Raw genomic sequence first — 47,735 nt, 5'->3', positions numbered from 1 at the left:
CACTCGCGCGGACGCGACCCCGGTTTTCGACACAGGCGCCCTCTCTGCCAGGCCAGCACGCCATTCGCACCAGCTCCACGCCCAGGTCGCGTGCGATCCGCTAACGTCGAATCGCCGTGCGTCGGGGCGCCGCAACAGTCGGCTCGACGCAGGTCGATGCGAACGGAAAGGCGAGCCCATGATTGATCGCCAGGATCTTCAACAGGCCAGGGACGATCTCGGCCGTAAGCTCGCCGCCCTGCGTAGGTCGAGGGGACTCATTCAGGAAGCCCTCGCACGCCAGGTGCACACGACGCGCAGCACCCTGGGAATGGTCGAGCGGGGCCGGCAGGTCGTGGACCGGATCTTCTGGCTGCAGTGCGACACCCTGCTGGACGCCCAGGGCGAGCTACTCGCCGCCTACGACGCCTACCGACACCTCCAGTCCCGGTTCCAGGCACAGCAGGCCGAGGCGGCACAGCGGGCGCGGTGGGGAGCGGTACCCGAGGCGGTGATGGCAGCCGGCGAGGCCACAGGCGAAAGGTACGGCGAAGTCGGCGACAATCGACGCCCGCCGGACCGGTTCCACGGCGAGCGCCCGGAGGCGGGCCGCACCACACGAACCGGGCAGGTCTCAGTCGTCAACGCGGTAGCAGGCCGTGGCGAGGAAGCCGACCACGATGCCAGGTCGCGACTGCTGGCCGAGCTGCGCCGGCACCTGCTCGCACCTGCCGCACCGAAACAGCCGGTCGAGCCTCTCACGCTTTCGGAGGTCCGTCAGCGGGTGGCCCATCTCCATAGCCTTTACCAGCGTGGCAACTATGCCGAGGCGGTCCGGGCGTTGCCCGACACGTTCGAGCAGGCGAACCTGTTGACCCGGACCTGCACCGGCACGCAGCGCGCCCTGGCCGTCGGGTCGCTGGCGGCGGCGAATCTCGCCGCCGCCAAACTCACCGTGAAACTCGGCGATCCCAGCCTTGCCTGGGTGGCGGCGGACCGTGCCGCTCGTGTCGCCGCCGAGCAGGCCGAGGATGTTGCGCTCGTCGCTGCGGCGGCGTTCTCGGTGGGTACTGCGCTGCTGGCGATGCCGGACCGCGTCGGCGATGCCGAGGAGGTGGTGCTGGCCGCTCTCGATGGTGTGACGGACACGAGGGACTCCGCGTCGACGGGTCCGCGTGTCCTGTCGGCCCACGGGGCGTTGACTCTGCTCGCGGCGCTGATCGCCGCCCGGCAGGCCCAGCCCGCCGCTGTCGAGCGGCACCTCGACGACGCGAACGCCCTGGCCCGGCGGCTCGGCGCCGATCGTAACGACCTGTGGACCGGGTTCGGTCCGACGAACGTGATGATCCACCGCATCAGCATCGCCGCCCGAACGGACCAGCCTCAGCTGGCGATCCACCTTGGAGAACAGCTCGACACCTCGTCGCTGCCGGCGGCCCTGGTGAGCCGCCGCGCCCGGGTCCACCTCGACCTCGCCGCCGCCTACGCCTGCTCGCCCGGCAACGATCCCGCAGCCGTGCTGCACCTGCTCGAAGCCGAACGCATCGCGCCGCAGACGGTGCACGTGCACGGCCGGACGCGCCATCTGATCGGCGACCTGCTCACCCGTGAGCGGCGCGCCGTCACCCCCGGCCTGCGGGCACTCGCCGAACGCGCCGGAATCGCCGCGTGACGTCCGGATCCGCGAATGCCCGTCTGCTCTACCTGGTGGTCTGTGCCGCGCCACCGGCCCGCCGCATCGTCGAGCTGGTCGAGGCGGTGCGGCGCGACGGCTGGGATGTGTACGTCATCGCGACCGAAACCGCGCACACCTGGCTTCCCAACGATCGGCTGGCCGCCGTTACGGGCAGGCCCGTCAGCTACCGGCAGCGGCATCCTGACGAACCGAGCGTCCTGCCACGCGCCGATGCCGTCGCGGTCGTTCCGGCGACGTTCAACACCATCAACAAGTGGGCCACCGGCATCAACGACAGTCTGGCCCTCGGCATCCTCAACGAAGCTCTCGGCGCAGGCATGCCGATCATCGTCTCCCCGTACGTCAAACCCACCCTCGCCCGCCACCCCGCGTTCGACGCCCACCTGCGGCTCCTCGCCGACCACGGCGTACGCCTCACCGCCACCGAGGCGCTGCGACCAGCTCACGACGATCAGCCCTTCCGCTGGAACGTGATCCTCGACGAACTCCACAGGCTGTCCGCCCGCCTGTCGTAGTCGGCCCCCGAGAGGCGCTGGGGCCGGTCTGACCGTGTCGAAATCCCGTGTCGAGGGTGTTCGACACGGTCAGACCGGCGTTGAGTGGTGGACATGACCGCTCGGCGCCCGCCGCTCAGGGGTCCCCGGCACCGCCCAACCCGAGGGGAGTTGATCCGTGTGACCCTGTACCGCAGTTTCTCGCCGCTGCCGAGGAATCCGGGACCGCTGGTGGCCGGGACGGCTCGGACCTCACGTTGACTGCGGCTTGATCGAACCCGGGCCGCCTTGCGTCGCCTTGCCGGTTGGGCACCCGGTGAGTTCGGCCTGCGTCCTGCCCAGCAGGGGAACAGTCCTCGGGCGTCTGAGGCCGTGTTCGTCCTTGGCGGATAACGGAAAGTGCGGGCCGTCCGCAACGGCGGCGGTCCTGACGAACAGGAGAGTGACGCGCACATGAGCGTCGACACGATGAGCAGCGACGACCTCCGTGACGCGATGGTCGACCAGCTGGTCGCTGACCATGCGGCCAAGGGGCTGACGATGCGGCCCGAGGTCGAGGCGGCACTGCGGGTGGTTCCCCGCGAGCTGTACACGCCGGGTGTCCCGATGGAGGAGGCGTACCGCAGCGACACCGCGGTCGTCACCAAGCGGCTCGGTGATGAGACCGTCAGTTCGGTGTCCGCGCCGTGGCTGATCGCGGAGATGCTCGGGCAGGCGGCTGACGCCCTCACCGGTGGCCTGCACGGCCGGCACGTGCTGGAGATCGGATCGGGCGGCTACAACGCGTCGCTGCTGCGCGAGCTGGTCGGGCCGTCGGGTTCGGTCACGACCGTGGACATCGACCCGGAGGTGACCGAGCGGGCGGTGGCGTGTCTGGCGGTGGCAGGTTACGGCGATGTCAGCGTGGTGTGCGCGGACGCGGAGCAGCCGATCGACCTGGGGCGCTGCTACGACCTGATCATCGTGACGGCCGGGGCGTGGGACATCCCCGCGGCGTGGATCGCGCAGCTCGCCGAGGACGGCGTGCTGGTGGTGCCGCTACGGACGTTCGGGATGACCCGGTCGTGGGCGCTGCGCCGGGTCGGTGACCGGCTGGTCAGCCACAGCCAGCGCCTCTGCGGGTTCGTGGCGATGCGGGGCACCGGAGCCCACGAGATGCGGTATGTCGACATCGCCGCCGGTGTCCACCTGCGGCTGGATGAGGGCCAGCAGGTCGACCCGGAATCGGTCGGTGGGCTGCTGTCGCAGCCGCAGGAGCAGGCATGGGCAGGGGTGGGCCTGCCGCCTCGTAGCGTCCTGGCCGACCTGGACCTGTGGCTGGCGGCCCGCCTCGCCGATGAGGTCGACCAGTTCGTGGTGCTCTCGGCGCAGCAGGAGGCCGTCGACGCCGGCATCGTCGCCCCTGCCTGGCGGTTCGGTACGCCCGCCGCCCTGCACGAGGGGACGTTCTCCTACCGGTCGACGCTGCGCTGGACCGACGACACGTTCGACCTCGGCGCCTGCGCTCACGGGCCCGACGCCGCCGCGGCGGCGGGACGGATGGCCGGGCACATGCGCGCGTGGGTGGACGCTGGCGAGCCCTCTCCGGTGCTGCACGTCCTACCCGCAGGTACTCCCGACGGCGCCCTGCCGGCCGGGACGGTGCTGGACAAGCGACACAGTCGCCTCGTCCTCACCTTCACCTCCGCATAGGAAGGAACACGCGAGTGGAGACCATGGAACTCGAGGAGTTCGACCTGGACATCACCCTGGTGGACGCCGGCCCCGCTGCCAGCGGGTACGCCACCAGCACCGACGACGGCTGCGGCTCGGGCAACACGGGCTCGAACGCCTGTTCCGGCGGCAGCAAGTAACCGTCCCTGACGATCCACCCCGGGCCCGGCGTCTCCAGCGCCGGGCCCCCGTCTTCGAGGGTGCGTTCATGTTCCCCACGGCCGGTGCGGCGCTGATCAGAGTTGCCGCCTACCCCAGCGGTCTGACCCTGCCCGCGTGGCCCGACCTGACGACGGATCAGCCCGAGCAGTGGCGGCAGTGGCTGGCCGCAGTGTGGGCGCTGCCGGGATTCGCCACCGCCGTCGCCGCTGCCACACCCCAGTTGGCCGAACAGATCACCCGGACCGTGGCCAGTGCGCCGACCACCGACCGCCGGTTCGGGCGCATGGTCGACTCGACGGTCCGGTACCTGCTGAGGTGGACCACCCGGGCGACACCGTTCGGCACCTTCGCCGGGGTGGCTCCGGTCGAGTTCGGCGCCCGCGCATCGGTTCGGTGGGGCGAGGCGCATCAGGTGGTGACCCGCCCTGACGGGACGTTCGTCGCCGAGCACACCGGGCGCGCCGAGCAGGACCTGGCGGCGCTGCGCGACGTCGCGGTGGTGACGAACTCGGTGGGGTACCAGCGCGGCGAGGTGTGGGTGCTGCCCTGCCTGCGCGGCGGCGGCGACCGCAGGTGGGACATAGAGATCCGTCTGACCAGGCCGGTGCGGGCGGCGATCCGCGCGGCGCGTTCCCCGGTCATGTTCGGTGACCTCGCCGCCCGGGTCGCCGGGCCGCTGCCCGCCGCTACCGGGGCGGCCGAACGGATGTTGGCGTCGCTCGTCCAGGCGGGTGTCCTGCTGTCGGCGCTGCGGCCGGCGACGACTGTCACCGACCCGGCCTCCCACCTGGCCCGTCACGTCCCGATGCCCGATCCCGGCGACCGGGTCGCGGTCGACCTGCGTGTCGACGCCTCGGTGACGCTGCCACCGGCGGTGCTCCACGAGGCGGCCCGTGCCGCGTCGACGCTGGTGGCGGTGGCAGCGCCCCTGCCGGGATGGGCGGAATACCACGGCGCGTTCATTCAGCGGTGGGGCCCGGGCGCGGCCGTGCCGTTACGCGACGTCCTGAACGTTCTGGGCTTTCCCGCCGGATACCGGGGTTCCACCCGGCGTGTACCTGCGGTGTTCACCGCCCGCGACCGGCTCCTCGCGCAGCTCGCCCAGCAGTCGGCGCTGAACGACTGTACGGAGGTGATCCTCGACGACGAGCTGACAGGCCGCCTACGAGGAGATGACGACCGGCCGCCGATCCCACACACCGAACTACGGTTCACCCTCGCCGCCGCGACCCCACAGGACCTGGACCGAGGCGCGTTCACGTTGACGGTGGTCAGCGGAGCCCGCCACGCCGGGGTCGCCGCCGGCCGGTTCCTGCACCTGCTTTCTCCCGCCGAGCTGGCGTCGTTCCAGCACGTCTACCGGAACCTGCCGACCGCCCTGCCCGGCGCGGACACGGTGCAACTGTCCGGCCCGCCGCTGGATGCCCGCTTGGCCGCGGTCGCCCGGACACCTGCGGTGCTGCCCGTCCTGCCCGTCGGCGACTTCCACCCGGACCCGCCGTGGACGCTCGCGGACCTCGCGGTGACCGGCGACGGCCAGCGGCTGTGGCTGGTGTCGCGGACCTCCGGGCGACCGGTCGAGCCGCTGCTGCTCAACAGCGTGCTGCTACCCGACCTCCAGCAGCCCCTGATGCGGTTCCTGACCGAGATCTGGACGGCGTGGACGGCTCCGTGCAGCCGATTCGACTGGGGGCACGCGCGTAGCCTGCCGTTCCTGCCACGCCTGCGACGCGGACGCAGCATCGTGCACCCCGCCCGCTGGACCATCGACCGGACCGCGCTCCCCGCCCGCACCCTGGCATGGTCCCACTGGCGCGACGCCTGGCAGCGATACCGTGAACAGCACCGGCTCCCGGACGAGGTCCTGGTCGGCGCCGACGACGTGCAGGTACGTCTGGACCTGAACGACAACACCCACCTGGCAGTGCTGCGCCGGCACGTCGACCGGCACGCCCGCACCACCCTCACCGAGGCTCCCGGCCCGGCCGGCTGGATCGGCGGCCGACCCGCCGAACTCCTCCTCACCCTCGCGCACACCCGTCCGGCCACCCACCCGAGCCGACCAGCGCGGGCCGTGACCGCACAACAGCATCGGCCCGGCCAGTCACCGTGGTTGGAGGCCCGCCTGTACGGCCGGGCCGACGACATCCTCACCGACCTCGCCCACCGGACCGGCAACCTCCCGGCGGCGGGCTGGTGGTTCCTCCGGTACCCGGACCCCGAGCCCCACCTGCGGCTACGCATCCCACTCCAGGACACCACCTTCGCTGCCACCGCCGCATGCCTCGCCGAATGGGCGCAACAACTGGAGCACAAACGCGTCCTGCACGACTACAGCCTGCGCACCTACCGGCCCGAGACCCGCCACGGCACCGGCCCCACCCTCACCGCCGCCGAAGCGGTCTTCGCCGCTGACTCCCGCGCCACCCTGCAGCGGCTGACCGGCGACCGCCAGGCCAGCACCGCCGCCACGATGATCGCCATCGCGGACGCCTTCACCGGCGACGGGCCGCGTTGGCTCGCCGAACACGTCCCCCACCACCGCGGCCCCCGACTCGAACCCGTCCAGCTCGACCTCGCCCGCACCCCCTACCGCGACGACGACCTGGACAAGGCACTGGCCACCTACCGGACACTGGCCCACGCCGACAACCTCGACCTCGACCAGGTACTGACCGACATTCTGCACCTGCACCACGCCCGCATGATCGGCGTCGACCCCGCCTCCGAACGGCACTGCCTCCGCCTGGCCCGCGCCGTCGCCCGCACCCGCCAGGCGACGCCGTGACCGCAGCACAGTCCCTCGCCGAAGGGGCGGCCGGCGTCGCCCTTCTACACCTGGAAACCGGCAACCGGCCCGCCGCCCACGCGGCACTGCGGGCCGCCACCGCCAACGGCGTCAGCATCGCCGCAGGCGCCAGCCTCTTCTACGGCGCACCCGCACTCGCCTTCGTCCTCGCCACCCCCAACCAACCCGGCCTCACCCGAGCACGATCGATCGCCGCCACCGGGACCGCCACGGTCACCCGCCGACGGCTGCACGCCGCCCACCGCCGCATCGACTCCCACCAGCGGCCCCACTACGCCGAGTACGACCTCATCCGCGGCCTGACCGGCCTCGGCGTCGCCCTGCACCGCCTCGGCGACCACGACCTGCTCCGCCAGGTACTCACCTACCTGGTCCGGCTCACCGAACCGGTCAACGACCTCCCCGGCTGGTGGTGCGCGAACGGACCCGACCGACACCAGCCACCACCACCAGGAGGCCACGCCAACCACGGGATCGCCCACGGCATCACCGGCCCACTCGCGCTACTCGCCCTCACCCACCGCGCCGGCATCACCGTCGACGGACACACCGAGGCGATCCTGCGGATATGCCGATGGCTGGACACCTGGCAGCAGCACACCGCCGACACCATCTGGTGGCCGCAGACCCTCACCCTCGACGACCTGCACCACGGCGCACCCGCACAACAACACCCACTACGCCCCTCCTGGTGCTACGGCACCCCCGGAATCGCCCGCGCCCAACAACTGGCCGCCCTCGCCCTGCACGACACCGCCCGGCAGCTCCTCGCCGAGACGGCGTTCACCACCTGCGTGAACGACCCCGCACAGATCCGCCGTCTCACCGACCGCAGCCTCTGCCACGGCACCGCCGGCCTCCTCGCCACCGGCCGGCGCATCGCCGCCGACGCACTCACCCCGACACCCCTCGCCCCACTGACCCGCCTCCACCTGCACGCCACCCCCGCCGCGGACGAACCCACCGGACTACTTGACGGCACAGCCGGTCACGCCCTGGCCGCAGCCTCCACAACCTCAACCTCGTGGGACGCCTGCCTCCTACTCAGCTGACGAAAGGCCCGCCATGAAGGAGACCCCCTGGCAACAGGTGAACATCACCTACCCTGGCCAGAGCCGCCACGAACGCGAACAACACGCGATACCCCACCTCCACCGCGTCCTACCCGCCGCCGAGACCGCCGGCCTCATCACCTCCTGGTGGTTCATCCGCAAAGGACCGTGGCGCATCCGCTACCTGCCCACCACGCCCGACACCGACCCCGGCCCGGTACACGACCTGCTCACCGGAACGCGCGCCTGGACCAGCGACATCTACGAACCCGAGATCCACGCCTTCGGCGGCCCCGACGCGATGGACACCGCACACACCCTGTTCCACCACGACAGCCGCCACCTCCTCACCTACCTTCACCATCAGCCGGCAGACCGACGGGAACGCTCCCTCATCCTGTGCACGGCACTCATGCGCGCCACCGGACTCGACCTCAACGAACAAGGCGACGTATGGGCGCGAGTCGCCCGACACCGCCTGGAACATCGCACCTGGCCCCCCGCCGCCGACCCCGCCACCTGGGAAGCCTTCACCGGCAAGGTCCGTCACCTGCAACTCGGCACCACCCGCACCACCAGCGACTGGCAGACCGCCTTCGAGAACGCCGGCACAGCCCTCCGCCACCTACGCGACACAGGAAAACTCACCCGTGGGCTACGCGCCGTGATCGCAGAGCACGTGATCTTCCACTGGAACCGGATCGGGATACCCGCCACAACCCAGGCCGTCCTCGCCCAAGCAGCCGCGGAAGCCATCTTCGGCCGTGCCCCCGTGCCGCCAGGCGAGCAGTGGCCACGCCCGGTCGAACCCGTACCACCATCTGCGGTACCGCCAACAGAGGTCGATGCGCCCAGTCGCGCGGCGCTTGCAAGTTCAAGACACAGCAGACTCCTCACAGAGGGGGCTAGTGCCCAATGGTCGTGAAGCGCTGGCGGGGCCGGACACATCGTCCGGCCCCAAGTAAAGTGCTGGTGCGTGATGGTTGAACCGCTTCGGTCGATCCTGGCCTTGGCGTCCGAAGTGTGCAGTCGGGCCAGTTATCGCCGACCTTTCGTCACGATTGCCCTAACTGCTAGAAGGATCAACGGGACCAGTATCGGTGTAGGCACGGAAATGGCGTCGGGAATTTCATTCACCGAAGCGGCAACCCATGTAACCGCTGCGGCGATTGCGGCTACCAGTAGCCCGGATAGGGTTAGGGCGTGTCGAGCCGTTCGCTTCGAAGGCAGAAACTTTATCTCAATGGCGAATCGCCACCAGGTTGCGAAGAAATTCCCTTCCGTTGATCTTTCTGTTCGGTGCTGCGCCCAGACGCGTGCCTTGTCCGACGGTTCGGACTCGATGGGGTCAGTGTGATCGGCCAGGTTGAGCTCTTGGTCAATCTGCTGGGACGGGCAACGCCCCTGGTTCACTGCATAACCCCAATCGTGCAAGCGAACAAGCTTCACTTCCTTCCTGCGTGTTGGATCGGGTGCGGTCGCTGTGCATAAAGACTGACCGACATGGGTCGTAGGACGAGACTCCTAGGCCCATTGTCATGGTCTCAACGTGCATCGCAAGACCCGTCGCACATGGTGTGCGATGTTCCAGCTTGGAGGGACGGTTGACTAGCAGCCCTGAACCCGTGAGTCTGTTGACGGGCGCCCATTGGTAACGCGAAGTGTCTTAAATTTTCCTGGGAACTGTCAGCAGCGATAAAGAGTACCGGGCATGGGAGAAGGGGATATATATGCCAGCGAAGGGGTCTGTTGAAGCGGGCAATGGCGGCGTTCCGAAACGGCGTGAGTCCGATGGCGGCATCACCCCTCCGGCAGTTGCGTCTGGAGGTGCGAGTGGGAGCAGCGGGCCGCTAACCCGTGTAACCGTCAATTTTACTCAAAGGTCAATGTTGGCGCTCGATAGTGCCGTCCGGAAGTCGGGAGATACCAGAACGGACACCATCAACCGCGCAATTCAAGTATATGATCTAGTGCAAGATGTCCTAAAGCGCGGCGATGGCCGAAGCCTGCTGATCAAGTATCCGAATGGCGAATGCGAGCGCCTGCTAATGATGTGACTAGCCGCTCGGCTCTTAACGCATTCGGGCAGATGTTGGACTTGAATGGCACCAATTCTTCCCAAGGGTAGAGCAGGAGCAGTCACCGCCGGGTATAGAAAGTAGGCAGGGCTGACCATCTCGCGGCGGCGGCCATTGGCGACACGGCTGCTGGGGAAAGTCCATTCCGTCTGTCCGTTGTAGTCGTGGCCGCGCGCAGCGCTGCATTATCCTGCCTTGGAGGCCCTCTTGCCGGCGAGACCCCTTGCGGCATCGTTGTAAACCCCTGTGCTCGTAATCGACGGAGCGTCGCTCGTCGACTTTGCCGGCTTCGTCTACGAGTTCTCGCAGCTGCTCTGTCACGCAACCCGAGCGGAAGCCTCGATGCCTTCAGCGACATCCTCTTCGAGCAGGACCCTGGGAGGCTGGCCGTTCTGCTGACCGCAGTCGGTGTGCCAGGCATGCCGCTGCCAGAGGCCTTGTCGGATACGCACTCGAGTTCGAACCGATCGTCCCTCGCGATCTTGTGGAGACTCGGATCAGTGCGGGCGTCTGGCAACCATGAAGGCCAGCGATGTCACCGTCGTCCCGACCTAGTCGCCTAGCGTCTGTCGAGCTGCACGAAGGTTGTTGCGGCGGCGACGCCTTTGGCGACTGCGTGGGGTAGCGGCACGTTGTGAGCGAGTCGTGCGGCGAGGGTGCCGAGGAAGGCGTCACCGGCCCCGCTGGTGTTGATGGCCTTGACGTGTGATGCGGGGACGAGTGCGGTGTGGTCGGCATCGCTGTAGGCGGCGCCGCGAGCGCCAGCGGTCACCACCACCGCTCGTGGGCCCAGCTTGCGGAGTTCCTGCGCTGCGATCGACGGATTGGCATGGTGGCGGCCCAGTATCGCTGCCGCTTCGGCCTCGTTCGAAACGAACAGGTCGAGTGGGGCCAGGGCGGTCAGACCGAGCGAGGGATGTGGCACGAGGTTGCCGATGAGCGTCTCTGCGTGGTGATGCCGGAAGACGGCGTCAACGGCATCGGGCTGGAGATCGAGCTGGGTTACCACGATCGGAGCTCGTAGCTGCTGAAGTGCGTTGCGCACATGCTCGCTGGCGAGCTCAGTCTCTGTGGAGTGTGCGAGGACGATGTAGTTCTCGCCGTCGGGGGTGATCTCGATGATCGCGGTACCGGTCGGAGCCGATGGCACGACTTGAAGGAAGGACATGTCGATGGCCGCGTTGGTGAGGGCTCGGCTCAGGGAGGCGCCCCATTCGTCGTCGCCGACGTTGGTGATCAGGCTGGCGCGGACGCCCGCTTGTCGTGCGGCCAAAGCCTGGTTGAGGCTCTTGCCGCCCGGTGTGGTCGTCGCGGGTGACGAGGCGAACGTCGTCCGGCCAGCGACGGGCCGTTGGGGGATCCGCACGGTGATGTCGATGTTGGCGCGGCCGACGAAGGCGACATGCGGCGTACGGACCTGATCGGGTAGTTGGTGACTCATCCGCTGGTGGCCAGCTGGTCGAGGAGCTGTCGCACTTCCGGCTGGCTGGAGAAGGGTTCGAGTCGCCGGGCCAGGGTGGTGACGTTTCGGCGGACCCGAACCGAGCCCGTCGTGGTAGCCGTGGTCAACGCTTCAGCCGCGACGGTGGCGGCCTGGCCTGGTTCCGAAGCCGCCAGGTAGGCGTGCGCCGTGCGGGAGAGGTACACGCCCCGTTCGCGTCGGTAGCGGTCGGGCCACGTGTTGACGGCGTTGGTGAAGCTGTCGATGGCCCGACGCGGTTGGTTGAGGCGGAGCCATCCCTCGCCCTCCTGCGCCGCAAGGTACGGCCGGGTGCAGAACGAACCGAGGGCACTGCTTCCCCCGCTCGGCGGCCTGGCGGTCGCCACGAGTGTGTGGGCACGCTCGACCGCGGCCTGGAAAGCGGAGGCGTCCTGCGCGATGGCGCTGCCGTGCGCCTGCTGGATGGCGGCGAAGGCGTGCAGGAGCGGGGGCGTGTCGGGCAGGCGGGAAGCGGCACGGGCCAGCCCGACGACACAGTCCTCGTCCCCGGTTCCCACCATCCGCTGTGCCTTACGGGTCAGGACGTACGCCCAGAACTCCTGATCGTCGGCTTCCTGCGCCATGCTTCCCGCGCGGTCCAGCCAGCGGTCGCCCGCGGCCCGGTCGCCGAGATCGTCGCTGAGCCAACCCGCGAACTCGCTCCACCGTGCCTCGGTGCTGAGAAGCCGGTTACGAAGCTGTCCACGTGTCTGCCGACGCAGGGCGGCGATCAGCGCGATCTGCTGTTCGACGGTCGACAGGATGGTGAGGCCACCCAGCAGGTCGTCCGCTTGTACGAGGAGCGCGCGAAGCTCCGCGAAGTGATCGACAACGGCAGGGTCGACGGACCGTGGGTGAGAAACGCCTGTGGTGGTGACAACCGGCACGGCGGTGAGGCCAGCGGCCAGTTCCAGCAGAGCCCTCCGGCTTACCCGCAATGACATCGCCTGCCCATCGGACATGACCGCAAGCGTAACCGCGTCACCATCGTGAAAGTCCGTCTCACCTGCCACCGCGGCACCGGCGACCCGCGCGAGTGGTGCCGTCAGGCCGTTCGGACCACCGGCCGTCAGATCCGTGGCGGCGAGGTCGCGCAACGACTCCCGTGCCGGATCCGTCACCGGGACACCGTGAGTGCCAGCCGGTAGTGAGCGGTCCTCGACTTCGCCCCACCGCATGCGTTGTGCCGCTTCGACTTTCTCCTGATCAAGCTGCTGCTTCAGGCGCCGATAGTCGTCGTAGTCGGCCAGCAACTCTCCACCAGCGGCTAGGGCCGCTTCACAGCGCTGCCAGAAGATCCGGTCCGGGCATTGCTGCCCGCGCTCGACGCCCGCGATCGTGGTCCGGGAAACCGGCACCCGCCTCGCCAATGCCAACTGGGTCAGCCCACGCACGTTGCGCCAGGCGGCAAGCCTTGCACCCAGTGCCCGCTTCGCATCGTCTACCCGCTGCGGATCGATCATGACGCCCGTCCCTTCACAACCCCGTACGGACACGACGGCTGCATTGACGCAAAGCGACGTTACCGTAACCGATCTCCGCCAGAACCGGCCAGCGCCTCAACAACCCCGGCGCCGACGTCCTTGTCCGCGCCGAGCAACGTCTATCGGCGGGCGACCCGAGACCCGACTCCGGACCTTCGATGATGTGCGCGGTGTGTGCTCGAGAGCGGATGCCACCGTGGGGCAACCGGTGCCACCGGATGCCACGGCGGGTCAACGGGCCGGGTCGCTGCCGGGGTCCGTGTGCTCGGGGTGTGGTCATCGGTCGGCCCTGACCAGGGCGACGACGTGGGTGAACGTGGGCCACTCCCTGCCACCCCAGGTGAACCGGCAGGCCGCTAGACTGGGCACTCGCGCCCTCGTAGCTCAGGGGATAGAGCAACGGTTTCCTAAGACGACGCTCTATCTGTACCCATAGCTGGATGACCTGCGGGTTTCTATTTTGTTTTCACATTGGTGGGTCGCACGCGCCCGTCGCTGTGCTCGCTTGCTGAAGATCAGCAGAACAGGTGTAAGTCCTGCTCAGGCCCTTGTTAGGTCGGTTCGACGCGTCCTTGCGGGATCCGGTGAAGTTGCCGTGCCGCGTCAGTTTACGGTGCCGCGAGAGCGTGGGCCAGCAGCGCGGCGAGTTTGGCTGCGCGTGCCGGGTGGTGATGACTGATCCAGGTAACTCGTCCGATGAGGTATTGAGCGAAGTCGGGGTGGCCGGTCCGGTTCTGCGCGGCGAGGCCGGTGCGGGCGGCGTTGTGGAGGATGGCGCGGAGCTGGTCGTATTCGTCGCGTGGTGTGGCGGGGTGTTGGTTGACGACGAGTCCAGCGAGGAGTTGCCGGTCCGCGCGCCCGCGGACGCGGGTCTTGGCTGGATGGACTTGGAAGCCCTCGTCGCGGGCGATGTCGGTGACGTCGGCGATCAGGTCGTCGATGCGGCGGGTGGTGAGGTCGCCGGAGAAGGCGAGGTCGTCGGCGTACCGGCTGTAGGTGATGGCGAAGGCGTCGGCGAGGCCGGTGAGGCGTCGGTCGAGTCGGTAGGCGCACAGGTTGGCCAGTGCGGGTGAGGTGGGCGCGCCTTGGGGCAGATGGCCGGTGCGGAGCGCGGCGAGCCGGGCCGCTCGGTGCGGCAGCTCGGTCGGTGCGCGGCGCAGGACTGGGTGCGGGGTGCGGTTGGTGCAGAGTCCGGTGAGGGTGTGGGCGACGGATTCGGGGTAGCCGGCGGTGCGGAACAGGCCGTGGACGCGGGTGGCGGGGATGTGGGTGAAGAAGGCGAGCAGGTCGATCCGGACGACGACCGGCTGTGCGGTGTGGATGCCGGCGAAGGTGTGCGCGGAGCGGCCGGGGACGAATCCGTGGGCGGCGGGGTGGACCGGGATGGGGCCGAGGACCTCGGTGAGGAGCCGGCGTTGCAGGGCGCGCAGCCGGGACTTCGGTGCCTCGATCAGCCGGCCGCCCGCGGTCCACCGGTAGTGGTAATGGTGCAGGCGGTGGGCGGTGGCGCGGCGGTTCATGGCGCGTCGGTCGGCGTACCAGTCGAGGTGCTCGATGCTCAGGTCGAGCATCGCGGCCAGGTCATCGACGGTGTCTATGACTGGGGTGTGCCAGGGGCGGCGGATGGTGCGGGTCGGTGTCACGGGTCGGGCGCGGATGGCGATCGGTCGCTGGTGCTGGCGGGCGGTGGCGACTGCCGCGCGCAGTGGGTCGACGTTGCTCAGGAACGTGGCCAGTTCGCGTGGCCGGTCGGTGGGTGGGCGCGGGTAGGCGACCAGCACCGCGTCGGCGACCGGCCACAGCCAGCGCCGTCGTACTCCGAGGACGAGCCCACCCTGGTCGATGAGATCGGCGCGGCGCCAGCTGTCGCCGGCGAGGAACGCGTCGGCGAGCGCGGTGGCGAGGGCGTGAATGGTGGTCACGATCGGGCCGGTGGTGGCAGCGCGTCCCGACGATGCCCGGTCGTGCGGGTGCACAGGCTCGCGGAGCGTGCCGACGCACCTGTGGTGTGGTGCCGAGGTGAGTAGTCCGTCCCCGGGGTTGCCCCGGAGAGACCATGACCGGACCCCACGTGGGGGGCCGGCCTGGTCAGCTCGGGACACGCTGCCATGGGAGCAGCGTAGGGAACGGAGACCGTCATCGGTGTCCGCAGTGTGTGGGGCGGCGAGGAATACCGATGAGAGAGGCGGCGCCCGATGAGCTGGCCTCAACCATGACGGTCTCCTGATCGGTGTGCGATTGCTATTCGTGGCGCAAGAGTGCGGGGGTGGGGCGGCCGGCGGACGTGGTGGCCAGGATGGTGATCAGGGTGCCGAGGACGACCCCGGCGGCGGCAAGAGTGAGCATGGGCCTGATGGTGTGGAGCAGGTCGGCGAAGCTCGCAGTGCGCAGTACGGCTGCTGCCGTCCCGGCGGTGAGGATGACGGCCGCGGCGGTGATGAGTTGACCGAGGATCAGACCACTGACTGACTCGGTGAGGTCCGCGGCCGTGAGGGTTCGCCGGGGCGCGCCGATCACCGCGAGGGGGACGTTCGCGCGTCGGGTGGCGATCCTGCGGTCGACGGTGGACATGGCGAAGGCGATGAAGCCCATGGCGGCAGTGATGAGCAGCCCGGCGGTGACGAGGACGATGACGGCGCCGGCGTCGAAGCCGGTCGGGATCTCGCGGTATCCCTGCACCACTGCGGTGGGGGCGAGGGCGGCGGTGACGGCGTACCAGTCCTCGAGCTTGCCCTGGTCGGCGGTGACCTTCGCGACGATGGTCCCCTGCCGGGGCGTCTCGGCGACGACGATGTCGGTGCCTTGCCCGAACGGTGAGGTGTTCAGCGGGGCGGTGTCGGCAGGAATCGTGAAGGCCGTGACCGCGGCATCTCCGTCGTCGGCTGGCCTCAGGGTGGTCCCGGGCGGTAGCTGGTCGGACCACTTCGCCCGGTACGCCTTTCCCGGTGTGCAGGTCCAGGTGGTGTCGAACAGCACGGCGAGGCTGGCGCAACTGCCCCGGACGACAGAGACCTGTTGCTGCTGCCCGGCGACCGTGGCGATGCCGCTGAGGCTCTCGTAGTAGGCGATATTGTCGGTGCCGACGACGGGAGTCAGCTTGTCGGCGAGGGCTTGGTCACCAGTCAGGATCGTCTGCGGCAACCACCCGGTGTCGGACACCTGCCGGGCGGTGTTCGCCGCCTGATAGGCGGCGGTGCCGATGGTGCCCACGCCACCGATGAACAGAGCGACCATCAGCGCGCCGACCAGACGCGAGGCCAGGTTGGGCGCCTGCAGGACGCGACGTGCGGCGAGGGTCACCCACACCGGTCGGGCGGTCCACCGCAGCAGAGGTGCCCAGAGGCGGGTGAGCAGCGCTGGAAGAACGAGCGGCAGGGTGAGCGCCACGCCCAGCATCCCGGCGGCGAGCAACGCCAGTGCTGGCATCGTCGTGTCACCGAGCCACATCGCCGCCAGCAGCGCCATGACCGATGCGATGAAGGCGAGCAGCCGCCACGCTCGAGGTGCCGGGGTCGCGGTTCTACGGCGGGTGGTCACCGGGCGCAGAACAGCAGGCGTTGCCCCTGCCACGGCCACTATGACCGCGAACACCGCGATTATCGCTCCGGCGGTGGCGGCTCGACCGGCGCCGACGTGCACGTCCGTGGCGTACCAGCGGAAACGGCCCAACGACCAGTCGGCGCTGATTGCCCGTAGCAGCGGGAACGCCGCATAGCCGAGTGCGACGCCGATGGTGGCGGCGACACCGGTCTCGACCGCGTTGACCGCCTGTGCCTGTCGCGCCGACGCCCCGAGTAGCCGGAGCGCGGCCAGCCGCTGCTCCCGCGCGGAGGCCGACAGCCCGGCGGCGGTGGACAGCAGTACCGCCAGTGGTGCGAGGAGGAAGAACGCGAACGCGAACGCGACCATCCGTCCGGGAGTGAGCAGTCGCTCCAGATCAGAAGTGCCTCGCTGCACCGCCAACCGCCGGTTGGCATCGGAATCGCCGAAGCCCACCACCGGAACGGCGTCCGCCGGCATTCGAGCCGCGTCCACACCCACGTACGCGATCAGCTCGTCCGGCGCGGTCAGGCCCGCAGCGCCGATCGTGCCGACCACCCGCTGCGGGAAGCGCTGCCGCGCGTGCGGGTTGGCGGCGATGAGCTCACGCAGCGCCGGGGAAACCACCACCTCGCCGGCGGCCGGCAATTGCCCGACTCCGGGCGGAACGGGAGCACCACCGCTGGCCCCACTGACATTCACCCGACGTAGCAGGCGACCGGCGACCGCGTCATCGATCGTCAGGACCCGCAACCCCTGATCTGCGCCGGGTTGCGTCACCGGGGTCCGGGAGATGACCCGCAGGTCCTGGGCGTCCACCACGGTCGGCACCGCGAGCGCGCCGAGGACCAGCACGATGCCGACCGCCGCCCCGGCGCCGAGCAGCACCGTGCGCACCAGCGCCCGGCGTCCACCGCGCACCGTCAGCCGCAGTCCCAACCACATCCATGGCAGATAGCGACCTACGGCACTCATCGCGCAGCCACCGTCTCCAGCACGCGGCCATCGCGCATGCGCACCACCCGGTCTGCTCGCTGCGCCACCTCCGCGGCGTGCGTCACCACGACCACGGCGGCATGTCGTTGCCTCGCCGCGGCGAACAAGCAGTCCAGGACCGCCTCACCGCTGGTGGAATCCAGCGCGCCAGTCGGCTCGTCGGCGAAAACCACCTGTGGCTCGTGCACCAGTGCCCGAGCCACCGCGGCCCGCTGCGCCTGCCCACCCGACACCGCGCCCGCCTGCCGCGACGCCAGGTCTCCGATACCTAACTCCTCGAGCAGATGCAGCGCCCGTCGGTGAGCCACCGCTGCCCGTACCCCGGTCATCCGCAGCGGCAACTCCACGTTCTCGCCGAGTGTCAACTCCGGCACCAGGTCACCGAACTGCAACACAAACCCGAAGGAGGTCAATCGAAGGCGGCTGCGCGCCGCGTCCGACTCGGCCGACAGCTCCCGCGACCCGAAGTACACCTCGCCGGCGTCGGGACGCAGCAGGCCCGACAGCACATGCAGCAGGGATGTCTTGCCGCAGCCGGAGGGACCGGTGATCGCCACCGTCTCGCCCTTCTCGACGGCGAACGAGAGATCGTCGAGCGCGACGGTCCGGCCGAAGCGCAGCCGGACGCCTCGACAGCCAGCGAGACCGGGAAACGTCGTACGAGGCACCTTCATAGATGAACCCTATAGCCCTTGGGGTGTGCTCCTGGGCTGCGAGAACGGCGGTGCGGGGAACGTGGGTGAACGTGGGCGACTCCCTGCCACCCCAGGTGAACCCCCAGGTCGCTAGACTGGGCCCTCGCGCCCCCGTAGCTCAGGGGATAGAGCATCGGTTTCCTAAACCGTGTGTCGCAGGTTCGAATCCTGCCGGGGGCACCTCGATACGCTGCAGAAACGTTGCCTGAGCTGGCAATACGCACGTCGTTCAATTAGCACAGGTGTGCAGTCATAGGCCACCGGAAGCCGCGGTTTGTCGCAGGTCGCGGAACAGACGCGGAATGACCTTGAAATGATCTGCCCAGGTCAGCCGACGTGATCGGGGAAGGATCCGGAACGACGGCGATCATACGGGCCACGTCACGCCGGTCAGAGCCTCAGCGATCCGGTCGTTGACGGTGGCCTCCGCGCCGTCGATGCACGTGGCGTAGACCTTCAGCAGCACGTCAACGGAGTGTCCGGCCCGGTCGGCCACCTCGGTCGCCGGCACACCAGCGTTGAGCCACAGCGACACGGCAGCGTGCCGCAGGTCGTACGGGCGACCAGCGAGCGGAGAGTCAACCTGGCGCGGCGTCAACGCCAGTCGACGCGCTTCATCCCGGACGCGGAAGTACGTCGAGGCCGCAACCACGTTGCCCCGCTCGCTCTGGAACAGCCGGCCGTGCTTGGCGACCCCGAACCGCTCGATGTGCGCGCGCAGGATCGCTACGAGCGCGGGCGGGACCGGCATGCTACGCGGCTCATCCTCGGCGCGGTGAACTGAAGTCGGTGCTGCTTCAGGCGCGGTTCGCCAACGGGCCGGAATCGCGGTGTAGGTTGGGCGGCTTGGGTGCGGGTGACGTGATCATGTAGCTGATCGATCCCAGTAGCAGCCCGAGGACCAGGCCGGCGAAGGCTATCGAAAGATCGGTGTCGGCAGCGTTGATCGGTGGATTGTCGGCCAAGGAGGTCATCGCGCTGCCGACCGCCGACCCCGTGAGGTAAAGGATGATCATCGCCGGGAGTTGAGCCAGACAGCAGGCCATCGCAACCGCCAGTAGCCGGATCAGGTTCACCTCCCGAGCTGCGGCCACGGCGAGCGTTGCAGCGACAGACATGCCGATCAGACCGACAGCCGACAGCGGTCCGTAACTGGCAGTGGCAATCCAGGATGCCATTGCAGCCACCACAATGAAAGCGGCCACCCGCCGGGCGCGGACAGCGGTAAGCCGATCCGCGATCAGCCCGATCGCCGTAGCGATGAACATCGCTACCAATCCTGCTCTAAGCACCGAGAGCGCGTTTTCGACCGCGACCTGGTCCGGGTTGGTGACCGGCTCGTCCCAAGGGGTCGTGACCATCATCGTCACAACCGCGAGTATCGCGAGGACGACAGCGGACACATGACGAACGATTGGAGGTCCGCCGTGACCCGCCGAAACCCGGACAGCGACGACGGCGGTTGTCGAGAACATGGCAATACCGCCGATCGCGAGCCACATCACGGTAGTGCCCCCGGCCACGTCGACCCGGTCCAGCCAGATGTCCACACCGAGCCAGATGGTTATGGCGATCGAGCCGGCCTCGACGCCGCGGATGTTCGCGCGGCAGATCAGGATCACTCCGCCTAAGGCCAGTAAGATCGCTAACTGGCGGATGTCACGAGGCCAGTAGGTGTTGTTACCGCCTACCTCCGGAAAGACCTGCCCAGTGCTGCTATCGGTCCAGAACCCATCGGGCTGCATGAACGGCTGGTAGATCGCTGCGGCCAGCGCCCAGGTCACCAGCCCGACGACTCCCGACAGCGCACCAAGGACCGTCTGCCAGCTTTTCTGCATGCTGCATCTTCTCGTTCGCCCACGGCGCTGGGAAGTGCCAACCGCAGGCTGGCCGGTCTGCGACTGCCCGACGAGGAGATCCGCACAGCCAGGTAGCTCAGCTGCCAAAGCGACGCCAAGCATCTTCGGCTACCGCGTTGACACTCTCACCTGCGGCAACAAGGTCGGTAGCCGTGAACCGTACCGCTTCACCCAGACGCCAGCGGACCGCTCGGTGAGCGAGATCGGCGTACTCAGGGAACAGTTGCGCGAGGTAGTCGCCCGCTGTTGCCTTCGAAATGATGTCACCGTGGGCCAGCGTGTAGTGCAGTCGCGCGGGTCCGAGCACGAACCAGGCCACCGTCTCGGCGTCCATCGCTGCGTCGGGCGCCACGTCGGCTAGCTCCGCCGGGAACGTCGAAATCGCCGACTGCCAGTATTCACGCAGGTTGTCGAGGTTGTAGCGGCGTAGCTGCTCCGGATCGACTCGCACCCCCAGGTCTACGACGGCCGGACCGCGAACCGGGATGCCGTACCGCTGCAAGGTCAGCCACAGCACTGGGGTGAGCTCCCCGCAGGGCACGTCGGTCCTCAATTCACCGTTGACCACGAACGGCACGACCTGCCTGTCGCTCGGCCAGGACTTCGCCAGCGCAGGCTCCAGGTAGACCCCGTCAAGATGAGGTGACCGAGGCATCCCGGCATGAATCTTCGTGAGCCGGGCGACGTCGTCGCCCGTTGCCCGACGCGACGTCATGATCACGGTGTCGACGTCACTGACACCGGGTTGCCAGGCACCGAGCGCGGCGGACCCGACGACGTAGAGGCGCTGCGCATAGCCAGGCAGTGCCTGATCGACCGCTTGGAGATAGGCCCTCGTCAGCTCATCGATCACGAGATCGACCGTAGCAACTCGACGTCGACGCCGGGGTTCGGTGGCTGGGCCATCCCGGGCCGGGAACCGTGGCGCGCAGCGGTCATGAGCGGGCACGAGGGGCAGGTGGCGCCGCCGCCGACCGCAGGCGTTGCGGACAACTGGACAGGCCGCACGGAACGCTGCGGGCCCGGCTGACCGTCGGGCAGCAGCGGTGCACGGCATCACTTTCGTCGGCGGCCTCGGCTGCTCCGCGGATGATGTGGCCGGTGCGGCCCGATTCCTTGACGCCGCTTCGTTCGCGTCTCCCGCCGAGCATGACGACTGAGATGATCTCGGCCGGGGTCTACCGTGGCCCTGTGCCACGCATCGAGCTGACCACGGAGGTCCAGGCGGTCCCGGAAACCGTCTTCGACGCCTGCCTCGACGTCGGTATGCATACCAGGTCCATGGGGACCAGCGCCGAACGGGCGGTCGGCGGCGTGACGACCGGACGGTTGACGGCCGGCGATGCCGTCACCTGGGAAGCCAGGCACTTCGGCCTGACCTGGCGGATGACCGTTCGGATCACTGACTACCGGCGGCCGTACGGGTTCACGGACGAGCAGATCAGTGGCCCGTTCGCCCGCTGGCGTCACGAGCACAGCTTCGTGCCGGACCCGGCGGACTCCTCGGCAGCCCTCATGCGCGACGTCATCGACTTCACTGCACCGATGGGACTCGTCGGCGGTCTCGTGGCCAGCATCGTCCTGCGGCCGTACCTGCGACGCCTCATCGCGCGCCGCAACGCCTATCTTGCTGCGAGCCTGGCCGAGCCCGCGCCTGGCGGCCGCTCCTCGCGGCGACCACAACTCCCTTCCTGACCGTGCCGCAGCGCGAATCGGCCGGTGCCCGGCGGCTGCCCCTCGATGGTTTCGGTGTCCACCGAATCAGTCGATCCACCAGTGGGCAGCCGCCGTTACCTGCAGGGACGCGTGAGCAGAGGGGACCCGTTCGCGCATGGCGAAGGACCGCCGAGCGCGGCAGGAGTCCCCAATCCATGGGCGGGACGGGCGTCAACTGAGCCGGTCGAGCACCTCGTCAGTGGTGACGACCTCGCCGAACCGCGGCAGGACCACCGTCAGTGCGTGGTCGTGCTCCGCCGCCGTCATACCGCTCATCGCGTCGGCAACGAAGATGACCTCGAACCCGTGATCGGACGCGGCGCGCGCAGTGGACTCGACGCCCATGGTCGTGGCCAGGCCGGTCATGACCACTGAGCGCACGCCGCGCGTGCGCAGTTCGTCGGCCAGGCCGGTGCCGTAGAACGCGCCGATGGTCTGCTTCACCACGACGATGTCGCCGGGCTGCGGCTCCATTTCCGGGACGAACCCGCTGCCCGGCGGCTGCTCGGCAACGCCCGGCCGATCCACCCGGACCAGCACCACGGTGCCGCCTGCCCGGCGGAACGCGGTCACCAGGCGGCTTGCCCGCGCCACCACGTCGGCCCCCTTGTGGGGACCCATGTCCTGCTCGACGATGCGCGGCATCAGGTCCACGACGATCAACGCGGTGCGTCCGGCGGGACATGGATTGGTAAGGAGTGCAGGCATCCTGTGATCCTAACGTTCGGTCGACGCGGCATGACCGCCGTAGACAGCGCCCCGCCACCGTCGATCGCGCATCGTCGCGACCTGGCCGACCGGAACATCCGCCCCCGCCACCCGGCCGCCGCCGGCGAGTTGACGTGGCGGCACGCCTGCCGCCCGGATCAGTCGGCGGCGCGTTCGGCGAGCGGGCGGCGACGCAGGGCCGGGTCGGTCAGCGCGCGCGGCGACGAGGCGGCGTTGGGGGTGAACAGGTTGGTCCCGGGCGGCACGATCTCGTCGATCCGGTCGAGTGTCGCGTCGTCCAGGGTGAGCGCGGACCCCTTGAGGAGGTCCTCCAGCTGTTGCCCGGTACGCGGTCCGATGATCGCCGAGGTGACGGCCGGGTGGGCCACGGTGAACGCGACGGCGAGTTGGGGGAGGGAACAGCCGAGGGTTTCCGCGACTTCGATGAGTTGTTCGACGGCGTCCAGCTTGCGGGCGTTTTCCGGGTTCGTGGGATCGAACAGTTCCGGTCGGATCGTGGGACGGCCGGTGGCCAGGTCGACGGGCTGGTTCCTGCGGTACCGGCCGGTGAGAAAGCCGAAGGCCAGTGGGCTCCACACCAGTACGCCCATTCCGTAGCGCTGGCAGACCGGGAGGAGGGCGGCCTCGATTCCGCGGGCCAGGATCGAGTAGGGCGGCTGCTCGGTGCGGAACCGTCCGAGGCTGCGCCGCTCGGAGACGTGCTGCGCCTCGACGATCTCCTCGGCGGGGAAGGTAGAGCAGCCGAAGGCCCGGATCTTGCCCTGGTGCACGAGGTCGCTGAGCACCGAGAGCGTCTCCTCGATGTCGGTCGAGGGGTCGGGGCGGTGGACCTGGTAAAGGTCGATCCAGTCGGTGTCGAGTCGCCGGAGGCTGTCCTCGACCGCCTTGATGATCCAGCGCCGTGAGTTGCCACCGCGGTTGCGACCCTCGCCCATGGGGAAATGCACCTTGGTGGCGAGCACGACGTCGTCGCGACGCCCGCGCAGTGCCTTTCCGACAATCTGCTCGGACTCGCCCTGCCCGTACATGTCGGCCGTGTCGACGAAATTGATGCCCTGGTCGAGGGCGGTATGGATGATGCGGACGCAATCGTCATGGTCGGAGTTGCCGACCGCCTGGAACATCATGGTCCCGAGGCAGTAGACGCTGACCTCCATGCCGGTTCCGCCGAGGGTGCGATAGCGCATCGAAATGGTTCCTCACTGGTTCAGCCGTGATGAGCGGGAGCGACCCGGACGTCTCGGATCAGCGGCGAGCCTAGGAGTTCGAGTCGGCTCTAGGTCAACTCGTCACGACGGGCGGCGTGGGGAGGGCTTGACGGGGTTACTACGTACTGCGATGCTACGCGGGACGTAGTAAGGGGGTCTTCATGGCCGGGCTCGCCGACCTCGGCCGGTTCTCCGAACCGGCCCTGCACATCCTGATCAGCCTCGCCGCGGGGCCCAAGCACGGGTACGCCATGCAGGACGACATCGGTGAGCTCACCGGCACCCGTCCCGGCCCGGGCACGCTCTACGGCGCGATCCGGCGCCTGGAGGAGCACGCGTACATCGAGGCCCTGCCCGAGCGGGACCGGCGCAAGCCGTACCGGCTGACCGATGCCGGCCGCGCCGCCCTCGGCGCCGAGCTGCAGCGGATGCGGTCCCTCGCCGCGACCGGGCTGCGCCGGCTGGCGGTCGCCTGATGCGCGCCCGGCTCATCCGCGCCGTGCTGGCGCTGTATCCGGCCGCGATCCGCGAACGCTACGGCGACGAGATCGCGGAGCTGCTCGCGGCCAGTGACACCCCCGTCCGGGATCTGGCCGACACCGCCCGGTGCGCGGTCCACGACCGGCTCAGCCGGCGGGCGGGCACGATCACCGTGGCGCGGGCGCGCACCGCGGCGTTCACCGTGATCAAGCTGGTCGTCGCGCCGCTCGCCTTCGGCGTGCTGCTCCTGCTGCTGCTGACCACGGCAGGTCTGCTGGCCGACGCGACCGGGGCCCACGAAGCCGCGCCCTACGGGTACGCGCTGGCCGTGGCCCTCGCCGCGGCCTCGGTGTGGTGGTTCGGCCGGTGGCTGGCCGGCTCGGAGCCGATCGTCGCGGCCGCCGTCGTGGTCCCGGCGGCGCTCGCGCTGGGGCTCGCGGGCATCAGTGCGGTACGGCCCGTCGGCGATGTGCTCGGCGAGGTGCGGGTCGGATCGCTGGCGGCCGTGGCCTGCTGGGCGCTCGGCGCCATCGCTCTCGGCTCGGCGGTGCGCGTCCTGTTGCGCCGTGGCCGCCGCGCCGTTGCCTGGCTCAGCAGCGGGATCGGAGGGCTGCTGCTGCTCGACGCGGTCACCGCCGTGTACGTGTTCACCGCGCTGCCGGCGGAGCGCGCCCCGCGGCACAACGCGCCGCTGTGGTACCCGTCCGCGATGAGCTGGTGGGATCCGGGCCTGGTCGACGGCGCGTACCGGCAGCTCGAGGACTCGATCAAGATGCTGCCGCCGATGCTCACCATGTGCACGGTCTTCCTGCTCGCCGTGGTCGGTGTGACCGCGCGCCGGTCGGCCCCGCTCCCCGGTCGTGCACGCGGTCGGGCGGCCGGGCGGGAGCCGGCACCGTGACCCGGCCGAGGACGGGTCAGCCGGGCAGGCGGTAGACGGAGACGTGGGAGCGGGACTCCTCGGTGAACGCGGCCCCGGACCAGTCCGCGTGCCGGGATTCCAGCTCGAAGCCGGCCAGCTGGGCCATCAGGTCCAGCTCGGCCGGCCAGATGTAGCGGTGCGGGCTGCGGGACAACCGCGCCTCGCGGCCCTCGCCGAACCGGAAGTGGTGCGACACGACCTGCTGGCGCAGCACGTCGTAGGTGTCCAGGCCGAGGTAGCCGGGCTCGGCGTGCCACACCGTCGCCTGCGTGCCCGGGGGCAGCTTGCGCAGCTCGGGCACCCACAGCTCGATGACGAACCGTCCGCCGGGCCGGAGGTGGCGGGCCGCGTTGCGGAAGCAGGCGACCTGCTCCGCCTGCTCCAGCAGGTTGGAGATGGTGTTGTAGACCAGGTAGACGAGGCTGTACTCACCGGGGGCCGTGGCGGTGGCCATGTCGCCGACGACCACCGGGATGGTGGCCTCGTCGGCCTTCGTCCGGAGCTGCTCGATCATGGGCAGGGACAGCTCGATCCCGGTGACCGGCACGCCGTGCCGGGCCAGCGGGACGGCTACCCGCCCGGTGCCGACGGCGAATTCGAGGGCGCGTCCGTCGCCGGCGAGCGCGGCGAGGCGGTCCACGGCCGGCCCGAGGACCTCCGGCGCGAACATCCCGGTGCCTGGTGTGTCGTAGCGTCGGGCCGCCTCGGCGTCCCAGATCTCGTCCTGGCGCACGGTGCCACGATCGCCGCCGGTACGCGCCCGGTGCAACGGGTTTACCGGGTTCGCGCGAGGCCGCGGCGGTGCGGGACGGGCCTGCGGAACCGGCCGATGTCCTCTGCTCCGCGCTGTTAACCTGCGTGCGTGGGGCTGCGCCGGGTGGTCGGCGGCCCCGACCGGGCGCCAGCCCCGGGCCATCGGGGTGGCAGTGGGTGAGTCGGTACCCTGCTAGTCCTGGCCTGCCCGCGACGACATGGTGGTACTTCGTGAACGATCTTCGAGTGGTGGCGTTCGACCTGGACGACACGCTGGCGGTTTCCAAGTCCCAGGTCGATCGTCGGATGGCGGAACTCCTCGGCCACCTGCTCACCGAGGTGGATGTGCTGGTCATCTCCGGTGGTCGGTTCGAACAGTTCGTGGCGCAGTTGCTGGCCCACCTCGACCTCACCGAGGAGCAGCGCGGCCGGCTGCACCTGATGCCGACCTGCGGCACCCGCTACTACCGCTGGCTCGACGGGGACTGGCGGCAGGTCTACGCCGAGGACCTCAGCGAGGCCGACAAGGCCCGGGTCGTTGCCGCGCTCACCGAGTCGGCGCAGGCGCTGGACCTCTGGGAGCCGAAGCCCTGGGGCGACATCATCGAGGACCGGGGCAGCCAGATCACCTTCTCGGCGCTGGGCCAGTCCGCGCCCCCGGCGGAGAAGTACGGCTGGGACCCGGACGGGAGCAAGAAGCAGCGGCTGCGGGACGCGGTGGCCGCGAAGCTGCCCGACCTGGAGGTGCGGGGCGGCGGCTCGACCTCGATCGACGTCACCCGCAAGGGCGTGGACAAGGCGTACGGCATGCGCAAGCTGCTGGAGTGCCTGGATCTGAAGATCGACAACGTGCTCTTTGTCGGTGACCGGCTCGACGTGGGTGGCAACGACTACCCGGTCAAGGCCATGGGCATCCGGTGCGTCGCCGTCACCCGCTGGGAGGAGACGGCCGACTACGTGGCGACCCTCGTCGACGACCTGGTGAAGCTGCGGTCCGAGCCGGCCTGACCGCCGCCCGTCCCCGGGCGGGGCCCGGGGACGACCCTGCCGGCGGGACGGCCGGCAGGGGTGGGCGGCCGAGGATGCCGCGTACCCCTGGGCGGGTGTGGTGGGGTTGCGTCCTGCCTCCGGCGATCCGCGCCGTGGGCGGTTCCGGAACCGGCGGAGGCTGGCGGGATCGGTGTCGATGCGGTAGGAACGCGCTGAGAGCGCTCTCCCGTACCCTCACCGAACAGGCAGGCAGATGAGCTCAATGAATCCCTCCCGCCGCCGCTTCCTCGCCGCCACCGCCACCGCCGCGTCCGCGGCCTCGCTCACCGCCCTCGGCCTGCCGGCGCTGCCGGCCGCCGCGTCCCCGGCCGGCCACGACCACGACCACGGCGCCGAGCCCGACTTCGGCCCCAACGTCTTCGTGTACGACCCGAGCAGCCCGGTCGAGGAGATCCAGTCCACCCTGGACCGGCTCTTCGCCGCGCAGGAGCACAACGAGATGGGCGGCGACCGGTACGCCGTGCTCTTCAAGCCCGGCCGGTACGAGGTGAACGCCCGGCTCGGCTACTACACCACCGTCGCCGGACTCGGCGCGCACCCCGACGACGTGGAGATCCACGGTGCGGTCCGGGTGATCGGCCAACCGGACCCGAACTCCGAGGCCGGGATCTCCGCGCTGACCAACTTCTGGCGCTCGGTGGAGAACCTCGCGGTCACCCCGACCGACTGGTCGAACCAGTGGGCGGTCTCCCAGGCGTCGCCGATGCGCCGGGTGCACATCAAGGGCATCCTCTGGCTGGAGCCCGGCAACGGCGGCTACTCCAGCGGCGGGTACATCGCCGACTCCAAGGTGGACGGCATCACCATCAACGGCTCCCAGCAGCAGTGGCTCACGCGGGACAGCGAGCTGGGCGGGGACTGGACCAACGGGGTCTGGAACCAGGTCTTCTCCGGGGTGGTCGGCGCGCCCGCGCAGGGCTTCCCCGACCCGCCGTACACCACCCTGCCGACCAGCCCGGTGACCCGGGAGAAGCCGTACCTCCTGGTGGACGCCCAGGGCGGCTGGCGGGTGGCGGTGCCCCGGCTGCGCCGGGACACCGCCGGCACCACCTGGGGCGCCGGTGCCGCGCCGGTACCGTCGCTGCCGCTGGCCGACTTCTTCATCGCCCGGCCCACCGACTCCGCGAAGCGGATCAACCAGGAACTCTCCCGGGGCCGGCACCTGCTGCTCACCCCGGGCGTCTACCGGCTGGACCGCGCGCTGCGGGTGAAGCACCCGGACACCGTCGTGCTCGGCCTCGGCATGCCCAGCCTCGCCCCGACCACCGGCGACGCGGTCCTGCGGATCGAGGACGTCGACGGGGTACGGATCGCCGGGGTGCTGGTCGACGCCGGGCCGGTCGAGTCCGAGGTGCTGGTCGAGGTCGGCAAGCGGCACAGCCACCGGTCGCACGCGACCAACCCGATCTCGCTGCAGGACGTCTTCTTCCGGATCGGCGGCCCGCAGGTCGGCCGGGCGGCGACCAGCCTGGTGGTGAACAGCCGGCACACGATCATCGACAACATCTGGGCGTGGCGCGGCGACCACGGCAAGCCGGGCACCATCGGCTGGACCGTCAACACCGCCGCCACCGGCGTGGTGGTGAACGGCGACGACGTGACCGCGTACGGGCTCTTCGTCGAGCATTACCAGCGCTGGCAGACCATCTGGAACGGCGAGCGCGGCCGGACCGTCTTCTACCAGAGCGAGCTGCCCTACGACCCGCCGAGCCAGGCCGCCTGGCGCAGCCCCACCGGCAACGGCTGGGCCTCCTACAAGGTCGCCGGTGACGTACGCGAGCACGAGGCCTGGGGGCTCGGCGTCTACTCGTACTTCAACCAGCAGGTGGACATCCGCTGCGACCGGGCGATCGAGGCGCCCCGCCGGGCCGGTGTCCGGTTCCACGACGCGATCACCGTCTTCCTCGACGGCGACGGCGGCATCGAGCGCACCATCAACGAGGCCGGCACCCCGGTCGTCGGCTCCTACGGCACCAGCCCGGTGGTCAGCTACCCCTGACCCGGGCACCGGTCCCGGCCGGCCGGCGATCGCGGCCGGCCGGGCCGCCCCCGTGACCCGGGACGCCCCGGTCTCACCCGGCCCAGCTGCTCGGCCCGGGTGAGCGACCCGCGCCGCCCCGGTCTCACCCGGGCAGCTGCTCGGCCCGGGTGACCACCTGATCGATCAGGCCGTACTCGCGGGCCTGCTCGGCGGTGAACCAGCGGTCCCGGTCCCAGTCGCGCTGGATCTCGTCCACGGTGCGCCCGCTGTGCCGGGCCGTCAGCTCCTGCATGGTCCGCTTCACGTGCAGCATGTTCTCCGCCTGGATGGTGATGTCGGCGGCCGTGCCGCCCATCCCCCCGGACGGCTGGTGCATCATGATCCGCGAGTGCGGCAGGGCGAAGCGTTTCCCGGCCGCGCCCGCGCAGAGCAGGAACTGACCCATCGAGCCGGCCAGCCCGAGCGCCAGGGTCGCCACGTCGTTCTTCACGTACCGCATGGTGTCGTAGACCGCCATCCCGGCGCTGACCGAGCCGCCCGGCGAGTTGATGTAGAGGAAGATGTCCCGCTCCGGATCCTCGGCCGCCAGCAGCAGGATCTGCGCGCAGATCTGGTTGGCCGAGGCGTCGGTGACCTCGGTGCCGAGGAAGATGATGCGTTCGGCGAGCAGCTTCTCGAAGACCCGGTCGCCGAGGGCCGGCTGTCCCTCGTCCAGCATCCAGATGCCGTACCCCATGATCTGACCCCCTCCATGTGCCGGCGGGCGGGACCGCCCGGGACACCGGCGGTCTCCAGCCTGCGGCGGGCGGAGGTGGACGGCCTAGCGTTTCTGCCGGCGGCAGATCCGCCGTCGGCAGAACGGCTCAGCCGGCCGGCGCGCCCGCCCCGGCCGTCGCGGTCACGAAGTCGACGCCCCCGGCCCAGATCGTCTCGTACGCCTGGATCAGCAGTTGGGCGAGCGCCGGGTGCTCGATCAGCAGCGAGGTGCTCGACGCCTCGTCCGCCCGCGGGTCGCGCATCGACATGAGGACCCGGGCGCCGTCGGCGATGCAGAGCCGCATCGGCACCTCGGGCACCAGCCGGGCGCGCTCACCGGCGCCGACGAACCCCCGGACGTGGGCGACCTTCGCCGGGTCACCGAGCATGGCGTGCTCGTAGACGCAGCGCACGTCGCCGCCGGCGCGGGAGAGCCGACGCGCCACCTCCAGGCCGGTCGGGTTCTCCGCCACCAGGTACGGCAGCTTGGCGAGCGTGAGCAGTTGGTGCCGGGCGCCGGCCTGGAGTTCGGCGAAGCGCTCGGCGAGCAGCTCCCGGTCGCGGATGACCTCCACATAGTCCAGTGGATCGTCCTCGGCGCGCCCGCGTGTCCACAGCGGAGTGAGCTGGTCGACCAGCTCCGCGCCGGTCCGCTCGCGCCGCTCGTACGCGCTGCGGTGCACGGCCATCATCCGGTTGACCGCGGCCTCCGGGTCCACGGCCGCGTAGCGCACCACCGGGCCGGGGCGGACCCGGACCAGGCCCCGCTCGCTGAGCGAGTTCAGCACGTCGTAGATCCGTTGCCGAGGTACGCCGGAGGCGCGGGCGAGCTCGGCGGCGGTGTACCGCTCGCGGGTCACCAGGGCGAGGTACGCGCGCGCCGCGTACTGGGTGAGACCCAGCCCGATGAGGGCGTCGACGAGGGGCGTCAGGCCGGTCATGGCACACACCGTAGCTGCCGGGGCAGCGGTACGGGAGATCAATCACAGGCATCGACGGCGGTCAGGGCTTTACCGGCCATCGGCGGCTGTATATCGTCTGCCCCAGTGGGCACCACTGCCGGTGGTGACTACCCGTGCCGAGCGTCACCCCGTCCGGGTGGCCGGGCGGCAGCGTGGGCGCGCTGGCTTCCTCCCAGCGTGCCCGGTGCAGGTCCCCTTCCGGGGCCGCAGCCCGGTGCCGGCCGCCTGACCGGCCGGCACCGGGCCGCCACGGGTCGAGCGTCCAGCCCGGCCCCGGCCCGGGTCAGCTCCCGGTGCGACGAGGGGAACAGCACCGGGCCCTGCCCCCGCGCCGCGGGCACCCACAGCTCCCGGTCGTCGCCGTCGGCTTGCGCGTGGTTGGCGCGCCGGGGTTGCCGGTCCGTGCCGTGGGGTCAGACGCCCGCGGTCCGCCGCCGGATGATCTGCCGGCGCGGTCGGCGGCGGGGCGGCGGGGGGAGCAGCCAGAACCGGGTGCCCGCGCCCAGCGTGGGCGTGGCGTACCCGCCGGGTCCGCCCGGGGCCGGCCCGAACGACGGCCGGAGCATGCCCCGGGTGCCGAGCAGCGGGGTGCCCAGCCCGCCGGCCGGAGCCGCCGGCCGGCACACCACGTGCGCCGACGGCCGGGAGCGCCGCGACCCGACCTGGAGGCGTACGCCGTCCCGGCCGGTGGGGGCGCGCTCCAGCCGGACCAGGCCCGACCCGGAGGTCACCGGCGCCCGCCGCTCCGCCCGGCGCAACTCGTCGCGGGCCTCCTCCAGCAGGTCCGACAGGTGGATGCCGAGGGCACGGCAGATCGCCGCCAGCACCTCGGACGAGGCCTCCTTGCGCCCGCGCTCGACCTCCGACAGGTACGGCAGCGACACCCCGGCCACCTGGGCGACCTCGCGCAACGTGCGGCCCTGCCGCAGCCGTACCCGGCGCAGCACCCCGCCGATCACCCGGCGTAGCAACGACATGCGGGCCTCCTCGCGGTCGTCGTTCGGGGACGCCCCCATCATGCCCCGTCCGGGCCGCCGGCACCGGCCCGGCCGGTCGCGCGCCCGCTGGTCCCGCCTCCGGCCGGGCCGGCCGGGTCGGCGCCGGACGGCCGGGCGGGGATGCCGGCTCGACACGACGTGGTCGGCGCTGTGACGAGGTCCTCACCGCCGGTGCGGGGGCCGTGGAGATCCTGGCCCGGGAGGCCGGGTGGCGGCGCACCGGCTATCTTGTGCCAGTGCAGGCGACGGCGGCGGAGCGGGACCGACAGTGATCCATTTTCCCGCGCAACGGCGGGGGCCGCTGAGCGCCTTGAGTCTGCGCCTGCTCGCCGCCCTGGGCCTGGTGTTCGCCGTGGTGTTCGTGGTCTGGCTCGACCGGGACGGCTACCGCGACGTCAACGAGGACGGGCTCACCGTGCTCGACTGCTTCTACTACGCGGTGGTGTCGCTCTCCACCACCGGGTACGGCGACATCACCCCGTCCGCTCAGTCGGCGCGCCTGGTCAACGTCCTCTTCGTGACCCCGGCCCGGGTGCTCTTCCTGATCATCCTGGTCGGCACCACGCTGGAAGTTCTGACCGAGCAGTACCGGACCGGCCGTCGCCTGTCGCACTGGAGGAGGACCGTGAAGGACCACGTGATCATCTGCGGCTACGGCACCAAGGGCCGCAGCGCGGTCTCCGCCCTCCTGGAGAACGGTGCGGACAAGTCCAAGATCGTGGTGGTGGAGCGGAGCGGACCGGCGCTGCGGCAGGCCACCTCGGCCGGCCTGGTCGCGATCGAGGGCTCGGCCACCCGCTCGTCGGTGCTGGAGCAGGCCCACGTCCGGACCGCCAAGGCGGTGATCATCGCGACCGACAGCGATGACGCCTCGGTGCTGGTCGCGCTGACCGTCCGCCAGCTCACCGCCGGCCAGGTGCGGATCATCGCGGCGGCCCGCGAGGCGGAGAACGCGCCCCTGCTCAAGCAGAGCGGCGCGCATCACGTGATCGTCTCCTCGGCGACCGCCGGCCGGCTGCTCGGCCTCTCCACCTCCGCCCCGCCGCTGATCGACGTGGTGGAGGACCTGCTCACCCCGGGGCAGGGCATGGCGCTGGCCATGCGGTCCGCCGAGCGCAGCGAGGTGGGCAAGTCGCCCCGGGAGTTGGAGTCGCTGGTCATCGCGCTGGTACGCCGGGGCAAGGTGGTCACGCTGAACGACCGGGCGGCCGCGGTGATCGAGACCGGCGACATGCTGGTGCACGTCCGCGACGACCGCCCACACTCGGCCACGGTCAGCTGACCGGGCCGGTCCGGTCGACGCCCGCGCCGGCCCTCAGCACGTCGGCGCCCCTCAGCAGGCGGTGTCCGGCTCCCCGCCGTCCGTCAAGGCGTCGGTGCAGGTGACCGGGGCGCCGCTGGCCGCGCGCCGGAGCAACTCGTAGAGCGTGTCGCGCTCGGCCGGTTCCAGCGCGCCGAGCACCTCGGCCTCGGCGGCGGCGAGGGCACATTCCGCCTCCCGGAGGCGTTTTCCGCCGGTTTCGGTGAGGCGTACCACGTGCCGGCGCCGGTCGGCCGCTGAGCGCCGCCGCTCGACCAGGTCCGCCGCCTCCAGGTCGTTGAGCAGGCCGACCACGTTCGTGCCGTCGATCTGCAACGTGCTGGCCAGGCCCTGCTGGCTGATGTCCCCGGCGTCGCGCAGCACGGTGAGCGCGACGAGGTGCCGGGGCCGCAGGCCGAGCGGCGCGAGCACCGACTCCGACCGCAGCCGCATCCGCCGGGCCAGGTGGTCCAGGAGCGCACCGGAGCGGCGCTCCGACTCGTCGACCGGCACGGCAGGCATGTGACCCAGTTTACCGAGCCACCAGACGGTCTGCCTGCTATAAATAGTTCGTGCTTCACAAACGATCCTTGGAGGGTTAGCCAAATGGCACAGCTGTTGCACATCGACTCGAGCATCCGGGGCGAGCACTCGATCAGCCGGCGGCTCACCGCCCGGGCCGCCGCGGCCTGGCGCGCCGCCCATCCCGACGGCACCGTGACCTACCGGGACCTGGGCCGGAACCCGCTGCCCCACCTCGACGAGGCCGGCGGCCTCGCCCGGATGGTGCCGGCCGAGCAGCACAGCCCGGAACAGCGCGCGTCGTGGGCGCTCTCCGAGGAACTGGTGGCCGAGGTGAAGCGGGCCGACACCGTCCTGCTCGGGTTGCCGCTCTACAACTACGGGGCACCCAGCAGTGTGAAGACCTGGGTGGACCACCTCATCGCGCCGGGCATCGCGTACGACCCGGTTAGCAACGCCGGCCTGCTGGGCGACCGGGAGTTCATCGTGCTGGCCAGCCGGGGCGGCGGCTACGGCCCGGGCACGCCGCGGGCGGGCTGGGACCACGCCGAGCCCTGGCTGCCGCACGGCCTCTCGCTGACCGGGATCCAGCCGCGCTTCATCACCGCCGAGCTGACGCTGGCCCCGGTGAACCCGGCCATGGCCGAGCTGATCCCGCTGCACGAGGCGAGCCTGGCCACCGCGGAGCGGGAGATCGACGAGCTCTGGCTGCCCGCCTCGGCCGCGGCCTGACCGGAGCCGTCCGGCAGACGAAGAGGGTGGCGCTCCCTCGGGAACGCCACCCTCATCCGGTCAGTACCGGCCGGTCAGAGAATCGTCCAGGTGTCGCCACCGGCGAGCAGGCCGGCGAGCTGCTCCTCCGGGGTCTCGCTGACCGCGGCCCGGGCGGCGGCCACCTGCTCCTGCACGACGCTGTCGTACGACGCCCGCTGCACCGAGCGGAACACGCCGATCGGGGTGTTGCGCAGGTCCAGGCCGGGCAGGCGGGACAGCGCGAAGGCGTACGCGGGGTCGTTGACCGTCGCGTCATGCACCACGATCTCCTCGGCCGGGGTGGCCGCGGTCTCGCGCACCTCCAGCCCGAAACCGCCCGGCGGGTGGACGACGCAGAACTGCCCGTCCTTGCCGAACGTGATCGGCTGCCCGTGCTCCAGCCGGATCAGCGCGTCGTCCCGGGTCGCCGGCTCCTTGAGCTGATCGAAGGCGCCGTCGTTGAAGATGTTGCAGTTCTGGTAGATCTCCACGAACGCGGAACCCTGGTGGGCGGCGGCGGCCCGCAGCACCGACTGGAGGTGCTTGCGGTCGGAGTCGATGGTCCGGGCCACGAAGGTGGCCTCCGCGCCGAGGGCCAGCGACAGCGGGTTGAACGGCGCGTCCGCCGAGCCGACCGGCGTCGACTTCGTGATCTTGCCGACCTCGGAGGTCGGCGAGTACTGCCCCTTGGTCAGGCCGTAGATCCGGTTGTTGAAGAGCAGGATCTTGAGGTTGACGTTGCGGCGCAGCGCGTGGATCAGGTGGTTGCCGCCGATGGAGAGCGCGTCGCCGTCCCCGGTGACCACCCAGACCGACAGGTCGGGCCGGGTCGCGGAGAGGCCGGTGGCGATCGCCGGGGCGCGGCCGTGGATCGAGTGCATCCCGTACGTGTTCATGTAGTACGGGAAGCGCGAGGAGCAGCCGATGCCCGAGATGAAGACGATGTTCTCCCGGGGGACGTTCAGCTCCGGCATGAACCCCTGCACGGCGGCCAAGATGGCGTAGTCACCGCAGCCGGGGCACCAGCGCACCTCCTGGTCGGACTTGAAGTCCTTGGCGGTGAGCTTGAGGGCGACGGGCTCAGACATTCTTCACGACCTCTTCCAGCATCGTCTCCAGCTCGGCGGCGGTGAACGGCAGACCGCGGACCTGGTTGTAGCCGACCGCGTCGACCAGGTACTTCGCCCGGATCACGTGGGCGAGCTGGCCGAGGTTCATCTCCGGGATGACCACCCGCTGATAGGAGCGGAGCACCTCACCGAGGTTGGCCGGCATCGGGGCCAGGTGGCGCAGGTGCGCCTGGGCGACGGAGAGCCCGCGCTGCCGCAGCCCCCGACACGCGGCGCCGATCGGGCCGTACGTGGAGCCCCAGCCGAGCACCAGCACCCGCGCGTCGCCGTCCGGGTCCTCCACCTCGACGTCCGGCACCGGGATCGTCTCGATCCGGGCCGCCCGGGTCCGCACCATGAAGTCGTGGTTGGCCGGGTCGTACGAGATGTCGCCGGTCTTGTCGGCCTTCTCCAGGCCGCCGATCCGGTGCTCCAGGCCCGGCGTGCCGGGCACCGCCCACGGCCGCGCCAGGGTCTCCGGGTCCCGCAGGTACGGCAGGAAGGTGGTGCCGTCCTCGCCGTTGGGCCGGGTGGCGAACTCCACCCGCAGATCGGGCAGGCTGGCCACGTCCGGCAGCAGCCACGGCTCGGAGCCGTTGGCCACGTAGTTGTCGGAGAGCAGAATGACCGGCGTGCGGTAGGTCAGCGCGATCCGGGCCGCCTCCAGGGCGGCGTAGAAGCAGTCCGCCGGCGACTTCGGCGCGATCACCGCGACCGGGGCCTCGCCGTGCCGGCCGTACAGCGCCATGTTGAGGTCGGCCTGCTCGGTCTTGGTCGGCATGCCGGTGGACGGCCCGGCGCGCTGCACGTCGACGATGACCAGGGGCAGCTCCAGCGCCACCGCCAGGGAGATCGTCTCGCTCTTCAACGCCACCCCGGGACCGCTGGTCGTGGTCACTCCGAGCGAGCCGCCGTAGGACGCGCCCAGCGCCGCGCCGACCGCCGCGATCTCGTCCTCGGCCTGCATGGTCACCACACCGAGCTTCTTGTGCTTGCTCAGCTCGTGCAGGATGTCCGACGCCGGCGTGATCGGGTACGCCCCGAGGAAGACCGGCAGCCCCGAGCGGACGCCGGCGGCGACCAGACCGAGCGAGAGCGCCGCGTTGCCGGTGATGTTCCGGTAGGTGCCCGGCAGCATCCTGGCCGGCTTGACCTCGTACCGGACGGAGAAGTCCTCGGTGGTCTCGCCGAAGTTCCAGCCGGCCCGGAAGGCCGCGATGTTCGCCGCGACCAGCTCGGGACGGGCCGCGAACTTGCGCTCCAGGAAGCGCAGCGTCGACTCGTACGGGCGGGAGTACATCCAGCTCAGCAGGCCGAGAGCGAACATGTTCTTGGCCCGCTCGGCGTCCTTCTTGGACACGTCGTGCTCGGCCAGCGCGCCGACCGTCATCGAGGTCAGCGCCACCGGGTGCAGCTGGTAGCCGGCCAGCGAGCCGTCCTCCAGCGGGCTGGTGGTGTAGCCCACCTTGGCCAGGTTGCGCCGGTTGAACTCGTCGGTGTTGACGATGATGTCCGCGCCGCGCGGCAGCTCGGCCAGGTTGGCCTTGAGCGCCGCCGGGTTCATCGCCACCAGCACGTTCGGGGCGTCACCGGGGGTCAGGATGTCGTAGTCGGCGAAGTGCACCTGGAAGCTCGACACGCCCGGCAGGGTGCCGGCGGGTGCCCGGATCTCGGCCGGGAAGTTGGGCAACGTGGAGATGTCGTTGCCCAGCTGGGCCGTCTCAGAGGTGAACCGGTCACCGGTGAGCTGCATGCCATCACCCGAGTCACCGGCGAACCGGATCACCACCCGGTCCAGTTGACGGATCTGCTTGGTCACGCCCGCACCTCGCTTCGCTCAGCGCCGTCGCAGGGGCGGCTGAACATGTTGGTGACCCCGCCTTGCCCCGCCACGTGCCCTCCTCGACGCGCCGCTGCCGCCGGCCGTCCGTCGCCGGTGCGGCCCGCTCCGATTCTCACGTCAGAGCGTACGTCGACCGCTTAGGGCAACCTTGGTGGAGGTCCGACGTATGGGAACTGATCGGGCCGGTGTATGCCCGGCTATGGACCGTTTAGTACCGCCACCCGTAATCCAGATCACCGAGTTCGGCTGCCGTTCCCGCCGTCCCCGCCGGGCGGATCGCTCAGCCGGCGGCGCAGCGACGTGGTCGCCAGGGCGAGCGCGAGGACCACCAGGAGCCCGGAGACCACGATCAGGGCGACCGCGGTCTGCCGCGCCGTGCCGTCACGGTCCCGCCCGGTGTCCTGCTCGGCGGCGGCCAGCACGCCCTGGGAGCCGGTCGCCGTGGGCGAGGTGACCGGCGGGGTGCTCAGCGCGGCGGCGGCGGCGATCCGGAAGCTCATCTGCACCTGACGGTCCCGGCCGCTGCGCGGGTCCAGCCACCCGATCACGGCGCCGGCCAGCGGGGCCCGGCGCTGGGCCTCCGCCGTGGCGCTCACCGGCAGCCGCAGGTCGACGCCGCGGCCGGCGGCCACCCTGCCCAGGTCGCAGCGGGTCCGGTCGCCGCTCGCGGCGGTGCAGCCGGGTGGCGGGTCGGTGACGGTCACCCCGTCGGGGAGCACCACCTCGATCCGGCCGGCGGCGTCGACCTGGCCGGTGTTGCCGAGGTGTACGGAGAGGGTGGTCGGGGCGCCGGTGATGTCGAAGACCACCTCGTCGGCGCGGAGCGCGATACCGGGGACCGGCGGGCCGGGCGGGAAGAGGACCGCGAAGCCCTCGTCGTCGCCGGCCGTGCCGGTGACCCCCGCCGCGCCGGCGGTCACCCGGACGGTTCCGCTCAGCGGCATGGACCGCCAGGCCGTACCGGAGACCCGGAGCCGGATCCGGCTGCTGAACCGGCTGCCGGGAGCGGCGGTCCACTCGCCGCAGCGGTAGGCGCCGCCACCGGCCGGCGCGCAGCCCGGCGTACCGGCGTCGGTGAGCCCGGCCGGCAGGGTGTAGCCCAGGCCGATGCGCTCCGCCACCCGGCCGGTGTTCGTGACGGTCACCTGCAGCGTGGCGAGGGTGCTGTCCGCGTTCCAGTACCCCGACGTCAGGGTGACGTCGCCGGTGCTGACGTGCACTCCGAGCGGGCTTCCCGGGGGCCCGGGCTGGCCGGGCGGAGGCGGGAGCGGGGCGGGCGTGCCAGGCCTCGGCTTGGTGGTGGTCGGGACCGGCTCACCCGGGGCGCTGGTGGTCGGCGGCGCCGGCTCGGTGGTCGGCGGGGCCGGTGACGTGGTCTCCGGCGGGGCGCTCTCGGTCGGCGGGGCGGTGGTGGGCGCCGGCCCGGTGTCGGTGGGGTCGGCCGTCGGCGTGCCGTCGGTCGGATCGGTGTCCGCGCCGCCGGCCGGATCGCTCGCCTCACCGGGCAGCGGTTCGGCGGCCATGGCCCGGACCGGGCCGGTCACGGTGGGCGAGGCAGCCGCGAAGCCGGGCGCCGCCGCGACGGCGGCCGCCAGTCCGGCCGCGAGGGCGCGCATGAGCAGGACGGACATTCGAGGCTGCGCGACCCGCCAGGCGGGGCGTACGCGGGGGCGGGCCATCTCTCCTCCGTGACGCTCAGTGAGTTGTCATTATTCGGCAACAGTTGCTGTCCGGCACTAGTCCCGCCAGGAAACAAAACCGTAACGTGTCCGGGGCGGTCCGGCCGGGTGGCCCGGTAGGCTCCCGAACGTGACCGGATACCTCGGCTCGTACGCCACGCTCGGTCTCCTGTTGCTCGCTGCCGTGCTCTTCTTCGTTACGGCGTTCTCGGCCAACCGGGTGTTACGTCCTGGCCGTCCGGCCGATCCGTGGGGCAAGCGGACCAGCTATGAGTGCGGCATCGACCCGGTGGGCGGCGACTGGGCGCAGATGCAGATCCGCTACTACGTCTACGCGTACCTCTACGTGCTCTTCGCGGTCGAGGCGGTCTTCCTCTTCCCCTGGGCGCTGATCTTCGACCGGCCCGGGTTCGGCGTGACGACCGTGGTGGAGATGGCGATCTTCGTGGCCGTGGTGGCGCTCGGCATCCTCTACGCCTGGCGCCGGAACATCCTCCGCTGGACCTGAGCCCCGCTCAGGCGAGGCCGCGCCGGGTCAACGCGGGCGGTCGGTCGCCCCGGATCGAGGCCACCATGTCGAGCACCCGGCGGGTCTGGCGTACCTGATGGGCGCGGAACACCCGGGCGCCCAGCCAGGCGGAGACGGCGGTGGCCGCGAGCGTGCCCTCCAGCCGCTCCGGCACCGGCAGGTCCAGCGTCTCGCCGATGAAGTCCTTGTTCGAGAGCGCGACCAGCACGGGCCAGCCGGTCCCGGTCAGCTCGCCCAGCCGCCGGGTGATCTCCAGCGAGTGGCGGGTGTTCTTGCCGAAGTCGTGCGCCGGGTCGATGAGGATCCCGTCCGGCCGTACGCCGAGGGAGACCGCACGGTCGGCGAGCCCGGTCACCGTGCTGAGCACGTCGGCCAGCACGTCGTCGAAGGCGGCCCGGTGCGGCCGGGTACGCGGGGCGAGCCCGCCGGCGTGCGAGCAAACCAGCCCGGCGCCGGTCGTGGCGGCGACCCGGGCCAGCGCCGGATCGGCCCCCGACCAGGTGTCGTTCAGCAGGTCGGCCCCGGCGGCCACCGCCTCCACCGCCACCTCGGCCCGCCAGGTGTCGATCGAGATGACCACGTCCGGAAAGGCGGCCCGGACCGCCGCGATGGTGTCCACCGTCCGGCGGATCTCCTCGGCCACGTCGACCTCGTCGCCCGGCCCGGCCTTCACCCCACCGATATCGATGATCTCCGCGCCCTCGGCGACCGCCCGCTCCACCGCCCGCAGCGCGCTGTCCTGGGCGAAGGTGGCACCCCGGTCGAAGAACGAGTCGGGCGTGCGATTGACGATCGCCATCACCACCAGCTCATCCGGGGAGAAGGTCCGTCCACCGAGCCGCAGCGCGCCGGCCATCCCGTCCTCCTGATCTCCGCTGGTCCGCCCCCGACGCTATCCCGCCGCCCCACGGCCGGCCCCGGCGGTACGCCGGGATCTTCCGACTGGAGGCGGCGGAGGGCTCGCCCCGCGCCGTCCCGCGTGCCACGATCTCCCCATGCGTGAGGTTCTGCTCCTCGTGGCCGTGGTGCTGACCGTGGCGGTGGTGGTGTTCGGGGTGACGATGCTGGTTTCCGGACGTGATCCGGGCCTGGCACCGGCCGAGCCGGACGGGCGGGCCGTGCCCCTGCCCGGCGGCCGTCCACTGGCCGAGACAGACGTGGCCGGGGTGCGCTTCGACACCGCGCTGCGGGGCTACCGGATGGCCCAGGTCGACCAGGCGATGCGCCGGGCCGCCTACGACATCGGCTACAAGTCGGAGCTGATCGGGGTGCTCGAGGCGGAGGTCGACGCGCTGCGCGAGGGGCGGATCGAGGAGGCCGACGCGCTGCGCCGGGCCCGGGAGGAGGCCGCCGCCACCGCCCCGGCCGACGACGCCCCGACCGGCGATGAGCCCGGCCCCGCGGTGGGCCCCGTCGAGGTGCTGCCGGCCGAGGCCGGCGTGGCGGAGGCGCCGGCCGCCGCCGCCGTCGAGGACGTGGCGGCCCGGCCGACCCCGGCCGGTCCGCAGCCGGCCGCCGGCCGACCGGCCCCGGTCGCCCCGGTCGCGGCTCCGGTCGCCCCGGTCGCGGCTCCGGTCGCCCCGGTTGCGGCTCCGGTCGGCCCGGCCGCCGCCGAGGTCAGCCTCCGGCCGCCGGTCGATCCCGCCGGCACCGAGCCGGAGCAGGGCTACGCCGCCGACCCCGAGCCCGCCCACGAGACGGACAGCGATGCCGCCGACCCGGTGACCGGGGCGGCCGATGCGGGCGGGACCGGGACCGGGCGGGCCGATGCGAGCGACGCTGGGACCGGGACAGCCGACGCCGGCGACGCCGGGACCGAGGAGAACGCCGACACCGAGGGGGACCGGGACCGCGGGCCGGTGGTCCGCTCGGAGTCCGCGTGACCAGCCCCGCTGGCCCGGCCGGCCCCGGCGGCCCCGACGGCGCTGACGGCCCCGGCGGCCCCGGCGGGTCGGACGGGCTCGCCGAGGCGGCCCAGCCCGGTGCCGGCGAGGTCACCGCGACCGTGGTGGTGAACGCGCCGGCCGAGCGGGTCTTCGCCGCGCTCACCGCCTGGGAGCGGCAGTCCGACTGGATCCCGCTCACCACCGTCCGGGTGGTCGAGGGCGACGGCGGCGAGGGAAGCCTGATCGAGGCGGTCACCGCGCTGGGCCCGGCCGCGCTGCGCGACGAGATGCGGGTGGTCCGGGTGGACGCCCCGTACGAGGTCGGCGTGGTGCACTGCGGCAAGCTGCTGCGCGGGCCGGGGGTGCTCCGGTGCACCCCGATGGACCGGGAGCGGACCCAGGTGGTCTGGCACGAGTGGTTCCACCTGCCCGGCGGGACGGCCGGCCGGGTGGCCTGGCCGGTGCTCTGGCCCGGGTCGAAGCTCAGCCTGACCCAGGCGTTGCGCAAGTTCGCCCGGCTGGTGGAGCAGGGCCGGCTGCCCTGACCCGCCGGCTGCGCTGACTTCGCCGGCTGCCCTGGCCCGTCGGCTGCGCTGACTTCGCCACCTGCCCTGGCCCGCCGGCTGCGCTGACCCGCCGGCGGTCGTCGACTGTCGGTGGGCCGGCCTACCGTGTACCGCGTGACTGACCTGGTGACCGGCGCCGACGGGCTGGCCCGCTGCGCCTGGGGAGCGAGCACCCCGGACTACGCCGTCTACCACGACGAGGAGTGGGGCCGGCCGCTGCGCGGCGACGACGCGCTCTACGAGCGGCTGACCCTGGAGGCGTTCCAGTCCGGGCTGTCCTGGCTGACCATCCTGCGCAAGCGCCCCGCGTTCCGGCTCGCCTTCGACGAGTTCCGGATCGAGAAGGTCGCCGGCTACGGCGAGGAAGACGTCGTCCGGCTGCTGGCCGACGCCGGGATCGTCCGCAACCGGGCCAAGATCGAGGCGGCTGTCGCCAACGCCCGCGCCGCCCTGGAGCTGCCCGACGGCCTCTCCGCCCTGCTCTGGTCGTATGCCCCGCCGGCCCGGGCGGCCCGGCCCGGCTCCTTCGCCGAGGTGCCGGCGGTCAGCCCCGAGTCCACCGCGCTGGCCAAGGCGCTCAAGAAACGCGGCTTCCGCTTCGTCGGCCCCACCACGGCGTACGCGCTGATGCAGGCCACCGGCATGGTGGACGACCACCTGGCCGGCTGCCACGTGAGCCGGCCCGCGTCCGGGGCCTGACCCGGGTCGCCCACCGCGGCGTGATGGGATTGGGACATGACCGACACCGAGCCGCGCACGAGCGGGACGATCGACGGCGGCCCCGACGGCTGGTCGCGGCGCACCGGGCCGGAGCAGCCGGAGGCCACCGGCGCCTGGGCGGTGCTCCTGCCCGCCGAGCGGTACGACGCCGAGCGGCTGGTCCACCACGACACGCTGGAACTGACCGGGCTGGACGGCGGGACCCGGCCGGGCCCCGGTGAGCCGGTCGCGGTGCTGGTCGACGAGCCGCTTCGGCTGGTGGCGCTCGGCCGGGTCGCCCCGACGACCGGCGAGACCCGGGAGGACCCGGATGACCCGCAGTCCGAGGCCGGCCCGGGGGCGCTCGTGGTCACGTACACCCGGCGCACGCTCGACGAGCCGGTGCCGGTCACCGACCTGACCCTGGCCGGGCCGGTGACCGCGCTCGACCCGGCCGTCTGGCGGTCGCTGGCGGACCGGATCGGCGCGCCGCCGGCCCGCCGGTCCTGGCTGGTCAGCCTCGACCTGCCGATCGAGGCGGCCTCGCCGGCCGAGGCGGTCCGGCTCTTCTGGGCGTACGTCCAGGAACTGGGCCCGCGCGAGCTGCCGGCCTTCGTCTCGCCGTCCGGGGACGAGCTGGCCATGCAGGCGTTCGTGCTCGGCGTCGAGGCGAACCAGGACCCCGAGGAGGACGACTGAGGCGGTCAGCGACCCTCGAAGACCGGCTTCTGCTTGTTGACGAAGGCCAGGGTGGCCGCCTTGTGGTCGGCGGTGGCGCCGCAGATCGCCTGGGCCTGCGCCTCGGCCGCGAGGGCGTCGGCCAGGGTGCCGGCGTCGGCGATGGAGAGCTGCCGCTTGATCGCCCCGTACGCGACGGTCGGGCCGGCGGCCAGCCGGGCGGCCAGCTCCTGCGCGGTCGGCAGCACCCGCTCGTCGTCCTCGACCAGCCTGGTGAGCAGGCCCAGCCGGCAGGCCTCCTCGGCGCCCACCGGCTCGGCGAGCATCAGTAGCTCGACCGCCTTGGCGTGGCCGACCAGCCGGGGCAGGGTCCAGGAGGCGCCGGTGTCCGCGGCGAGCCCGACGCCGGCGAAGGCCATCAGGAAGCGGGTCTTCGGACCGCCGATCCGGAAGTCGGCGAGGAACGCCAGCGACGCGCCGGCCCCGGCGGCCATCCCCCGGACCGCGGCGACCACCGGCTTGGGCAGGTTGGCCAGCCGGGCGGCGATCGGGTTGTAGTGGGCCCGCACGGTGCCGAGCGGGTCGGCGTCGGCGGATTCCAGCGTCTGCACGTGCTCCCGCAGGTCCTGCCCGGCGCTGAACGCGCCGCCCGCGCCGGCCAGCACGACCGCCCGGCACGAGCGGTCGGTCTCCAGCTCGGCCAGGGTGTCCCGGAGCGCCTCCTTGAGCGCCACGTCGAGCGAGTTCATCGCCGTCGGGCGGTTCAGCGTCAGGGTGACGACGGCGTCGGTGCGGTCGACGAGCAGCGGCTCGGTCACGTGTTCAACGACCCTTCTGTCGGGCGAGGCGGTTGCTGGCGTCGAGGCAGTGCTCGACGTACCGGTCGGCGGCCGGCCGGAGCCGGGCCGCGTGCCGGTCGAAGAAACTGGCCGCGCTGGTGCCCGGCCAGCGCTCGGGGAGCAGCGCGGGGGGCAGCTGCGGATCCCGGAAGAGGAAGGTACGCCACGCGTGCACCAGCCGGAACCGGGCCGCGTACGCCTCCTCGTCGGTGCTGCGCACGGTGATCCCGGAGAGCAGCGGCTTCTGCTCGGCCACGAACCGCTCGTACGCCCGGCCGATCTCGGCCAGGTCCCAGGCGCGGCGGACCACTCCCATCGCGCCCGGCGTGCCGGCGGCGTGCGCGGCGGTGAACCGCTCGTAGCGCACGCCCGCCTCGGCCAGCAGGACGTCGAGGTCCTCGCCGGGCCGGGTGGCCACCCAGGTGCAGTCGTCCAGCGTGCCGTACCCGAGGAAGGTCAGGTTGGCGGCCAGCCGCTGCCGGTCCCGCCGGGAGGGGGGCGCCTCCAGGACCAGCAGGTCGAAGCGGCCGTCCCAGCTGTGCCGGCCGGTGCGGTAGATGCGGGCGGCGGCCTCGTCCAGTCGGCGGGCCGCCTTCGGTGTGATCGAATAACCCGGCCCGGAGACGAGCCGGAGGGGTTCGAGCCAGCCCTGGCGGACCATCCGGGAGACCGCGGTGCGTACCGCCGGAGGGGCGATCCCGAGCGGCGCCAGCAGCTTGACCAGGGCGGCGACCGGTGCGCGCCCACCCCTCGCGCGGAGGTGGTCGCCGTACAGGTCGAAGAGTGCCGACCGTGCCTGCATGACCGCACATTGTGACAGGCCTATCCAAGATAAGCTAGATGCTGTTACATCAATGCTGCTTCGGTTTGGGTCCGGCGGTGTTCATCAGGGAAAATCGTTGGCGGCGACCCCCGCGAAGGCTGCGGGTGGTTATGACGAAGTGGCTGTGGGGCAACCCACCGACCCTGGCGTAGGTCTGAGGGGAGACAACATGGCGGCGATGAAGCCGCGGACGGGCGACGGTCCGCTGGAGGTCACCAAGGAGGGTCGGGGCATCGTCATGCGGGTCCCGCTGGAGGGTGGTGGCCGGCTCGTCGTCGAGATGACTCCCGACGAGGCCACCGCGCTGGGTGACGCGTTGAAGGCGGCCGCCGGCTGATCGAGAACGGTCCGCGTGGCGTGCGCCACGCGTACGGTTCGTGATTCCCTGAGCCACCGGCTCTCGCCGGTGGCTCAGGGCCTTCATCGGCTCACTGGCGGCGAATCATGCCGCTTTGCGAAGATTTCTCGGAGGTGCGGTCCAGCGTGCTGGCCATCCGTCTGGTGCCCGGGCCCGACCGGCCCGACACCCTCGTCCTGCCCGTTCAACCCGGAGGGCCGGACCGCCCGGCCGCCCTGGTGCCCACCGCCCCTCCGCCCGGCGACGAGGTGCGCGCCGAGGCCACCGCGCTGCTGCCGGTCGCCCGGCTCACCGGCGAGGCCGGCGAAGTACGTGAGCACCTGCGTCCGGGGGGCACGCCGGCCCGGCTGGTGCTGCTCGGCGTGGGGGCGGGGGACGAGCCCGACTGGCGCCGCGCCGGGGCCGCTCTGGCCCGGGCGGGCAAGGATGAGACACGGATCACAGTCGCGCTGCCGCCCGGTGGCGCGGTCGCGCTGCGCGGCCTCGTCGAAGGCCTGCTGCTCGGCTCGTACCGGTTCCGGATGACCGAGGCCGGCGGGGCGCCCGCCCTGGCCGAGGTGGATGTCGTGGTGGACGACCCGGACGGGCTCGCCGCCGTGCTGGCCACCGCGCGGACCACCGCCGAGATGACCCGGCTGGCCCGCGATCTCACCAACACCCCGTCGTCGGTGAAGAACCCGGAGTGGTTCGCCGGCCAGGTCGCCGCCGCCGCGGCCGACCATCCCGACCTGCACCTGCGGGTACGCGAACCCGAGGAACTGGCCGCCGAGGGCTTCGGCGGCATCCTCGCCGTCGGCGGCGGCTCCGCCAGCGGGCCCCGCCTGGTCGAGCTGGACTGGCGTCCCGCCGACGCCCGCACCCACGTGGTCCTGGTGGGCAAGGGGATCACCTTCGACACCGGCGGCATCTCGATCAAGCCGGTGCCCGCCATGAAACTGATGCGCAAGGACATGGCCGGGGCGGCCGCCGTGATCTCCGCCACGCTGGGCGCCGCCGCGCTGCGGCTGCCGGTCCGGGTCACCACGCTCGCCCCACTCGCCGAGAACATGGTCAGCGGTGCCGCCTTCCGCCCCGGCGACGTCATCCGCCACTACGGCGGCACGACCAGCGAGACCACCAACTCCGACGCCGAGGGGCGGCTGGTGCTCGCCGACGCGCTGGCGTACGCGGTGCGCGAGCTGAAGCCCGACCTGCTGGTCGACCTCGCCACCCTGACCGGCGCGAACGCGGTGGCGCTGGGCAAGCGGCACGGCGCCCTCTACAGCGACAACGACCAGCTCGCCGCCGACCTGCTCGCGGCCATCGAGGCGGCCGGCGAGCGGGCCTGGCGGATGCCGCTGCCCGCCGATTACGTCGAGTACCTCGGCAGCGACATCGCGGACCTGCACAGCTCCCCGGACCGGGGGGCCGGCTCGGTGGTCGCCGCGCTCTTCCTCCGCGAGTTCACCGGCGACCTGCGGGACCGCTGGGTGCACGTGGACATGTCCGCCCCCTCCTGGTCCGACGACGTGCACGCCGAGCTGACCAAGGGCGCCACCGGCTGGGGCGTACGCGGGCTGCTCCGCTGGCTGGCGACGCTGCGCTGACGCCGCTGCGCTCCGCGGGCCTCTCGGTCGCCGGCCCGGGTCAGCCCTTCACGGCGGCGAGCAGGCCGTGCCCGACCGGGAGCAACGCGGCGATCCAGTGCTCGGACTCGCGGATCGCCTTGATCGTCTCCCGGACGGTGACCGTCTCCACGTCGCGGGCGGCCGGGTCACCGATCCGGCCGCCGGCCAGCGCGCCGTTGAGCGCGAGCACCCCGCCCGGCCGCAGCAGCCGCAGCGCAGCGTCCACACAGGCGGTGAAACCCGCCGACTCGGCGTCGACGAAGACCAGGTCGTAGGCGCCGTCCGCGAGCCGCGGCAGCACGTCGAGGGCCCGGCCGGTGATGATCCGGGTACGCCCCGCGGGGAAGCCGGCCTCCAGAAAGATGCGCCGGGCGATGCGCTGGTGCTCCACCTCCACGTCGATGGTGGTGAGCACCCCGTCCGGGCGCATCCCGCGCAGCAGCCAGACGCCGCTGACGCCGGTGCCGGTGCCGATCTCCACCACCGCCCGGGCGTTGCCGGCGGCGGCGAGCAGCCGCAGCGCCGCGCCGGCGCCCGGGGTGACGGCCTCCAGGCCCACCTCCCGGGCGAGACTGCGGGCCGTGCGCAGCACGAGATCCTCCGTGACGTACGACTCGGCGAACTGGAGCGCCTGGGCCGTCGAGTTGCCGGAGCTGGCGACCGTGGCGATGGGACACCTCCGGGCGGCGGGAGTGGTGCGAGGGGTCGGTTGGCGCTATGAGCCTAGAGGCGTGCCCCGAGACGCGCAGCCGCGAGTCACCCTCGAGACGATCACGACCGGGCAACCCTGACCGGTTCCGGGGCATCCGTGCAATCCTGGACGTGTCCCTGTGCCCGGCCGGACGGCGCGGGTGCGGGGCACGCGGGACGGAGTGGGAGGCACGGACGTGACCGACGGCTGGGACTGGCGCCGGCCCGGCGGGACCCCGGTGCCCGGCGATCCGGCGCGGGG

42 protein-coding genes, 1 tRNA gene and 1 pseudogene are annotated in these 47,735 nt (G+C 71.4%); 22 read left to right on the top strand and 22 right to left on the bottom strand.

Annotated elements, in window-relative coordinates; all coding sequences use genetic code 11:
- Nucleotides 1–178: 178 nt before the first annotated feature.
- From LQ51_RS31500 to LQ51_RS24795, 7 genes are all read left to right on the top strand, one after another.
- The gene (locus tag LQ51_RS31500; RefSeq protein ID WP_051611166.1) at nucleotides 179–1,651 is read left to right on the top strand and encodes a helix-turn-helix transcriptional regulator; all 1,473 of its coding nucleotides are present in this window, start codon (nucleotides 179–181) and stop codon (nucleotides 1,649–1,651) included.
- Between the two features lie 35 nt (nucleotides 1,652–1,686).
- Nucleotides 1,687–2,190, top strand: a complete 504-nt coding sequence (locus tag LQ51_RS24815) for a flavoprotein (protein ID WP_231605867.1) — start codon at nucleotides 1,687–1,689, stop codon at nucleotides 2,188–2,190.
- A 432-nt stretch (nucleotides 2,191–2,622) separates the two neighbouring features.
- Nucleotides 2,623–3,861: a methyltransferase, FxLD system gene (gene fxlM, locus LQ51_RS24810; RefSeq protein WP_043330488.1), complete on the top strand. Its 1,239-nt coding sequence runs from the start codon at nucleotides 2,623–2,625 to the stop codon at nucleotides 3,859–3,861.
- A gap of 23 nt (nucleotides 3,862–3,884) precedes the next feature.
- Nucleotides 3,885–4,022, top strand: coding sequence for an FxLD family lanthipeptide (locus LQ51_RS32320; protein ID WP_082159628.1), 138 nt, complete (start codon nucleotides 3,885–3,887; stop codon nucleotides 4,020–4,022).
- Between the two features lie 68 nt (nucleotides 4,023–4,090).
- Entirely contained in the window at nucleotides 4,091–6,832 is a 2,742-nt protein-coding gene (locus LQ51_RS24805; protein ID WP_046569666.1) for a lantibiotic dehydratase, read from the top strand.
- A complete protein-coding gene (locus LQ51_RS24800; protein ID WP_043325490.1) occupies nucleotides 6,829–7,905 on the top strand; it encodes a lanthionine synthetase C family protein in 1,077 nt (358 codons plus the stop codon). The genes LQ51_RS24805 and LQ51_RS24800 overlap by 4 nt, the downstream gene beginning before the upstream one ends.
- A 13-nt stretch (nucleotides 7,906–7,918) precedes the next feature.
- Nucleotides 7,919–8,830, top strand: a complete 912-nt coding sequence (locus tag LQ51_RS24795; RefSeq protein WP_069089169.1) for a thiopeptide-type bacteriocin biosynthesis protein — start codon at nucleotides 7,919–7,921, stop codon at nucleotides 8,828–8,830.
- Nucleotides 8,831–10,542: 1,712 nt separating this feature from the next.
- Here the strand turns inward: LQ51_RS24795 and LQ51_RS24790 are convergent.
- From LQ51_RS24790 to LQ51_RS24770, 5 genes are all read right to left on the bottom strand, one after another.
- The gene (locus LQ51_RS24790) at nucleotides 10,543–11,424 is read right to left on the bottom strand and encodes a PfkB family carbohydrate kinase (RefSeq protein WP_046569663.1); all 882 of its coding nucleotides are present in this window, start codon (nucleotides 11,422–11,424) and stop codon (nucleotides 10,543–10,545) included.
- Nucleotides 11,421–12,926 (bottom strand): helix-turn-helix transcriptional regulator, encoded by a 1,506-nt coding sequence (locus LQ51_RS34110; RefSeq protein ID WP_046569661.1) that lies wholly within the window; start codon nucleotides 12,924–12,926, stop codon nucleotides 11,421–11,423. Before LQ51_RS34110 ends, LQ51_RS24790 begins: the two co-directional genes overlap by 4 nt.
- Before the next feature lie 629 nt (nucleotides 12,927–13,555).
- Nucleotides 13,556–14,869: a reverse transcriptase family protein gene (locus LQ51_RS24780; RefSeq protein WP_046569686.1), complete on the bottom strand. Its 1,314-nt coding sequence runs from the start codon at nucleotides 14,867–14,869 to the stop codon at nucleotides 13,556–13,558.
- Between the two features lie 319 nt (nucleotides 14,870–15,188).
- Complete coding sequence (locus tag LQ51_RS24775) at nucleotides 15,189–17,375, bottom strand: ABC transporter permease family protein (RefSeq protein WP_156313216.1); 2,187 nt, start codon at nucleotides 17,373–17,375, stop codon at nucleotides 15,189–15,191.
- Between the two features lie 83 nt (nucleotides 17,376–17,458).
- On the bottom strand, nucleotides 17,459–18,157 hold the full coding sequence (locus tag LQ51_RS24770) for an ABC transporter ATP-binding protein (protein ID WP_046569657.1): 699 nt from the start codon (nucleotides 18,155–18,157) through the stop codon (nucleotides 17,459–17,461).
- Between the two features lie 128 nt (nucleotides 18,158–18,285).
- On the opposite strand from LQ51_RS24770, the gene LQ51_RS24765 reads away from it, so the two are divergent.
- Nucleotides 18,286–18,358: transfer RNA gene (locus tag LQ51_RS24765), tRNA-Arg, on the top strand.
- 187 nt (nucleotides 18,359–18,545) lie between these two features.
- On the opposite strand, the gene LQ51_RS24760 is transcribed toward LQ51_RS24765, so the two are convergent.
- The 3 genes from LQ51_RS24760 to LQ51_RS24750 all read right to left on the bottom strand — a co-directional run bounded on the left by LQ51_RS24760 (nucleotide 18,546) and on the right by LQ51_RS24750 (nucleotide 20,890).
- Nucleotides 18,546–18,929: a site-specific integrase gene (locus LQ51_RS24760; protein ID WP_046569655.1), complete on the bottom strand. Its 384-nt coding sequence runs from the start codon at nucleotides 18,927–18,929 to the stop codon at nucleotides 18,546–18,548.
- 46 nt (nucleotides 18,930–18,975) lie between these two features.
- On the bottom strand, nucleotides 18,976–20,016 hold the full coding sequence (locus LQ51_RS24755) for a hypothetical protein (RefSeq protein WP_046569653.1): 1,041 nt from the start codon (nucleotides 20,014–20,016) through the stop codon (nucleotides 18,976–18,978).
- Between the two features lie 97 nt (nucleotides 20,017–20,113).
- Nucleotides 20,114–20,890 carry an aminoglycoside adenylyltransferase domain-containing protein gene (locus tag LQ51_RS24750; protein ID WP_052745045.1) on the bottom strand — a complete coding sequence of 259 codons (777 nt, stop codon included), beginning with the start codon at nucleotides 20,888–20,890 and terminating at the stop codon, nucleotides 20,114–20,116.
- 338 nt (nucleotides 20,891–21,228) lie between these two features.
- Between LQ51_RS24750 and LQ51_RS24745 the strand changes: the two genes are divergently transcribed.
- Nucleotides 21,229–21,732, top strand: a complete 504-nt coding sequence (locus tag LQ51_RS24745) for an SRPBCC family protein (protein ID WP_197087902.1) — start codon at nucleotides 21,229–21,231, stop codon at nucleotides 21,730–21,732.
- Between the two features lie 192 nt (nucleotides 21,733–21,924).
- Here LQ51_RS24745 and LQ51_RS24740 read toward each other — a convergent pair whose 3' ends face one another.
- Nucleotides 21,925–22,461, bottom strand: coding sequence for an isochorismatase family protein (locus tag LQ51_RS24740; protein ID WP_046569651.1), 537 nt, complete (start codon nucleotides 22,459–22,461; stop codon nucleotides 21,925–21,927).
- Nucleotides 22,462–22,619: 158 nt separating this feature from the next.
- Complete coding sequence (locus LQ51_RS24735) at nucleotides 22,620–23,669, bottom strand: aldo/keto reductase (protein ID WP_046569650.1); 1,050 nt, start codon at nucleotides 23,667–23,669, stop codon at nucleotides 22,620–22,622.
- A gap of 182 nt (nucleotides 23,670–23,851) precedes the next feature.
- Here LQ51_RS24735 and LQ51_RS24730 point away from each other — a divergent pair, with 182 nt between their 5' ends.
- Nucleotides 23,852–24,166 carry a PadR family transcriptional regulator gene (locus LQ51_RS24730; RefSeq protein ID WP_046569648.1) on the top strand — a complete coding sequence of 105 codons (315 nt, stop codon included), beginning with the start codon at nucleotides 23,852–23,854 and terminating at the stop codon, nucleotides 24,164–24,166.
- A complete protein-coding gene (locus LQ51_RS24725; RefSeq protein WP_046569646.1) occupies nucleotides 24,166–25,071 on the top strand; it encodes a hypothetical protein in 906 nt (301 codons plus the stop codon). The genes LQ51_RS24730 and LQ51_RS24725 overlap by 1 nt, the downstream gene beginning before the upstream one ends.
- A 16-nt stretch (nucleotides 25,072–25,087) precedes the next feature.
- On the opposite strand, the gene LQ51_RS24720 is transcribed toward LQ51_RS24725, so the two are convergent.
- On the bottom strand, nucleotides 25,088–25,825 hold the full coding sequence (locus LQ51_RS24720; protein WP_046569644.1) for a class I SAM-dependent methyltransferase: 738 nt from the start codon (nucleotides 25,823–25,825) through the stop codon (nucleotides 25,088–25,090).
- 251 nt (nucleotides 25,826–26,076) lie between these two features.
- Here LQ51_RS24720 and LQ51_RS24715 point away from each other — a divergent pair, with 251 nt between their 5' ends.
- Nucleotides 26,077–26,853, top strand: coding sequence for an HAD-IIB family hydrolase (locus LQ51_RS24715; RefSeq protein ID WP_046569642.1), 777 nt, complete (start codon nucleotides 26,077–26,079; stop codon nucleotides 26,851–26,853).
- Nucleotides 26,854–27,088: 235 nt separating this feature from the next.
- Entirely contained in the window at nucleotides 27,089–28,894 is a 1,806-nt protein-coding gene (locus LQ51_RS24710) for a hypothetical protein (protein WP_046569640.1), read from the top strand.
- A gap of 124 nt (nucleotides 28,895–29,018) precedes the next feature.
- Here LQ51_RS24710 and LQ51_RS24705 read toward each other — a convergent pair whose 3' ends face one another.
- The 3 genes from LQ51_RS24705 to LQ51_RS24695 all read right to left on the bottom strand — a co-directional run bounded on the left by LQ51_RS24705 (nucleotide 29,019) and on the right by LQ51_RS24695 (nucleotide 31,571).
- On the bottom strand, nucleotides 29,019–29,612 hold the full coding sequence (locus LQ51_RS24705; RefSeq protein WP_046569638.1) for an ATP-dependent Clp protease proteolytic subunit: 594 nt from the start codon (nucleotides 29,610–29,612) through the stop codon (nucleotides 29,019–29,021).
- 127 nt (nucleotides 29,613–29,739) lie between these two features.
- Nucleotides 29,740–30,573 (bottom strand): TrmB family transcriptional regulator, encoded by an 834-nt coding sequence (locus tag LQ51_RS24700; RefSeq protein ID WP_046569636.1) that lies wholly within the window; start codon nucleotides 30,571–30,573, stop codon nucleotides 29,740–29,742.
- 434 nt (nucleotides 30,574–31,007) lie between these two features.
- On the bottom strand, nucleotides 31,008–31,571 hold the full coding sequence (locus tag LQ51_RS24695) for a helix-turn-helix domain-containing protein (protein ID WP_046569680.1): 564 nt from the start codon (nucleotides 31,569–31,571) through the stop codon (nucleotides 31,008–31,010).
- Between the two features lie 289 nt (nucleotides 31,572–31,860).
- Between LQ51_RS24695 and LQ51_RS24690 the strand changes: the two genes are divergently transcribed.
- A complete protein-coding gene (locus LQ51_RS24690; protein ID WP_046569635.1) occupies nucleotides 31,861–32,874 on the top strand; it encodes a potassium channel family protein in 1,014 nt (337 codons plus the stop codon).
- A gap of 51 nt (nucleotides 32,875–32,925) precedes the next feature.
- On the opposite strand, the gene LQ51_RS24685 is transcribed toward LQ51_RS24690, so the two are convergent.
- Nucleotides 32,926–33,414, bottom strand: a complete 489-nt coding sequence (locus LQ51_RS24685) for a MarR family winged helix-turn-helix transcriptional regulator (protein WP_046569634.1) — start codon at nucleotides 33,412–33,414, stop codon at nucleotides 32,926–32,928.
- Nucleotides 33,415–33,498: 84 nt separating this feature from the next.
- Here LQ51_RS24685 and LQ51_RS24680 point away from each other — a divergent pair, with 84 nt between their 5' ends.
- Nucleotides 33,499–34,146 (top strand): FMN-dependent NADH-azoreductase, encoded by a 648-nt coding sequence (locus tag LQ51_RS24680; RefSeq protein ID WP_046569632.1) that lies wholly within the window; start codon nucleotides 33,499–33,501, stop codon nucleotides 34,144–34,146.
- 74 nt (nucleotides 34,147–34,220) lie between these two features.
- Here LQ51_RS24680 and LQ51_RS24675 read toward each other — a convergent pair whose 3' ends face one another.
- The 3 genes from LQ51_RS24675 to LQ51_RS24665 all read right to left on the bottom strand — a co-directional run bounded on the left by LQ51_RS24675 (nucleotide 34,221) and on the right by LQ51_RS24665 (nucleotide 38,798).
- Entirely contained in the window at nucleotides 34,221–35,255 is a 1,035-nt protein-coding gene (locus tag LQ51_RS24675) for a 2-oxoacid:ferredoxin oxidoreductase subunit beta (protein WP_046569630.1), read from the bottom strand.
- Entirely contained in the window at nucleotides 35,248–37,095 is a 1,848-nt protein-coding gene (locus LQ51_RS24670) for a 2-oxoacid:acceptor oxidoreductase subunit alpha (RefSeq protein WP_046569628.1), read from the bottom strand. Before LQ51_RS24670 ends, LQ51_RS24675 begins: the two co-directional genes overlap by 8 nt.
- Before the next feature lie 257 nt (nucleotides 37,096–37,352).
- Nucleotides 37,353–38,798, bottom strand: a complete 1,446-nt coding sequence (locus LQ51_RS24665; protein ID WP_046569626.1) for a hypothetical protein — start codon at nucleotides 38,796–38,798, stop codon at nucleotides 37,353–37,355.
- Between the two features lie 130 nt (nucleotides 38,799–38,928).
- Between LQ51_RS24665 and ndhC the strand changes: the two genes are divergently transcribed.
- Nucleotides 38,929–39,306, top strand: a complete 378-nt coding sequence (ndhC, locus tag LQ51_RS24660; RefSeq protein WP_046569624.1) for an NADH-quinone oxidoreductase subunit A — start codon at nucleotides 38,929–38,931, stop codon at nucleotides 39,304–39,306.
- 7 nt (nucleotides 39,307–39,313) lie between these two features.
- Here ndhC and folP read toward each other — a convergent pair whose 3' ends face one another.
- Entirely contained in the window at nucleotides 39,314–40,183 is an 870-nt protein-coding gene (gene folP / locus LQ51_RS24655) for a dihydropteroate synthase (RefSeq protein WP_046569622.1), read from the bottom strand.
- 139 nt (nucleotides 40,184–40,322) lie between these two features.
- Here folP and LQ51_RS33520 point away from each other — a divergent pair.
- The 4 genes and pseudogenes from LQ51_RS33520 to LQ51_RS24635 form a co-directional block, all read left to right on the top strand.
- A pseudogene (locus tag LQ51_RS33520) lies at nucleotides 40,323–40,826 on the top strand (DivIVA domain-containing protein); the annotation flags it as partial.
- 380 nt (nucleotides 40,827–41,206) lie between these two features.
- Complete coding sequence (locus LQ51_RS24645; protein ID WP_046569620.1) at nucleotides 41,207–41,758, top strand: SRPBCC family protein; 552 nt, start codon at nucleotides 41,207–41,209, stop codon at nucleotides 41,756–41,758.
- Nucleotides 41,759–41,893: 135 nt separating this feature from the next.
- On the top strand, nucleotides 41,894–42,478 hold the full coding sequence (locus tag LQ51_RS24640) for a DNA-3-methyladenine glycosylase I (protein WP_046569676.1): 585 nt from the start codon (nucleotides 41,894–41,896) through the stop codon (nucleotides 42,476–42,478).
- Between the two features lie 36 nt (nucleotides 42,479–42,514).
- The gene (locus LQ51_RS24635) at nucleotides 42,515–43,177 is read left to right on the top strand and encodes a hypothetical protein (protein WP_082159625.1); all 663 of its coding nucleotides are present in this window, start codon (nucleotides 42,515–42,517) and stop codon (nucleotides 43,175–43,177) included.
- Between the two features lie 5 nt (nucleotides 43,178–43,182).
- Here LQ51_RS24635 and LQ51_RS24630 read toward each other — a convergent pair whose 3' ends face one another.
- Entirely contained in the window at nucleotides 43,183–43,974 is a 792-nt protein-coding gene (locus LQ51_RS24630; RefSeq protein WP_046569618.1) for an enoyl-CoA hydratase-related protein, read from the bottom strand.
- A 4-nt stretch (nucleotides 43,975–43,978) separates the two neighbouring features.
- Entirely contained in the window at nucleotides 43,979–44,797 is an 819-nt protein-coding gene (locus LQ51_RS24625; RefSeq protein ID WP_046569616.1) for a PaaX family transcriptional regulator, read from the bottom strand.
- A gap of 190 nt (nucleotides 44,798–44,987) precedes the next feature.
- On the opposite strand from LQ51_RS24625, the gene LQ51_RS32305 reads away from it, so the two are divergent.
- Entirely contained in the window at nucleotides 44,988–45,155 is a 168-nt protein-coding gene (locus LQ51_RS32305; protein ID WP_013283866.1) for a DUF3117 domain-containing protein, read from the top strand.
- A gap of 146 nt (nucleotides 45,156–45,301) precedes the next feature.
- Entirely contained in the window at nucleotides 45,302–46,762 is a 1,461-nt protein-coding gene (locus tag LQ51_RS24620) for a leucyl aminopeptidase family protein (RefSeq protein ID WP_046569671.1), read from the top strand.
- Between the two features lie 40 nt (nucleotides 46,763–46,802).
- On the opposite strand, the gene LQ51_RS24615 is transcribed toward LQ51_RS24620, so the two are convergent.
- Entirely contained in the window at nucleotides 46,803–47,375 is a 573-nt protein-coding gene (locus tag LQ51_RS24615) for an O-methyltransferase (RefSeq protein WP_046569614.1), read from the bottom strand.
- Between the last annotated feature and the right edge of the window lie 360 nt (nucleotides 47,376–47,735).

It is taken from the genome of Micromonospora sp. HK10 (assembly GCF_000982955.1).
Lineage (GTDB): Bacteria > Actinomycetota > Actinomycetes > Mycobacteriales > Micromonosporaceae > Micromonospora.
This window is presented reverse-complemented; position numbering and strand designations above follow the sequence as displayed.

Excerpts from the sequence above, each read along its gene's own strand:
- LQ51_RS24725 (WP_046569646.1), top strand. The coding sequence starts at position 24,166 with ATGCGCGCCCGGCTCATCCGCGCCGTGCTGGCGCTGTATCCGGCCGCG.
- LQ51_RS32320 (WP_082159628.1), top strand. The coding sequence starts at position 3,885 with ATGGAACTCGAGGAGTTCGACCTGGACATCACCCTGGTGGACGCCGGC.
- LQ51_RS24760 (WP_046569655.1), bottom strand. The coding sequence starts at position 18,929 with ATGCCGGTCCCGCCCGCGCTCGTAGCGATCCTGCGCGCGCACATCGAG.
- LQ51_RS24695 (WP_046569680.1), bottom strand. The coding sequence starts at position 31,571 with ATGTCGTTGCTACGCCGGGTGATCGGCGGGGTGCTGCGCCGGGTACGG.
- LQ51_RS24710 (WP_046569640.1), top strand. The coding sequence starts at position 27,089 with ATGAGCTCAATGAATCCCTCCCGCCGCCGCTTCCTCGCCGCCACCGCC.
- LQ51_RS32305 (WP_013283866.1), top strand. The coding sequence starts at position 44,988 with ATGGCGGCGATGAAGCCGCGGACGGGCGACGGTCCGCTGGAGGTCACC.
- LQ51_RS24770 (WP_046569657.1), bottom strand. The coding sequence starts at position 18,157 with ATGAAGGTGCCTCGTACGACGTTTCCCGGTCTCGCTGGCTGTCGAGGC.
- LQ51_RS24790 (WP_046569663.1), bottom strand. The coding sequence starts at position 11,424 with ATGAGTCACCAACTACCCGATCAGGTCCGTACGCCGCATGTCGCCTTC.
- LQ51_RS24675 (WP_046569630.1), bottom strand. The coding sequence starts at position 35,255 with ATGTCTGAGCCCGTCGCCCTCAAGCTCACCGCCAAGGACTTCAAGTCC.
- LQ51_RS24625 (WP_046569616.1), bottom strand. The coding sequence starts at position 44,797 with ATGCAGGCACGGTCGGCACTCTTCGACCTGTACGGCGACCACCTCCGC.
- LQ51_RS24755 (WP_046569653.1), bottom strand. The coding sequence starts at position 20,016 with ATGCAGAAAAGCTGGCAGACGGTCCTTGGTGCGCTGTCGGGAGTCGTC.
- LQ51_RS31500 (WP_051611166.1), top strand. The coding sequence starts at position 179 with ATGATTGATCGCCAGGATCTTCAACAGGCCAGGGACGATCTCGGCCGT.
- LQ51_RS24680 (WP_046569632.1), top strand. The coding sequence starts at position 33,499 with ATGGCACAGCTGTTGCACATCGACTCGAGCATCCGGGGCGAGCACTCG.
- LQ51_RS24705 (WP_046569638.1), bottom strand. The coding sequence starts at position 29,612 with ATGGGGTACGGCATCTGGATGCTGGACGAGGGACAGCCGGCCCTCGGC.
- LQ51_RS24805 (WP_046569666.1), top strand. The coding sequence starts at position 4,091 with ATGTTCCCCACGGCCGGTGCGGCGCTGATCAGAGTTGCCGCCTACCCC.
- LQ51_RS24740 (WP_046569651.1), bottom strand. The coding sequence starts at position 22,461 with ATGCCTGCACTCCTTACCAATCCATGTCCCGCCGGACGCACCGCGTTG.
- LQ51_RS24795 (WP_069089169.1), top strand. The coding sequence starts at position 7,919 with ATGAAGGAGACCCCCTGGCAACAGGTGAACATCACCTACCCTGGCCAG.
- LQ51_RS24730 (WP_046569648.1), top strand. The coding sequence starts at position 23,852 with ATGGCCGGGCTCGCCGACCTCGGCCGGTTCTCCGAACCGGCCCTGCAC.
- LQ51_RS34110 (WP_046569661.1), bottom strand. The coding sequence starts at position 12,926 with ATGATCGATCCGCAGCGGGTAGACGATGCGAAGCGGGCACTGGGTGCA.
- LQ51_RS24700 (WP_046569636.1), bottom strand. The coding sequence starts at position 30,573 with ATGACCGGCCTGACGCCCCTCGTCGACGCCCTCATCGGGCTGGGTCTC.
- fxlM (WP_043330488.1), top strand. The coding sequence starts at position 2,623 with ATGAGCGTCGACACGATGAGCAGCGACGACCTCCGTGACGCGATGGTC.
- LQ51_RS24665 (WP_046569626.1), bottom strand. The coding sequence starts at position 38,798 with ATGGCCCGCCCCCGCGTACGCCCCGCCTGGCGGGTCGCGCAGCCTCGA.
- LQ51_RS24635 (WP_082159625.1), top strand. The coding sequence starts at position 42,515 with ATGACCGACACCGAGCCGCGCACGAGCGGGACGATCGACGGCGGCCCC.
- folP (WP_046569622.1), bottom strand. The coding sequence starts at position 40,183 with ATGGCCGGCGCGCTGCGGCTCGGTGGACGGACCTTCTCCCCGGATGAG.
- LQ51_RS24685 (WP_046569634.1), bottom strand. The coding sequence starts at position 33,414 with ATGCCTGCCGTGCCGGTCGACGAGTCGGAGCGCCGCTCCGGTGCGCTC.
- LQ51_RS24735 (WP_046569650.1), bottom strand. The coding sequence starts at position 23,669 with ATGCGCTATCGCACCCTCGGCGGAACCGGCATGGAGGTCAGCGTCTAC.